General features: G+C 46.7%; 48 protein-coding genes and 1 pseudogene (1 of these 49 cut by a window edge). 22 read left to right on the plus strand and 27 right to left on the minus strand.

Features of this window, described 5'->3' with window-relative positions; genetic code table 11:
- The first annotated feature begins 240 nt into the window (after positions 1–240).
- Together ACSF8X_RS19665 and ACSF8X_RS19670 are read left to right on the plus strand one after the other, a co-directional pair.
- On the plus strand, positions 241–615 hold the full coding sequence (locus ACSF8X_RS19665; RefSeq protein WP_500852127.1) for a YgiW/YdeI family stress tolerance OB fold protein: 375 nt from the start codon (positions 241–243) through the stop codon (positions 613–615).
- A 247-nt stretch (positions 616–862) separates the two neighbouring features.
- Entirely contained in the window at positions 863–1,681 is an 819-nt protein-coding gene (locus ACSF8X_RS19670) for an alpha/beta fold hydrolase (RefSeq protein WP_047880647.1), read from the plus strand.
- Between the two features lie 79 nt (positions 1,682–1,760).
- On the opposite strand, the gene ACSF8X_RS19675 is transcribed toward ACSF8X_RS19670, so the two are convergent.
- From ACSF8X_RS19675 to ACSF8X_RS19685, 3 genes are all read right to left on the minus strand, one after another.
- Positions 1,761–2,564: an alpha/beta fold hydrolase gene (locus tag ACSF8X_RS19675; RefSeq protein ID WP_500852085.1), complete on the minus strand. Its 804-nt coding sequence runs from the start codon at positions 2,562–2,564 to the stop codon at positions 1,761–1,763.
- A gap of 83 nt (positions 2,565–2,647) precedes the next feature.
- Positions 2,648–4,000 carry an MATE family efflux transporter gene (locus ACSF8X_RS19680; protein ID WP_500852128.1) on the minus strand — a complete coding sequence of 451 codons (1,353 nt, stop codon included), beginning with the start codon at positions 3,998–4,000 and terminating at the stop codon, positions 2,648–2,650.
- Positions 4,001–4,207: 207 nt separating this feature from the next.
- Positions 4,208–4,786, minus strand: a complete 579-nt coding sequence (locus tag ACSF8X_RS19685; protein ID WP_500852086.1) for a nucleoside triphosphate pyrophosphohydrolase family protein — start codon at positions 4,784–4,786, stop codon at positions 4,208–4,210.
- A gap of 329 nt (positions 4,787–5,115) precedes the next feature.
- On the opposite strand from ACSF8X_RS19685, the gene ACSF8X_RS19690 reads away from it, so the two are divergent.
- Both ACSF8X_RS19690 and ACSF8X_RS19695 read left to right on the plus strand, forming a co-directional pair.
- The gene (locus ACSF8X_RS19690) at positions 5,116–5,832 is read left to right on the plus strand and encodes a glycerophosphoryl diester phosphodiesterase (RefSeq protein WP_500852087.1); all 717 of its coding nucleotides are present in this window, start codon (positions 5,116–5,118) and stop codon (positions 5,830–5,832) included.
- 126 nt (positions 5,833–5,958) lie between these two features.
- The gene (locus ACSF8X_RS19695; RefSeq protein ID WP_500852088.1) at positions 5,959–7,251 is read left to right on the plus strand and encodes a DEAD/DEAH box helicase; all 1,293 of its coding nucleotides are present in this window, start codon (positions 5,959–5,961) and stop codon (positions 7,249–7,251) included.
- Positions 7,252–7,351: 100 nt separating this feature from the next.
- Here the strand turns inward: ACSF8X_RS19695 and ACSF8X_RS19700 are convergent, their stop codons facing one another.
- The gene (locus ACSF8X_RS19700) at positions 7,352–8,203 is read right to left on the minus strand and encodes a PfkB family carbohydrate kinase (protein WP_500852089.1); all 852 of its coding nucleotides are present in this window, start codon (positions 8,201–8,203) and stop codon (positions 7,352–7,354) included.
- Positions 8,204–8,224: 21 nt separating this feature from the next.
- Entirely contained in the window at positions 8,225–10,081 is a 1,857-nt protein-coding gene (locus ACSF8X_RS19705; RefSeq protein WP_500852090.1) for a beta-ketoacyl synthase, read from the minus strand.
- 123 nt (positions 10,082–10,204) lie between these two features.
- Here ACSF8X_RS19705 and ACSF8X_RS19710 point away from each other — a divergent pair, with 123 nt between their 5' ends.
- A complete protein-coding gene (locus ACSF8X_RS19710) occupies positions 10,205–11,185 on the plus strand; it encodes a GlxA family transcriptional regulator (RefSeq protein ID WP_047880655.1) in 981 nt (326 codons plus the stop codon).
- A gap of 451 nt (positions 11,186–11,636) precedes the next feature.
- On the plus strand, positions 11,637–12,038 hold the full coding sequence (locus ACSF8X_RS19715) for a hypothetical protein (RefSeq protein ID WP_169753953.1): 402 nt from the start codon (positions 11,637–11,639) through the stop codon (positions 12,036–12,038).
- A 132-nt stretch (positions 12,039–12,170) separates the two neighbouring features.
- Here the strand turns inward: ACSF8X_RS19715 and ACSF8X_RS19720 are convergent, their stop codons facing one another.
- The 3 genes from ACSF8X_RS19720 to ACSF8X_RS19730 form a co-directional block, all read right to left on the minus strand.
- Positions 12,171–12,428, minus strand: coding sequence for a hypothetical protein (locus ACSF8X_RS19720; RefSeq protein WP_500852091.1), 258 nt, complete (start codon positions 12,426–12,428; stop codon positions 12,171–12,173).
- Positions 12,429–12,592: 164 nt separating this feature from the next.
- A complete protein-coding gene (gene pulA, locus ACSF8X_RS19725) occupies positions 12,593–16,129 on the minus strand; it encodes a pullulanase-type alpha-1,6-glucosidase (protein ID WP_500852129.1) in 3,537 nt (1,178 codons plus the stop codon).
- Between the two features lie 344 nt (positions 16,130–16,473).
- Positions 16,474–17,703 (minus strand): autotransporter outer membrane beta-barrel domain-containing protein, encoded by a 1,230-nt coding sequence (locus ACSF8X_RS19730; RefSeq protein WP_047880709.1) that lies wholly within the window; start codon positions 17,701–17,703, stop codon positions 16,474–16,476.
- 409 nt (positions 17,704–18,112) lie between these two features.
- Between ACSF8X_RS19730 and ACSF8X_RS19735 the strand changes: the two genes are divergently transcribed.
- Positions 18,113–18,514, plus strand: a complete 402-nt coding sequence (locus ACSF8X_RS19735; protein ID WP_500852092.1) for a hypothetical protein — start codon at positions 18,113–18,115, stop codon at positions 18,512–18,514.
- Positions 18,515–18,590: 76 nt separating this feature from the next.
- A complete protein-coding gene (locus ACSF8X_RS19740; RefSeq protein ID WP_047880659.1) occupies positions 18,591–18,887 on the plus strand; it encodes a hypothetical protein in 297 nt (98 codons plus the stop codon).
- 82 nt (positions 18,888–18,969) lie between these two features.
- On the opposite strand, the pseudogene ACSF8X_RS19745 reads toward ACSF8X_RS19740, so the two are convergent.
- Positions 18,970–19,122, minus strand: a pseudogene (locus ACSF8X_RS19745) (peptidylprolyl isomerase); the annotation flags it as partial.
- A 120-nt stretch (positions 19,123–19,242) separates the two neighbouring features.
- Between ACSF8X_RS19745 and ACSF8X_RS19750 the strand changes: the two are divergent.
- On the plus strand, positions 19,243–20,805 hold the full coding sequence (locus ACSF8X_RS19750) for a DNA cytosine methyltransferase (RefSeq protein WP_500852093.1): 1,563 nt from the start codon (positions 19,243–19,245) through the stop codon (positions 20,803–20,805).
- 30 nt (positions 20,806–20,835) lie between these two features.
- On the opposite strand, the gene ACSF8X_RS19755 is transcribed toward ACSF8X_RS19750, so the two are convergent.
- The 3 genes from ACSF8X_RS19755 to ACSF8X_RS19765 all read right to left on the minus strand — a co-directional run bounded on the left by ACSF8X_RS19755 (position 20,836) and on the right by ACSF8X_RS19765 (position 23,195).
- Positions 20,836–21,813 (minus strand): hypothetical protein, encoded by a 978-nt coding sequence (locus tag ACSF8X_RS19755; RefSeq protein WP_500852094.1) that lies wholly within the window; start codon positions 21,811–21,813, stop codon positions 20,836–20,838.
- Between the two features lie 178 nt (positions 21,814–21,991).
- Positions 21,992–22,318 carry a peptidylprolyl isomerase gene (locus ACSF8X_RS19760; protein WP_500852130.1) on the minus strand — a complete coding sequence of 109 codons (327 nt, stop codon included), beginning with the start codon at positions 22,316–22,318 and terminating at the stop codon, positions 21,992–21,994.
- Between the two features lie 190 nt (positions 22,319–22,508).
- On the minus strand, positions 22,509–23,195 hold the full coding sequence (locus ACSF8X_RS19765) for a VC0807 family protein (protein WP_500852095.1): 687 nt from the start codon (positions 23,193–23,195) through the stop codon (positions 22,509–22,511).
- A 220-nt stretch (positions 23,196–23,415) separates the two neighbouring features.
- Between ACSF8X_RS19765 and ACSF8X_RS19770 the strand changes: the two genes are divergently transcribed.
- The 5 genes from ACSF8X_RS19770 (at position 23,416) to ACSF8X_RS19790 (ending at position 29,427) form a co-directional block, all read left to right on the plus strand.
- Entirely contained in the window at positions 23,416–24,963 is a 1,548-nt protein-coding gene (locus tag ACSF8X_RS19770; RefSeq protein WP_500852096.1) for a glutamate synthase-related protein, read from the plus strand.
- 174 nt (positions 24,964–25,137) lie between these two features.
- Entirely contained in the window at positions 25,138–25,677 is a 540-nt protein-coding gene (locus ACSF8X_RS19775) for a hydrolase (RefSeq protein ID WP_500852097.1), read from the plus strand.
- 201 nt (positions 25,678–25,878) lie between these two features.
- Positions 25,879–26,982: an alkene reductase gene (locus ACSF8X_RS19780; protein ID WP_500852098.1), complete on the plus strand. Its 1,104-nt coding sequence runs from the start codon at positions 25,879–25,881 to the stop codon at positions 26,980–26,982.
- A 250-nt stretch (positions 26,983–27,232) separates the two neighbouring features.
- On the plus strand, positions 27,233–28,174 hold the full coding sequence (locus ACSF8X_RS19785; RefSeq protein ID WP_500852099.1) for an alcohol dehydrogenase catalytic domain-containing protein: 942 nt from the start codon (positions 27,233–27,235) through the stop codon (positions 28,172–28,174).
- 413 nt (positions 28,175–28,587) lie between these two features.
- Entirely contained in the window at positions 28,588–29,427 is an 840-nt protein-coding gene (locus tag ACSF8X_RS19790; protein ID WP_500852100.1) for a class I SAM-dependent methyltransferase, read from the plus strand.
- Positions 29,428–29,498: 71 nt separating this feature from the next.
- Here the strand turns inward: ACSF8X_RS19790 and ACSF8X_RS19795 are convergent, their stop codons facing one another.
- From ACSF8X_RS19795 to ACSF8X_RS19815, 5 genes are all read right to left on the minus strand, one after another.
- Entirely contained in the window at positions 29,499–30,188 is a 690-nt protein-coding gene (locus ACSF8X_RS19795; RefSeq protein WP_500852101.1) for a zinc metallopeptidase, read from the minus strand.
- Between the two features lie 225 nt (positions 30,189–30,413).
- Entirely contained in the window at positions 30,414–30,707 is a 294-nt protein-coding gene (locus tag ACSF8X_RS19800; RefSeq protein WP_500852102.1) for a hypothetical protein, read from the minus strand.
- 106 nt (positions 30,708–30,813) lie between these two features.
- On the minus strand, positions 30,814–31,725 hold the full coding sequence (locus ACSF8X_RS19805; RefSeq protein WP_500852103.1) for a hypothetical protein: 912 nt from the start codon (positions 31,723–31,725) through the stop codon (positions 30,814–30,816).
- Positions 31,726–32,094: 369 nt separating this feature from the next.
- The gene (locus ACSF8X_RS19810; RefSeq protein WP_500852104.1) at positions 32,095–32,850 is read right to left on the minus strand and encodes a DmsC/YnfH family molybdoenzyme membrane anchor subunit; all 756 of its coding nucleotides are present in this window, start codon (positions 32,848–32,850) and stop codon (positions 32,095–32,097) included.
- 79 nt (positions 32,851–32,929) lie between these two features.
- Entirely contained in the window at positions 32,930–34,318 is a 1,389-nt protein-coding gene (locus tag ACSF8X_RS19815; RefSeq protein ID WP_500852105.1) for an MFS transporter, read from the minus strand.
- Positions 34,319–34,700: 382 nt separating this feature from the next.
- Here ACSF8X_RS19815 and nagA point away from each other — a divergent pair, with 382 nt between their 5' ends.
- Positions 34,701–35,825, plus strand: coding sequence for an N-acetylglucosamine-6-phosphate deacetylase (gene nagA, locus ACSF8X_RS19820; protein WP_047880671.1), 1,125 nt, complete (start codon positions 34,701–34,703; stop codon positions 35,823–35,825).
- Between the two features lie 180 nt (positions 35,826–36,005).
- Positions 36,006–36,899: a LysR family transcriptional regulator gene (locus ACSF8X_RS19825; RefSeq protein ID WP_500852106.1), complete on the plus strand. Its 894-nt coding sequence runs from the start codon at positions 36,006–36,008 to the stop codon at positions 36,897–36,899.
- 99 nt (positions 36,900–36,998) lie between these two features.
- Here the strand turns inward: ACSF8X_RS19825 and ACSF8X_RS19830 are convergent, their stop codons facing one another.
- The 6 genes from ACSF8X_RS19830 to nhaD all read right to left on the minus strand — a co-directional run bounded on the left by ACSF8X_RS19830 (position 36,999) and on the right by nhaD (position 43,795).
- Entirely contained in the window at positions 36,999–37,301 is a 303-nt protein-coding gene (locus ACSF8X_RS19830; RefSeq protein ID WP_500852107.1) for a hypothetical protein, read from the minus strand.
- A 366-nt stretch (positions 37,302–37,667) separates the two neighbouring features.
- The gene (locus tag ACSF8X_RS19835) at positions 37,668–39,635 is read right to left on the minus strand and encodes an alkyl/aryl-sulfatase (RefSeq protein ID WP_500852108.1); all 1,968 of its coding nucleotides are present in this window, start codon (positions 39,633–39,635) and stop codon (positions 37,668–37,670) included.
- Between the two features lie 180 nt (positions 39,636–39,815).
- A complete protein-coding gene (locus ACSF8X_RS19840; protein ID WP_500852131.1) occupies positions 39,816–40,724 on the minus strand; it encodes a LysR family transcriptional regulator in 909 nt (302 codons plus the stop codon).
- Between the two features lie 357 nt (positions 40,725–41,081).
- The gene (locus tag ACSF8X_RS19845) at positions 41,082–41,447 is read right to left on the minus strand and encodes a hypothetical protein (RefSeq protein WP_500852109.1); all 366 of its coding nucleotides are present in this window, start codon (positions 41,445–41,447) and stop codon (positions 41,082–41,084) included.
- Between the two features lie 126 nt (positions 41,448–41,573).
- Complete coding sequence (locus tag ACSF8X_RS19850) at positions 41,574–42,227, minus strand: hypothetical protein (protein ID WP_500852110.1); 654 nt, start codon at positions 42,225–42,227, stop codon at positions 41,574–41,576.
- Between the two features lie 164 nt (positions 42,228–42,391).
- Positions 42,392–43,795, minus strand: coding sequence for a sodium:proton antiporter NhaD (nhaD, locus tag ACSF8X_RS19855; RefSeq protein ID WP_500852132.1), 1,404 nt, complete (start codon positions 43,793–43,795; stop codon positions 42,392–42,394).
- Between the two features lie 347 nt (positions 43,796–44,142).
- On the opposite strand from nhaD, the gene ACSF8X_RS19860 reads away from it, so the two are divergent.
- From ACSF8X_RS19860 to ACSF8X_RS19880, 5 genes are all read left to right on the plus strand, one after another.
- Entirely contained in the window at positions 44,143–44,985 is an 843-nt protein-coding gene (locus ACSF8X_RS19860) for an ABC transporter ATP-binding protein (protein ID WP_047880678.1), read from the plus strand.
- Positions 44,982–45,935, plus strand: a complete 954-nt coding sequence (locus tag ACSF8X_RS19865) for an ABC transporter ATP-binding protein (protein WP_500851201.1) — start codon at positions 44,982–44,984, stop codon at positions 45,933–45,935. The genes ACSF8X_RS19860 and ACSF8X_RS19865 overlap by 4 nt, the downstream gene beginning before the upstream one ends.
- Positions 45,932–46,417: a DUF2753 family protein gene (locus ACSF8X_RS19870; protein WP_500851202.1), complete on the plus strand. Its 486-nt coding sequence runs from the start codon at positions 45,932–45,934 to the stop codon at positions 46,415–46,417. Before ACSF8X_RS19865 ends, ACSF8X_RS19870 begins: the two co-directional genes overlap by 4 nt.
- Before the next feature lie 257 nt (positions 46,418–46,674).
- Positions 46,675–47,901 (plus strand): D-alanyl-D-alanine carboxypeptidase family protein, encoded by a 1,227-nt coding sequence (locus tag ACSF8X_RS19875; protein WP_053062585.1) that lies wholly within the window; start codon positions 46,675–46,677, stop codon positions 47,899–47,901.
- A 213-nt stretch (positions 47,902–48,114) separates the two neighbouring features.
- Positions 48,115–48,906 carry a nucleotidyltransferase domain-containing protein gene (locus ACSF8X_RS19880; protein ID WP_500851203.1) on the plus strand — a complete coding sequence of 264 codons (792 nt, stop codon included), beginning with the start codon at positions 48,115–48,117 and terminating at the stop codon, positions 48,904–48,906.
- A gap of 98 nt (positions 48,907–49,004) precedes the next feature.
- Here the strand turns inward: ACSF8X_RS19880 and sgrR are convergent, their stop codons facing one another.
- The 3 genes from sgrR to fdhF form a co-directional block, all read right to left on the minus strand.
- Positions 49,005–50,708 (minus strand): HTH-type transcriptional regulator SgrR, encoded by a 1,704-nt coding sequence (sgrR, locus tag ACSF8X_RS19885; protein WP_047880682.1) that lies wholly within the window; start codon positions 50,706–50,708, stop codon positions 49,005–49,007.
- Positions 50,709–51,008: 300 nt separating this feature from the next.
- The gene (locus tag ACSF8X_RS19890; RefSeq protein ID WP_047880713.1) at positions 51,009–51,398 is read right to left on the minus strand and encodes a hypothetical protein; all 390 of its coding nucleotides are present in this window, start codon (positions 51,396–51,398) and stop codon (positions 51,009–51,011) included.
- Positions 51,399–51,910: 512 nt separating this feature from the next.
- Complete coding sequence (fdhF, locus tag ACSF8X_RS19895; protein ID WP_500851204.1) at positions 51,911–56,065, minus strand: formate dehydrogenase subunit alpha; 4,155 nt, start codon at positions 56,063–56,065, stop codon at positions 51,911–51,913.
- 354 nt (positions 56,066–56,419) lie between these two features.
- Here fdhF and ACSF8X_RS19900 point away from each other — a divergent pair, with 354 nt between their 5' ends.
- The gene (locus ACSF8X_RS19900) at positions 56,420–57,379 is read left to right on the plus strand and encodes a chemotaxis protein CheV (RefSeq protein WP_047880684.1); all 960 of its coding nucleotides are present in this window, start codon (positions 56,420–56,422) and stop codon (positions 57,377–57,379) included.
- Between the two features lie 170 nt (positions 57,380–57,549).
- On the opposite strand, the gene ACSF8X_RS19905 is transcribed toward ACSF8X_RS19900, so the two are convergent.
- Positions 57,550–57,671: the 3' portion of a hypothetical protein gene (locus ACSF8X_RS19905; RefSeq protein ID WP_047880685.1), read on the minus strand. 103 nt of this gene lie beyond the right edge of the window; the window shows 122 of its 225 coding nt (coding positions 104–225); the start codon falls outside the window, past its right edge; its stop codon occupies positions 57,550–57,552.

Here is a 57,671-nt window from a genome sequence, read left to right on the forward strand (position 1 = left end):
CCATTTAACTATTGCGGCATTTTAGCGAATGGCTTCCCCATCAACGAGTACTTTCGTGAAAGCCAACTACAAATGTGAGAGATAGAACCAACGAGCCCGCGATCCACCTAACGATCGCAAAAAGTTGAAAATGAACGGAATCTGAATATCCAACTCATCAATAGTTCAGTCTGTTGGGTGTTTAATAGAACCATCAAGACAACATGACTTCAACACCCCACATAGGAAGACCAAATTATGATTAAGAAAACAATTATCGCTATCGCTACCGCAGCCATCATCCTACCTACCGCCGTTTTTGCTGGTGAGCATAACCAAAAAGAAGATCGCATTGTCAGCTATAACGGCCCTGTAGAAACCGTCACTGTTGCTTCGCTAATGGAAAACAACAGCATGTTTGCCGAAACCAAAGCCGTTGTTGAAGGAACGCTTATCAAGCAGATCAGCGCCGATACCTTTATCTTCAGCGATGGCAAAGACACAATCCAAATCGAGCTAGATGACGACATCATTGTTCCACATGCTATCGACGCCAACACTAAGGTCCGTCTATTTGGTGAATTTGAAGGCGGCAACACACCAGAGATTGAAGTAGATCAGCTTCAAGTTCTGTAACTACGACGAACGTTTCCACTGCATTATTTCGTTACGCCTATTGCGTAAAATAGATTCCAAGCCACTGAGTCTTTTGCCTTGCCCCGCCAAATTGCGGGGCTTTTTTCATCAATCCTCTGTTCATTTTTTGATACCTGTCACACCGCCAATCTGCAATATTTGCAAACAATTCAGAGTCTGAATAAATAAGCGCTGGTGCTAAAATCATCACCAGTTTGAGCAACCACCCCTCAACGAAAGGCCAACAATGTCAGATTCATTGCTATTCCATAAAACCTATCTGCACCCTACCAGCAAAGATTGGGTAGTCTTCGTCCATGGGGCCGGGGGAAGCTCGTCGATTTGGTTCAAGCAACTCAAAGCATTTAAGCCCCACTTTAACCTGCTGCTGCTGGATCTCCGCGGGCATGGTCGCTCAAACAACATGTTCAGAGACATGGTTAAGAACCCCTATACCTTCAAGACCGTTACAACTGACATTGTTCAGGTTCTCAACCATCTCAAAATTCAATCAGCCCACTTTGTCGGGATCTCTCTCGGCACTATCATCATCCGAAATTTGGCTGAGCTCGCCCCTGAGCGAGTCACATCCATGGTACTGGGCGGAGCCGTCACTCGTTTGAATACCCGCTCTCAGGCTCTGGTTAAAGCAGGCAACCTTTGCAAGCATATCATCCCTTATATGTGGCTCTACCGCTTGTTTGCCTATGTCGTGATGCCGCAGAAAAATCAGCGCGAATCACGGCTTCTGTTTGTTAATGAAGCCAAGAAACTATGCCAAAAGGAATTCAAACGCTGGTTTAAATTAGCGGCAGACGTAAACCCGCTGATGCGTTATTTCAAAGAAAAAGATTTGTCGATCCCTACCCTCTATCTGATGGGTGACAAAGACTACATGTTTATTAAACCCGTCAAAGAAATGGTGACATGTCACCCATTCAGCAAATTGACCGAATTTGAAAACTGTGGCCATGTCTGCAACGTCGAAAAGCCTGAAGAATTCAACGCCCACACGATTGCGTTTATTCAACAAAACATTAATAACAAACAACAAATTGCAGCCTGACCACTAACCATCCAGCTAAAAAACAAAAAGCAGCGTTTTCGCTGCTTTTTATTCATCGTTACATACTTTTTTGTAAGGCCTACAGATGCTTTGCCAAAAAAGCCTCTAAATGCTTGGTCACTATTTCTGGCTGCTCCAGATTACTAATATGACCTGCATTAGGAATCAAGACAAACTCACTGCCCGTTATACCATCATGCATTAGCTGTGACTCCAATACAGGGCGCATTCGGTCTTGTGCTCCAACCATAATACACGTTGGCAATGCAAACATTTCAGCATCTTCGAACATATCTCGACGACCAAAAATCATCCTGCCCGCTTTTGCCAAAGCCAATGCCTGTTCTCCATTGGCTGCCAGCAACGGTTGGCGGAATTGCTCTACAAGAGCAGATACCGGGCTCGTCCCGAACTGTCTAACGGTAAAGAAATCGGCAGTATCTGACGAAATCGACTTTTGTGCTTCCATTTGCTTGATCAAATCGAAGTACTGGGTATGAACAACTTCTGGCTCTAGCCCCACGAAAGTATCCATCAAAACCAGCGCCCTAACCCGAGACGGTACCTTAATCACCATTTCAGTTGCCCACATACCGCCTGACGACAAACCCACCAAGCTGAATTCGTCAATCTCCAACTCATCGAGCAATGCCAGCACATCATCGGCATAATCAGCCAGAGTCCGAGTCTGAACTGGCGCAGGCTGAGACTGACCATGCCCCCAAAAGTCAGGCACGATACAGCGGTATGACTGGCTCAGAGCCTCGATTTGGGGAGCCCACATCCGGCTGTCCCACATATAACTATGGCCAAATACCAGCACAGGACCGGTTCCTTGATCCAGATAATGCATCGTGCTTGCATTAACCGTAAATGTCGCCATTACTCTTTTCCTTCAACTGCTTATTCATACTTACTGTACGGTTCATAAAGTACATTGTCGATATTGCCGAGGCAAAGACACCTCTAGATCGAGGCATCTGGACAGAACTTCGCCGCTACACGCTTCACGCCTTGCTGATATAACACCCACGCCAGCACTCCGGCGAAAACGTTGCCCACCATCGCCCCCATGAAAATCCCCTTAAGACCCAGTAATTGCGCTCCCAGCCATAGGATTGGCAAGAAACAGACAAACAAACGCAACGAAGAAATGACAAGCGCCCTCATCGGCATCGCCAACGCATTACAAATTGACACCATCAACATACAAACGCCAAGCGGCCCCAGACTGATAGGCACCCATACCAAGTGGACAGACAAAACATCGGAAACTGCCTTCTCGCTCGCGAGCATCTGGCTCAGCCAAGGAGAAGAGATATACAGCAAAACGGCAATGGCAAGTTGCCATAACAACACAAACTTCACCGCTATCTTTATCAAGGCCTGAATACGCGGCATATCCCCATTGCCCAGCATCCGCCCGACCATTGGCGGCATTGACATCGTCAGGGCCAATACCGTCACGATAGCAAAGAATTCCATGCGAGAGCCTAATGCCCATGCAGCAACTGTCGCCGCACCGAAACCAGCAACCAACTTGGTTGCCAGCATAGACGACAATGGTGGCAGTAATTGGCTCAGCATTGCTGGTGCCATAATATTCGCTAATTCTTTCATCGATGCTGGCACATCAAGGTCATGCCAGTCCATGCTCATCCAGTGTTTTCCCAGCACCTTGGGATAAACAATGACAATACCGATACCGAAAGCAGCTACCGTCGCCCATGCCGCACCCACCAGCCCCATATCCAGCGTAAAGATGAACAATGGGTCAAGGCCCATATTCAATACGCTGGTCACAACCATCAAACTACCTGGGAGCATAGTATTTCCGTTTGCCCGACACAGACTGTAAGCAAAGTAAAGCATCGCCCCTGTCCATGAACTCAACAACCATACCGGCCAGTATTCATCCACTACGGGGTAGACCTCAGGTGGGGCACTCAAGAGCTGTAAAATAGGCGCTCGGACAAACCAGATTAACAAACAAATAGCAAATACGCTGATCGCCCCGGTAACCACCACCAAACCACCAAGCTGCTTAGCCCGTTCATTATCACCCTGTCCCAGTACCCGAGATATCAGGGATGTAGTGGCAATACCCAACCCCACTTGCAAGCCGATAATCACCATCTGCATTGGCAGGGTAAACCCCTGTGCAGCCAACGGTAATATCCCTAACTGACCAATAAACGCACTATCAACCAACTGAAAACTCATCAACGACAACACACCAAACATCATTGGCCATGTCATCTTAAATAACTGGCGACCCAATGCGCTGTCGGTACATTGCTCGCCTATCTTTTCTCTCATCATTTATTCTTTTATATCCTTTAGCCTGCACTCACCGCCTAAACAAACGGTCAGGCCGAGACGAACCGACACGTTGCATTAAAGTTTATACCCAGAAGACGCCATCAGATGGAATTACAATATATCTAAGTCGGTTGCGACCAAAACAAAAGCCCCGACAGTACGACTATCAGGGCTTCTATTCTAAGTGCTAGGAATTACGTTTTGTTACGCTGTAACCAATTTCACCAAATCCGCAGGGCGGTAGTAAATTGACTTCAATACTTTACCTTGGCGGATCAGCTTGTCGCCCAGATCAACGTCTTTACCACATTTTGCAATGATGTATTCGCCTTTTACGCTACCGACAATTTCAACACCTTGCTTAGCGTAATGAGCTTGAGTCTCTTCAAATTCAGACTCGTTGCGGCATACCTTGCTCATGTTGCTTGAATGAACTTCGTCCCAACAAGCCACAAAATCAAAACCCAAACGCTGGGCAATTTGCAACAACAGATCGATCAGGTAGCTAATACCCATGTTCGACTCAACCTTATCATCGCCCAAGTGAACAAGGCGGCCCATCAGTACATATACCGAATCAACAATAGCATCCGCTTGCTCAACCAGAGAATCAGCCTCGGCCAGTTCGGTTAGCTCTTCGACGGCCAATGATGTGTGCAACGCATCTGACTGCTCGTTCAAGGTTGATGGCGACTCAATATCCAAATCAAATGTACTGCGGAATTCGCGGATATCGCGGTACAGGTGGTCAAACAACGCTTGATCTAATACAGACAGCTTCATGCAATTTTCCTTTAGTTGATCGACGGCAACTTGTGATCACGAGTCACCGTAATAGAGCACTTTTCTCGGGGCAACACACGGCAATACCAAAAAATGAACACGGTATGTCGGTCACGACCTGCAACCACAGGCTTGACTATCGTGAACAACCTGCATCACTCGCGGAAAAGTTTGAATCGGCGATTATATCTGATTTAGCTCACATTTGGATCTTCATTAAGAAAATCTTCAAGAATTCGCTAATACCTTAACCTAGCCGATTATTCACTACCCTAACATCGCAAAGCTCAGTAAAGTAATTAATCTCCACACATAAATTGGGATGAAAAATGATTAGTGGCCACCGAGGAGCCAGAGCCCTGGCGCCTGAAAATACACTGGCAGGAATGAACCTTGCAGCTGACTGCGGGGTAGAGTGGATTGAAATAGACACCCAGCTTAGCAAAGACGGAATTCCTGTTATTATCCATGACAAAACCGTCAACCGTTGCACCAATGGCAAAGGCAAGGTCGCAAGCCTTACCCTCGAACAACTGCAATCCCTTGATGCAGGAAGTTGGTTCGACCCGCACTTTGCAACAGAGACCATCCCGACCCTGTCACAAACCCTCGAGCTCTGTACCAACCGCGGTCTATCTCTCAACCTAGAAATTAAAATTTACCACCCGCGAGAAGCCGAACCTCTCATTGACGCCATCGCCGATGTCATCAAACAGCACAACTACCCTGCTGAGAAACTGCTGCTCTCTAGCTTCGACATCGCAACCCTTCAGCTATGCCAGACACACATACCCGAAGTACGGCGTGGCTATATTTGTGATACGTGGAACGGCAAGCGCCTTGCCAAATTAGCGAACCTCGACCTGTTTAGCATCCATATCGACCACCGGATCCTAACCCCAGAGATTGCTGAAACCATCAAGCAGCAGGGCCTAATACTCAAGGTGTGGACTCTTAATGACCCATCACAGGCCGAACGCATGTATGGTATGGGGGTAGACAATATCATTACTGACAATCCCCCTCTGTTCATGGCAAAACAATAACATCGAGAAATTCTGACGGCTGGGGCAAATGATTCAATTTGGTATTAAACTAGCATCTTCCAGTGACTGGGGTATAATCACCGACCATATTTTTTCAGGCCCAACCGTCTGCTTTAGGAAAAAAGAATGTCATTTGCATCACAAAACTTTTCTCAGGAAATTGTACGCGCCCTCACTGAGTGCGGATACGAGAAATTAACCCCAGTCCAAAAACAAGCGATCCCTCACGCTCGTCGCGGACACGATATTCTTGCCAATGCACAAACAGGTACAGGTAAAACTGCTGCGTTCTCACTGCCTATCATCCAGCAGATCCTTGATAAACCTAAGCAGCGCGGCCGTTTCAATGTTCGAGCACTGATCCTTGCCCCGACTCGTGAGCTTGTTGCCCAGATTGCGCAGAACATTGAAAACTACACCAAGTACACAGAGATCAAAACAGCCGCTATTTACGGTGGCACAAAAATGTCATCTCAAGAGAAAAAGCTAGAGCAAGGGCTGGATATCCTTGTTGCCACACCGGGTCGCCTGCTTGAGCACTTGGATCTGAACAATGTATCACTGGCTAACTTGGAATTTTTGGTGTTCGATGAGGCTGACCGTATGTTGGATATGGGCTTCGTTGCTGATATCCGCCAAATCATGTCAGGTGTTCGCTCTACCCCGCAAACCATGCTGTTCTCTGCCACTTTCTCAGCACAGATGAACAAACTGGCTTCAGAAATTCTGCGTAAACCTAAGCGTATTTCTGTAAGCCCGGAAAATGCAACAGCAGATACCGTTGCCCACGTTGTGTACCCAGTTGATCAAGAACGCAAGCGCGAGCTGCTTTCTGAGCTGATTGGCAAGAAGAACTGGAAACAGGTTCTGGTCTTTGTGAACTACAAAGAAACAGCCAATGAGCTAGTTAAAGAACTGAAACTGGATGGTATCAAGGCCGTTATTTGCCACGGCGACAAAGCACAAAGCGCACGCCGTCGCGCATTGGACGAATTCAAAGAAGGTAAAGCCCGCGTAATGGTTGCAACCGAAGTCGCAGCCCGTGGTCTGGATATCCAAGGTCTGCCTCATGTTGTTAACTTCGACATGCCTTTCCTTGCCGAGGACTACGTACACCGCATCGGCCGTACTGGCCGTGCTGGTTTGGAAGGCCATGCCGTTTCTTTTGTTAGCCGCGAAGAAGAGCTGACTCTGGTTCAGGTTGAGAATCTGATCAAACAGCGTATTCGCCGCGTTCAGCTAGACGGTTACGAGCCAAAGAGCCGTGATGCCCTATTGGAAAAAATGCACACCAAGGCAGCATTCAAGGATCGTAAAGGCCGCACCAACAACCCTAGCGAGCAGTCTGATGCCGAGCGCCGTGCTCGCCTGCGCCGTACTGTATTAAACCGCTCTAAAGTAACAACACTTAAAAAGTAAGTTATTGGCCGGTTGCAAGCCAAATTGACCAAAAAAAGGGGTAGCTATCGCTACCCCTTTTCATTTTGTCCAGCCTCATTATCTCTGACAGAGCTTATGCTTACTCCGATAAATACTCGCGAAGATTGTCCCCGGGTACCGAGCTGACCGTTTGAACGGCAAAGGCAGCCCATTGTGCACCTTCTGTCATTGAGGTGGCAATATCATGCCCAGACAGCAAACCGTGGATCATACCGCCAGCAAAACTATCCCCCGCCCCCGTCGTATCAACGACATCCACAGGCAGGGCCGGTACATTAACCTTGCCATCCTGACTATATGCTGTCGCGCCATTGCTGCCATCAGTAACAACCACATACCGCAGATGTTCTCCGGCAATACGCCAGCCATAACCCCACACATCGCCATCAAATCCGGTATGAGCCAATAAGTCAGAGCGTGATGTAATCAATACATGGCAAGGGCGGCTTTCATCACTTTTTGGTAGCTGTGCGACAACCAAGGTATCCGTATCAGCCAACGCCATCTCGGCCCATGCCTCAATACCGATGGCAGAAGAATTTACATACAGAGCATCCCAACGTTTAAACGAAGGCGGAGCCGGCAATACAAATTCAGGCCTGCCCGGCCGAATAATGGTTCTTTCACCATCAGGAGTCATCAACAATAACAATTCTGGGGTCACAATGTCGTTACGCTGTAACAACGCGCAATTAAGCCCAACAAGGCTAGCTTCTGCCAGCAGCCAGTCTGCGGTTTCATCCCGGCCAACCTGACTGACCAACGACACGTTATGGCCAGCCCAGACCAACCCCAACCCAGTATTGGCCCCACCGCCGCCTAAACGACGGCCTTCATCCTGATAATGGTGCCGACCACCGCTCAACAGCGGCTCTTCCAACTGTAATACCCGGTCACAATTGAGGTTTGCAACCAACATGACATTTGCCATCTATGCTACCGTTACTGAATATTAACTGTAATCAGCATAAGGATTTTCTGTTGCAAGAGGAATGCCCTTGGCAAAAGAATCCAACTGTACACTTTCCTGAGTCAGGGTAACGGAAGTTTCGTCCATCACACTCTCGCCAAAATGATAACGAATATTTTCAATACCACGACTCGCCGCCTGATCATTACCTTGGGCCAATTCACGGACAGGTTGGTTTTTGCCATAATAGCTCGCCATCACACTGTCACCATGTTTCTTGCCCAGCATCTGGAGCGTCTGGGCTGGAGAAAGCACCAAGCCCGATGCATTATTGCCACCAAAGCCCTTGGCATTGAGAATTACCGCTTTAATCTTCTCACCCTTATCTCCGAAAAACGCATGGTCGGTCAGAATATTGAGATGCGAACGATGAACATCATCGGCGATATGATCAATGGTTTTGATACCAGGAACCCAGCCGTACTGCCATACGCCCAATGACGCAATTAACTGGTCGCCTGGAGCCGCCCCCATCGAGTGACCGACATAGGATTTCACTGCCGTTACCGGCCAATTGTCGATATTAAATGTCTTGGCAACCTCATTGAGGATATGACTCTCTGTCACACGGTTCTGCGGCGTTCCCGTGCCGTGAGCCTGTACATAAGTCTGTTGCAGGCCCTCTTGGCCCAAAATCGCCTTGGCAAGCGCGGCGGCCTTGGCCATGGTCACATAGTTACCTACGCCCGGTGCCGAAATGGATTTCTTGTTCGCATCAGCATTGACGAACACATCAGCCACCGAACCATAAATATTGGCACCTAGCTCAAGCGCCAGCTCATCGTCCATCAACACGACAAACTGAGCGGCTTCAGCCATTGTGAAACCGGCATTGGCCGAAAATGGTCGACAAGCACGGCGGTTATCAACGTCTTCTGTTCCATCCAATGCCATTAGCTGTGTGTCTTCCGCCAAAGCCCCCATGACCCGAAAGCCTTCCATCAACTCAGCAACGACTGGTGCCTCTGCGTTACCAACAATCGCCACCCTTGCCGTACCACGCTGGATATCATTCATTCCCTGACGCAGGTTGTACAAGAACGTCGCACAGGCTCCCATATTGGTGCCAGTGCTACCAATACTGTTGATAACGTAACCATTGATAAAATCAGCGGGCATCTCTGCCAAAGAAAGAGCCATCATTTTTGAGCTGACGCGCCCCCCAGTCAGCGGTGCGGCCAGCATCCCTGACAATGATGCGTCATCCATTTGCCCTAAAGCACTTCCCGCATATACCGACACTTGATCAGGATCGATATGCGACAGAACCGTTTCCCAGTCCATTCCGAGCGAGTTCAACGCATCTGAGGCTCCATACAGGGCCAATTTCAAGCCGCGTGGATGAAAACGTGAATTATAGAGTTTGCCCGGATCAAATCCGGCTGGAATATTACCGCCACTCGTTACAGGATAACTCACGCGATCCTCTAGCAATGCGTCCAATTCACCTTTTACCGTGATCATGACTTTGCTGCCCTGCTCTTCGACAACCCAGTTATCGGGAATACAAGTCGGCAGTTTGGACTTACGCAAAGTAAAGGTGAGCTCGTCACTTTGGCTGCTCAATGTCGTTTTGTATTGATACAGCAAGTTATCAGGATCGAAAGAATCAATTCGACGAACCAGAGTCCCCGCCTTTATTGCCTCTATGATCTCGGCATCAACCTGCTGAGAGGTATCAGTTATCAACCCCATCCGCAGTGCGAGATCCTGCCAAGTTGCTGCCATTTCATCTTCCGGCAAAACCTCGGCAACCATCCGCTTATAACTATGGAATCCAGAGCTACGCCCTGCAGCATTCATCCCACCAAAGCCAACAATCAAAGGTAATTTAGACATCCCAAACCTACTGCATCAATTTCAATTGCAATTAGATTACCAATTTACACTGTTCATTCATCTGGCATTTATGCCATTATCACTGACATAAATGCCAAGCATGCCATTAAGACGAGTTAGCAAATGAAAAATGTCGCTTTCCTTCTCTACGACCGAGCCTTGATTACCGGAGTATCCCTTGCTGCGGAAATGCTCAGTAGTGCTTCAAGGCTTCGTACACGCTCCCAACAAAAGCAAAAACCACTGAATATCACCGTTGTCGGCCCCAGCCTTGAGCCAATGGCAGCAAGCGCTGGACTTCGACTCCAACCCGACACGACCTATGATAATGAACAATCGTTCGACACGGTGATATTACCACCAATGTGGGGAAATCCACTCCAGTCGGTTCGGCGACACCCAGAAATCATCCGCTGGCTACAGCAGCAATATCAAAAAGGGGCAAATCTAGTAGCAACAGGGACCGGGGTTGTCTGGCTGGCAGAAACAGGGCTGTTAAATCATCTCGTTGCAACAACGCACTGGTATTATTACGACAACTTCAGCCAGCGTTACCCCAAAGTTATCCTCAACCGCAAAGCCTCTATTACAGAAGCCAATGGCTTATATTGCACAACCAGTATCAACTCACAGTCAGAGCTGATCCTCTACTTCATCGCCCAAGCCTATGGTCAGAAAATCGCAGTGACGATAGAGACCCATTTCGGCCATGAAATTTCAAAGACAAACCACCAGCCGTTTTATCAAATCGGCGGACAAATTCAATTCGACGAATCCATCGCCCTCGCCCAAGACTGGATGAAACGCAATCTTTCACAGAACATTACGGCACAAAGCACAGCAGAACACTGCCAGCTCCCTTTGCGTACCTTCAACCGTAAATTCAAAGATCAGGTCGGAGAAACCCCGCATAAATACCTACAGAGGTTACGAATGGAAACTGCGCAGCAACTACTGCGCGACGTTGGCATGTCAATTCAAGATGTCGCGGAACAAGTCGGCTATCAAGACCCACACCATTTTTCAACGCGCTTCCAGCAACATTTCCAAATGACACCTACCCAATACCGCAGAGTCGTTAAGGCCAAAATCTATAATGCCTAAAATAAACAGTATGCAAACAGGGTCATAAATAAAATTATCAATTTACGTGCTTTAGTTAACATTTGTGCTTCTAAACACTGCGCTATAATACTTTTACCGACTGGTAATATAAGTATTTCAATATGGCTGAAATGGACGTCACCGAACAAGCTGTTTGGCTTATCATAGCTTCTGGGATTATTTGCTATGCAAGTATTAAAATAACCAACTGGTGGAATAAGCGCTCAAAATGAGCGCTTAATCATTTCCGGTGTCTGTTCTAAGACACTCTGCATACTCCCCCCTCACTATACTTTTCCCTACGTATACTCATAGAGTAGGTTGTACTATGCAGTTAGGTCACATATCGGTTCTTTGTGCTATTACGCTGTATGCGGCACTGGTAGGGTGGCCATCCCAAGCAGCCATAAAACCCACTAGCGAAACAGATTTGAGCTCAGATCGGTGCCGATTGGATCTGTTTCACCTAATCAAAAATGACAAGCATGAGTTCCAGCAAAATTTACAAATCGCCTTCATTTCAGATAATCAATCCGATAACCGTTATATTGCTCTGAAAGCAGATATCTCCCACCCCGCAGGCTATACCAATATTACTTATATGCAATATGGCTCCCCTGTCGACGTATTCAGCATCAACTGGCGGCATAATGGCAACAGGCATACCGTAGGACGGGTTGTCATGTTAGGAGGAAACAGTAGCCAGCAAGCCTTTGACGTTTTTCTAAGCCGCATTTACCAAGACAAAGGGCATTTCGAATTATTAGAAAATAACCAAAAATACCGTTTTAATATTAGCCAACAAGCTATCGAAGACTTCATTCACTGCGTTAGACAGCATTTTTCCGAGTAACACCCCCCAAATATGGCTATGGCCTCTCAGAACAACGTTCTCAATGAGTGTATCAATGGCATGTAAATGAAAGGATGGGAATCCGAATAGATACAAACAAAAACGCCAGCAATAATATTGCTGGCGTTTTTGTTATGAAGCTTGTGGGGCCGGTTTGTGAGTAATATCTTCAAACTCACCATCGATGGTCGAGCCCGTCTGGCTCGAATGACCGTGGCTAGCATAGCCTTGCTGCTGCAGTGCCTCTTCGTAGGCTTTCTCTACTTTGCGCTTAATGAAAGGCTTGGCAATCAGTGCCGCAATACCAATGAACAGACCCATTACCGCTGCGAACGTAACAGTGAAAAAACCGATGACAAGCGCAGCAACACTAGTAATAAAGTTTTTCATAACCAACCTTCTCTCAACTATTTCTCTCTTACTGTATGGCTGCAGTTTATCGCAACCAAAATGAATGAAACATGAACGAGCCGTTTATCACCGTACAGCTCCTATCTTACAATGAAAAAGCCCTCTTGCGAGGGCTTATATCAATAATAAAGGGTTAAAAGCGCTTATTGCGCGGCGCGTATTCCTGCGCCTCGCTGATCCCCCCGAGGCAATTCAAAAACAACCGGTGTCCATGCTGGCACAGTAATCTTACCATCGGCATAGACGGCACCTTCGGCAAGATCCGTAACATGGCGGGCACTTCGTATTACAAGTGTCGGCCATGAGACAGACTGTGCCGTAGGCGAGGCGTTAATCACAACCACGATACCGTCAACGGCCGGATCAACATCCAGACCAGTTTCCGTACCGTTATCGATGGACATCACGATCAAACCCGGGATCTGATCTTTACCCGTGTTATGGAACGCAACTCGCTTGTTGACTTCCTTGCCTGATCCCAAAGTTATCAACGGATAGTGCTGACGCAACGCCGCCAACTCTTTGTAATACTCAGCCATCGTAGCGATATCTTTCGAAGATGGCTGCGCAAAACTCCCAGCGGAAGCGATAACCTTTTCGATAATGGCATAGTTATCCCCGTCCTTGTCCTTTCTTGGCAGTCCCTTGTTCCAATTGTTATCTGCCATCGAAAAATCAACGACGTTGTACCAATCCCCAGAGTCATAGGAATCACGCTGCATTGATTTGGAACGCAGCAACTCAGAACCCATATGGGTAAACGGTACGCCCTGACCCAGCATGGCCGTTGCCAATGATACAGCCTGCATTCTGACTCGGTCGGCAGATGTCACACTGTAATCAATCTTATACTGGTTATTGTCCCATAGCGTTTGGTTGTCGTGCTTGGAAACGTAGTTCTGAATTTCAGTCGGGTCAACGGCATAGCCTGCCGGGGCACCATTGTAGTCCAACTCAGCACCGGTGATAGTACGCCCTTTGGCATCAACGAAGGTGTAGTCTTTCAGGTTACCGGCCATACCAAGACGGGTAAGATCCGCCAAATGCAGCGCGGTTTCCTTGGTAACACCATCCATCTCGTTTGGCTGTACATAGGCCCCGTTACCGAAACCTTGGGTGCGGCGCAAACCGTCACCGCCGTCGAACGGGCCACCGCCACGTACGGCATCACGGAGGCGATCGGAAAAACTACCGATTCCGGTGCCGCCCAAATGCGGTTGGGTTGCCTGTACGAACATCGCGTCATTGGCCACTTCGCCAAAATTCCACCCTTCACCGTAGAAGTAGGTACCCGGATCAACAGCTTTTACCGCGTCCAGCGAACGCTGCATCTGATCCAACGGGTGATGTCCCATCAAGTCAAACCGGAATGCATCAATCTTGTAATCACGCGACCAAACAACCAAGGAGTCGGAAATCAACTTTTCGAACATCGCCCTTTCCGGCGCAGTATTAGAACAACATGTTGAGTTCTCGACACCGCCAGTGACCGGATTCAGACGCTGGTAGTACCAAGGGACTATCTTATCCAACACCGATGTCCGAGCGACTGGGCCTGCCGAGTTAGTATGGTTGTACACCACATCCATAACCACATTCATACCGATATTGTTCTTGATAGCCATAATAGCCTGACGCAACTCGATAATTCGCTGGTAGCCATCGGCATTGCTGGCATAAGAGCCTTCCGGCACCGTGTAATGGAACGGATCGTAGCCCCAGTTGAAGCTATCAGTCTGGGCGACCAATTGGTTCAATTCCTGAACCATAGGTTTCACCGAGGATTCATCCTTCTTCAGCTCGGCAAAAACATCACTGATTGTTTTGCCGCTGTTGCAGTAGCCGCTGAACGATGACTCCTGTACTGCAGGATTCACCTTGCACAGCTTACTGAACGGCTCATCAATATTGGCCACTTTGGCCGGATCTTCATTAATTGTGGCGATGTCGAAAATCGGCAACAGGTGCAAGTGCGTGACACCGCTATCACCCAGCTCTTTCAAATGGTTAACCGGCATACTCTCAGCTTGGGTAAAGGCCGTGAACTTTCCGCGGTTCTCAGGCAAGGTCGATACATCCACGGCAGAAAAGTCACGGACATGCGCCTCATAAATAACGAATTTAGCCGGGTTAGCCTGAGCTACGGGCCGAGTGAGCGCGTCCCAGTCAGCGGGCTTTAGCGCCTCGTTGTTCAAATCAACGACCTGACTGAACTCGGAATTCATCGACAGACTCAATGAATACGGGTCAGTGACTTCATAGGTCTCAATTTTTTGGCTGACTGGATGGTACACCGTGACACGGTAACGATAGTAATCACCAAACGCAAAATCAGACGAGCTCAGTGACCATGCGCCGCTGACCTGATCAGCAACCATAGGGTAACGGGCCGTTTCCTGCTTGCTGGCGTCGTACTTCACCAACTCAACGGCTTGAGCTGTTGGTGCCCATAAGGCAAAGTTAACCTGCTCACCCGATAAAATCGCACCATAAGACTGTGACAATGCCCCGCCTTGCTGGCCGGTATAAATGGCATCAAGTACTTCCGCTGGCTGAACTTGGGTAATTTCAATCGGCTTGCCTGCCACATCATAGGCAACAGCAATCAACTGGCCTTTTAGCAACAATTTAGGATCAGCCTTCGCAGTATCAAAATCCAGAGCCCAGCTTTCTAACTGGCTCAACTGAGGGAAACGGCTTTTCCAGCCCTGCTCTTGGGAAGGTTTTGCCGATACTGTTTTATCAACACCGGTAAAAGTATTTGTACGGTCATCAAATGCGATTGCGGCTTTCTGTGAATACAGCAGCTCTACCGAACTGGCACCAGCAGGCATTGCCAGTAGATTACGATCTAGCCAGTGGGCAGTAGCGCCTTTCATTACCGCATTAGGCATCGCTGCCATCGGGGTATAGTGCACCGTCGAGCTGCCCTCAAACGAGAAAGCAACCATACCGATAGACTGCGCCGCAGAAAGATCAAACTGGGCGTTTTCGATTAACGGTTTCTCATCACCACGGTGGGGAATGATATTAATACACGGTTTGCTGCCCGCTTTTACGGCTACATCCCAATACGCGCCGTAAGTCTCGCTATTACCCGTTAGTGGTAAACCTGCATCCCATGCGGTATCTGCCCCGGCGAAACTGTCACATTGCGCGTCATTCCACACGTGCAGTGTCAGATCATCAATATCCTTATCTTCCATATTGAGGTAGATCCGCGCCGTATTTTCAGGCAAGGCCGAAATATGCTCTGGGAACACAGCGGCGATCCCTTCTTTGGTAAATACATATTTACCCTGGGCATGAACCTGCTTGAGATCCAACTTCGCGTCAAACTCCCCTAGCGGCTTGTTGTTGCTTGAATCCCTTGGAATGAAATTCACACACTGACTTTGGTCGGCATTCAGCTCGACCACCCAGTACGCCCCTAGCTCTTCATCTACGCCTGTCACTGGCAGGCCTTTATCCCAACTAGGTAATTCCCCTGCGTAACTGGCACACTGCTCATTGTTCCATACAAACAAGCTATAACCGTCGTAGTTATTAGCCGTTGATTTCACACCGTCTTGAGCCTGAAAATAGATCGCGGCTTGGTTGTCCGCCAAGGTTACAAATTTACTTCCTGTCCCCGAGTTATCATTATTTTCAGCACTGTTGTTACAACCGACAACAAGCATTGCCGAGCACAGAGGAATCACGGCCTTTGCAACCGCAGATAATGTAAATTTCACGAAAAGTCCCTGTATTAATATATTTGAAGCTATGGGGGGGAAGTGGGATTGTTTTTTATATTTTCGGATGAGTCTATTGAGAGCCTTCCTCACATTCTGTGACAAGAATCAGCATATTTCTTTTTTGTTTCAGATGATTACAAATACCAGCTCTAAATCACCCTTTGTGCAGGCTTTTTTTTGCCCGTAAATCACATCTAACACGTTGCAACGCCCACAAAAAAACCGGCAATCTGCCGGTTTGTATTCGAGTTTGCCTCATTCAAAGCAAACAGAACGTATCGCGAGCATTAATCGAGTGACATGCTGACACCAAATGACACCGTGTGCGCTGATATGTCATCATGCCAAAGCAAGCTGCTGGCCTCTATATACCCGAACCAATCTTCATTAAATGCACCCGATATCCCCAAGTGCATCCTTCCATATAGCTGATCATCCGTTTCAACCACAATCGGCAAAATACTCCCAGAATGATTAGACTTCAGCTGCGAGATGATACTTTGCTTACCCGGGGCAATGTCGTAGTGTACATATCCCTTGGCATAAGGCTGGAAGATACCTACCGAGGTGCGGAACGGATGCGACAAACTTATACCAGAAATCAACATGGTTGATTGCAAGGCATCCACATCATCAATTTGGGAAAACAAGTAGTTACTGCTAGTTAAAGCCGAACGCTCTTGATAGCGGTCTGAATCTGATAGGGTATATTGCAGGCTACTTTCCAACGCGATATTCAGGTAGTTGTACTCAAATATGTACCCACCGCCAACCGAAAATAGCCAAATATCAGAGTCAGCCTCATTGGTATTATTCACCACGGTGTCGGTATACAAGGTCACCTGTCGCTCTATGTCGGTATCCATAACCGCATAACTGGCATTAAAATCCAAATACCATGAATCTTGCAGGTAACTGAAGTAACCTGATGCAATAAGGCCATCTACTTCCGTATCGTTGGTTTCGCTCATGGGCTTGTAGAACGGTAGACCGAGTGTCATACCGAAAAGGTAATGCTCACGGAACAAGTAATCACCACCCAAGGTCAACGAATAGCCGGAATACTCTTGTTCATTGGTTTGATTTGGCCGATTAGGATCACCGCCTAATAAACGGTTTTCCAACCGTACATATCCACCAAACTGAGCACTTTTTTGGCTAGGGAGATCGTGAATCGAAGGAATGGTAGGTGATGAACCTGATGGTGACATCATAGAGCCAAGATTTGAATTACCAAAATGTGTGGCATTCCTTGTTGAGCTTGCTCTCTCTGCCATACCAGCAGTACGCAATCCCGGCGAAGAACGTCTCAAGTTTGTTCTTACTTTTTTATCGACCCTATCCCCTCGTACACTGTCTGCCATTGATATCATACTCGAAACAGCAGCATACATATCATCTGGAATGTACTCCCCCAACGTGGAACTCTCGCTTTCTTGCTTGGCATCTGCTCCCCAAATTACCACAAGCAGAGTGACAGGAAGGCACCGACTGGTAGCTTGCTTAGACAACAACATAACGCCCCCAAAAAACGTCATCACTGTGCTATCAGCAGCTTTCTTTCATGTTCAACCGAACAGAAGATCCTTGAGTATTAGCGTCAAAAATTCGGGCTGTTTATCCATACATAAAGAGAACTGCATCACACTAATAGTTATTCTTGATAAGTATAGAAAGGCGGTATTCCCCATTTTGTCGCAATAATGAAACGTTCATAAAAATCATAACAACCCGATACTTCCCTCATGAACAAAAGCACAACTGGAATAATCAGCCGTTGGGAACTTAACGTAAGATGCTTTGTCCAAATATCATTGTTCACATCTCGACGGTGACAAACGAAACAAAAACAATGGCAATGAGCGCATCAGCATCACGCCTCGCTATTTTCGAGTACGCCGTCCGTAATATAGAAACAAGGCCTTCATGAAAGTACTGCCACTCATCGTGCTCCTGACAAGCACCACCGCCTTCGCCGCGCAGGATTACGATACGATCAGCGATAAAATTTGCGACTGCCTAAAGGCCCCTTACCAAGAAGCTGACAAAGCAATGGAAATGCTCGCAGCCGCCCAAAAAAGCGGTAACCTGTCAGCCCTGGTTAACTCACAAGATGAAATGATGGTGGTGCTCAACACTGCACGACTGTGTATGGAAGATATTCGTGAGCGCTATCCCGAAATAGGGCAAAGCACTGCCGCTCAAGATACCGTCATGAAAATGACCGATGATAAATGCCCCAACCCTTTATCTAGCCCACAAACACCTAAAGACACAGCGAATCCAAAATCCTCGCAGACAATAACAAGTACCGAACTCAGGCCATAAGGCTATCTCAACACGGCCGTCTCCCCCACGCATTGAGGTGTTACAATAATGTAAACGTCGAATAAAGGGAGGCGGTATGGCGATAGCTGCGCAGATCAAACAAGGGATGTTTACCCTACTCTTTCACTATCGGTATTTTTTTAACCTTACCTACAAGCCATTACTTGGGCTCTCGGTCATAGGAATGGGCATTGCTGGCGTACTTTGGTTTGATGCCTACTACAATGCTGCCAGCTATGTCGGCGTGGGAAGCCTATGCGGTGCCTTTTGGCTTGCTGCCATCCGGTTCGTTTATCCAGTGCTGCTAAGCTGGTGTGACCAACGCCACCAGCCGTCCTGTGTCGTCACTTTGCACCCTCATCACAGAAGGTAAAAACAAAAAAAGCACCCTTGGGTGCTTTTTCAATAGACATTCATCCGCTTTGCCTGATTCAGCAAGGCGTTATGACTGCAGCTTATACCACGTACAAAACCTTGATAATATGCCAGCCGAATTTGGTCTTAACCGGCTCAGGGATCAAACCACGCATGTGATTATTTTTCATCTTTAGCGCTTCACTGGTGCTGATCGCTTTGCCTGAAAAAACAGCCTTGTCGAACTGGGTGATGCTATATAACGCAACAATCTTACGCTAGCTAAAAACTTGCTCATAAATTTCCCTAGCTTTCAGTACCCAAAACCACTGTCTTTATATACAATAGTGCAAATTTTTTTCCTGAGTTGTGTTATGAACCATATCGAACTATTTGCAGGCTGTGGTGGCTTGTCCCTTGGCCTAGATTCCGTTGGCTTTGAGTTACTGCTAGCAAATGAAATCTCTCCTATGGCTGCGGAGACATTCACCTATAACTTTTTTAAAGAAAATCTGCTTGAGAAAGCTGATAACCAAGAAAAGCCAGAAAATGCTCTATGGGTCAGTAGCCAATTTGAAGATCTAAAACCTCGACTCAGAGAAAACCCATTCGAGTACCCTGAACTAGGTAAAGGTGTTAATGACTTTGAAACTTATGCCCCACATCAGTTAAAAGGAAAAATGTTAGTTGGTGATATCAAGCATATCAATCAACTTCTATCTGAAAACCAAGAGCTAAAAAACTCAATCTCTCATGCTTTTAATGGCACTAACTTGGGCGTTGACTTGGTTTCAGGTGGACCTCCTTGTCAAAGTTTCAGTATGGCTGGAATGCGAAAGAAAGACTGCGATAAAAACAGCTTACCATGGGAATTTGCCAAGTTCGTTGAACATGTTCAGCCTAAGATTGCGTTGCTAGAGAATGTGACAGGTATACTACGCCCGTTTTCAGACGATGACGGCAACAAATATCATGCTTGGTTTGAAGTGGCAAAAGTCTTTGCTAGTCTAAATTATGTTCCACTTTGCTTACATATTAATGCGAAATATGCAGGTGTCGCTCAAAATCGACCTCGCTTTATCATGATCTCTGTTCGCAGAGATTACTTAAATAGCATTATTCATACGTTTAGTGAGAAAGAACAAGCATTGTTTGAATCTGGTATCGCCTTATCGAATAGTATGCGCGATAACATTGAACCTAAATTTGGAATTCTTCAGTATTTCGATGTAGAGAAGCAAGAAAATGCCTTCAAGAGCACTTTCTTACAGAGCTTAATACAGTTCAAAGGTCATGAGTTTAGTGTTAAACAAGCGATTGATGACTTGTGTACTAATAATGCGAAGTCATACTACGTCAATTTACTCAATGACCTATTAGGTGAACAGACTGAAGAAATCAACAACTTTGCTCCTAAGATGAACTCTGAGTCTGTACAGCGTAGATTTAGGATTTATCAAGTACTAACTAAAGTCTCGAAGACTACTGAGAAAGAAGTAAAAGAAGTGCTTAAAGGTAAAGATATTGAATTAACAGACATTGCAGCTCAAGAGCTTATGGGGTTTGATTTCCTATTTGAAAATGAACAAAGTCTTCGAAAAGCTGTTGATGGTAAAGAAATCCTGTCTTTGCTTCTTGCTCATAAAACTAAGAAGCAAACCCAGAAGGCACTTAACCCTGATGCACCAGCACCAGCTGCGTTAAGTATCCCAGATGATGCTTGTCACTATGACCCATTAAGAACACTTACTGTTAGAGAAATGGCAAGGGTACAGTCTTTCCCTGATTCATTTGTTTTTCGCTCTAAACTTTCTACTGGTGGTTTAAGTCGACGATTCGAAGTTCCACAATACACCCAAGTAGGTAACGCAGTTCCTCCACTATTGGGCAGAACTTTAGGATATATTATCAAAGATCTCCTTAACCGAAATAGATAATAAAAAAGCCCTATCGGGCTTTTTTATTATCTATAAGTTAGCAACTTGTTCTATAAATTCTTCAAACGTTATACATTTCTCGTCAAGCCACTTCAAACGAGTTCTACAAAACATTATCTGATCAGGATCAGGCTTAGTTTTTCGTTCTTCCTCGCGAGCTCTTTCTAAAGAAGATTCAATGGCTCTTGCCTTCTCTTTTTCTGTTACAACATAGAAAATATCTTCTTTGATGAATTTTGAAATTATCTCGCTACCTATGTCATCAGTTGTCTTTGTTGAAGCACTACAACCGTTAAATGATACAAAATAATTTCTCTGTCCGGCGACCAACTCACTAGTTGTTAAGCGAGTACGATCATTCGAGCTAATTTGAACTGCTATATACGCTTTAACTTGCTCTGGTATAGTAGCATAAGGGATTACAATATCAGTATCAGAACCTTCGGAAGTGAATTGGGTTCCATAATCCTCATTTTTCTTCAAGCCTCTTGATTGAAGTAAGGCTTCAACAACTAACTCACCACCACTACCTGCAAAAGATTTACGAGCTTGGCTCAGGCTACCTTCTGCATAAACGCCAAGGATTAAAATAATACGATATTTTTGAGCATCATCTCCATTATCTAAAATGCTACACACCTTATCATAAAGAGCTAGTGCAGAGCCTTCTAATGGAAATTCCGGATCGTCTTTCCATGCCGAGAAATTATCAACTACACCATATAACCTTGCATTTAGATGTTGTAAAGCAAGCTCGTATACTTCTTGTAATGCGTCTTCAGCAAATTCACTTGGTGTCTGATCAGCTCTATTGTCAACAAAATCTTTCAAAAGATTAAATCTTGCTTTATTAAATGAGCCACCACTACTAGCCTCCATGTCTTTTCTCCAAGCCATGTAGCCATTTTTATAAAAGATCTTTTTAAAATCTTCTTTTAGTTCCAAGTGTTCCTTAGAGCCAATCGTATTACCGTTACTTATTTGTTCAAGTAGCTCTACTGTATTCATAGTAAATTCTCATATAAAATTCGGAGAGAGATTACTACTTGTTTATGCGACAGTCTACGTATCCATCAGTTAATAAAGAGATTTATCAGAGAAAATGGCATTATTTATACATTCATCAAAAATAATTAAAACTGAAAACAAAAAAGCGGCTTAATTATAGCCACTTTATCCATTCCACTTACAGTACAAACAATACTTTGATTACATGCCATCCAAATTTCGTCTTAACAGGATCAGGAATCAAACCTCGTAAATTATTATTTTTCATCTTCAGCGCTTCACTGGTACTGATCGCTTTGCCTGAAAAAACAGCCTTGTCGAATTGCGGTACCATCGCGCCTTTGCGGAACTCGCCCAGATCCCCACCTTTTTTGCCTGATGGGCACGTTGAATACTTGGTGGCCAGTGTTTGGAATTTGGCACCTTGCTTCAACTGTTTAAGAATATCATCGGCTTGCTCCTTGTGCTTCACAAGGATATGCAATGCATGCGCTTTACTGGCCATAATTATTGTCTCTTTCACTATCAATGCCGCGCATTTTACACGATAGCCAAGTGACCTCAAGTGTAGATTGTTCAACAGGCTACCGCTGAAAATCTCGCCAAACACACTATCGCCCAGCGATGACAAGATGCTTGCGAGGCAATAAAAAACCGCCTATGTAGGCGGTCTTTTCTGTCTATCCTGCCGAACCTTACTCTGTTTTCAGGATCTGCGCGGTTTCAAGCTGGGTCATCTGACGGATTTGACGCCACATGTAGAAGAAGATACCCATCATCATAATCATCGAAGGGATCGCAATGGCTGGGTAGCTCACTAGCGTTAGACGACCTAATTCCTCATTGAATGCCTGAGTGCCTGATGGACTGGTGACAATCATCTTCGCCAGCACATAATTCATCACCGAAGAGAAAGCGAAAGTACCGGCAAACAAATAATTCGACACAAGCAATTGACGGTCAAAAGCCGGTTTCTTGCCGAACTCATTCAGCTTTTCATTGATCAGCGGCAGGTTCAGCACGGTATCATTGAACAGCATCTTGCTGACTACAGGATACTTGGTGAACGTCGAGGCAAACACACCAATACCAATCAATCCCGGGATCAAGGCTTCCTTAACAGCCAGCCATTTGGCATCAAGCTGCAACAAACCAATACCACCGGTTAGCAACACGCTGACAAAGCCGAGCAAAGAGATAAAGTTAAACTTTTTGTACTTGATTAGCTCATAACCACCAAACCCCACAGGAAAGGCCAATGCAGCCAGTAAGGCCCCGACTGAGCCAAGATACTCATCACCACTGAGTTTCATCAGGATGACTGAAGGCACGACCACATTAAAAATCAAATCATTAAGCGGGCTTTGTTTCTTTTCTGTCATAATCTTTTACAAATTTATCCAACTGCAAACGTCCGCATTGTTTCGTGATTTGCCGCTGCTGTAAAGAGGTGGACGGTTACAAAAGATTAAAAAGGAGGGATAGGTTCGACCCAGCAGCTTTTTGCATCCCCTTTCTCTCCTTTACTATAGTGGAAAAAATTGCCCTCTCATCCATACTTTTCACAAACTTGCCCACATTGGTTGTAGAGAAGGAGGTTGCATGTCCAACCCGGTAATCGCAAAAATCCAGCCACTCAAAGTTCAATTGGAAAAAGACAAAGATTACTATTTTTGTACCTGCGGCCGCTCCAGCAAGCAACCTTTCTGTGATGGCTCCCACCAGGGCACAGGCTTCACCCCCAAGGCCTTTCGCGTAGACAAACCCCAACAAGCATTTCTCTGCGGCTGTAAACATACGGCCAATTCCCCGTTCTGCGATGGCTCTCATCAACAGTTCGACTCCGGCATGGTCGGCAAAGAAGGCCCCGGCGTCACGGCCTCTCCCGCTGAAGAGATGCCTCCGGCCAAGGCAACCCGCGAAGAGCCCACCATTGAGTTTATCCACCAACTTGCCAGAGAAGGACTGAGCCAACTCGGCCACCATGGTCCGATGACGGCAATGGGCGTCCCCCGCTACCAACTACCCGACTGGGACGATATCCAGATTATGGTCGCCCAGATGGCAACCAAGCCGTTACAGGATGATGCCAGCGTTGGCACGGAGCTGGTCATCGGGCCGCGGGCTAAAAAACCATTGGTCTTAGATACCCCACTGTTTATTTCCGATATGAGCTTTGGGGCTCTCTCTGAAGAAGCCAAAATTGCACTGGCGATGGGGGCCGAACTGGCCGGTACGGGCATTTGCTCCGGCGAAGGCGGCATGCTGGCCGAAGAGCAGCAAGCCAACTCCCGCTACCTGTATGAGCTCGCCAGTGCCAAATTCGGTTACCACGAGGGGCTGCTCAACAAAATTCAGGCATTTCACTTCAAGGGCGGCCAAGGGGCGAAAACCGGCACCGGTGGCCACCTGCCCGCCGCCAAGAACATAGATAAAATCGCCAAGACCCGCTGCCTTGAAGAAGGAACAGAGGCCATTTCACCACCAACCTTTACCGATCTTCGAACCGTCAGTGACTTTGCCGCATTTGCCGAAAATGTCAGGGCCATTACCGGTGGCATTCCCATCGGCTTCAAACTGAGCGCCAACCATATAGAAAGAGACATAGGGTTTGCCCTTGAGGCAGGTGCCGACTACATCATTCTTGACGGCCGTGGCGGCGGCACAGGGGCAGCCCCGCAGATGTTCCGTGACCATATCAGCGTGCCGACTATTCCGGCCCTCGCCCGCGCCCGCTATTTCCTCGACAGGCAAGGCGTAAGCAATGACGTAACCTTAATCATTACAGGGGGCTTACGTACCCCGGTCGATTTCATCAAAGCACTGGCGCTAGGAGCCGATGGGATAGCCCTTGCCAACAGTGCGATGCAGGCCATAGGCTGTGTGGCCGCCCGAATATGCAATACCAACCTCTGTCCTGCCGGTATTGCCACCCAGAACAAAGATCTCCGGCAAAAGCTCAACCCCGAAAAGAGCGCCCGCCAACTGGCGAATTTCCTCCAAGCATCCACCGCGCTCATGCAAGTCATGGCCCGAGCCTGTGGGCACCGCCACCTCAACCAATTCAGCAAAGACAACCTAGCCACCTGGCACCATGATATGGCCCGTCTTGCAGGCATTGAATTCTCAGGCTTCAAACAGCGCGAATAACCTACTCAAGAGACAAGGACGGTTACACATTACGGTACAGAAACAATAAATGCGTATTCCCGATCACAATACGCATTTGATCTCATTGATTGAAAAGCCCTTAGGCTCTGTTATACCCATCACAGCAACTACAAAAATAGCGCCGTTACCAAGTGCCTTAACAAGGAAAAGAATATGTTAACCGTTAACGATACTGCACTCGTCATTGTTGATGTTCAGGGCAAGCTGGCTCAAATCATGGATGAGCGAGAAACGCTTTTCTATCATCTCGAAGCGATGGTCAAAGGCGCTAAACTACTCGGCTTGCCCATCATCTGGGTTGAACAACTGCCAGACAAACTGGGGGCAACTATCCCTGAGATAAGCCAACACCTTGTTGGACATGAGCCCATCGCCAAAAGCACATTTAGCTGCTACGAAAACGCCGATTTTGTCGAGACCCTAAACGCCATCCCCTGCAAGAATCTGCTGGTCATGGGGATAGAAGCGCACATATGTGTATACCAAACGGTGAAGCAACTACTTAATGCCGGTTACCACGTCGAAGTGGTTACTGATGCCGTTTCATCACGTTCTGCGGATAACAAAGCCCTCGCCATTGCCAAAATGCAGCAAGCCGGGGCGCATATTACAGGAACAGAAATGGTGCTGTTCGAGCTTCAACACATCGCCGAAGGCGAGCGCTTCAAAGAGTTACTCAAAATCATTAAGTGACAATGTCACGCAGACAAAGGTTTACTATTCCCTATTTACAGAGAGAATGTTCATATGTGTTATACGTTTACTCAAAGGCTATTCAGTTTATGGGGTTGCTCACTTTTGCAAAAATAACAAAAATCTTTTGTCATTTTATCTCTCAATGATCTTGGGTTAGATCGATAAAATCTTCGCAACAGATTTAGAGAGGGTAACCCCATGACAACTGCACTATTCCAACCTATTCAGCTTGGTGACATTACAGCAACTAACCGTATTGCAATGGCGCCAATGACACGGTCACGCACGACTCAGCCGGGTGATGTGCCAAATGAGATGATGGCGATTTATTACGGGCAACGTGCAAACGCAGGCTTGATCGTAACTGAGGGTTCTCCAATTTCAGCGGTAGGTCGCGGTTACTCCATGACTCCAGGTATCTACACTCAAGATCATATAGATGGCTGGAAGAAAGTAACGTCTGCTATCCATGATGCTGGCAGTAAAGCATTTATCCAACTTTGGCATGTGGGTCGTCGTAGTCATTCGACGATTTCAGGTGAACAACCTCTCGCACCATCAGCGATCAAGGTGCCGGATCAAGTGTTTGGTCCACTACCTGAAGGTGGCTTTGGCATGATTGAAACGCAAGAGCCAAAAGCGATGACGCAGCAAGATATCAACAATACGATTACTGATTTCGTTCAAGCAGCGAAGAACTCTATCGCCGCAGGTTTTGATGGTGTCGAGATCCATGCCGCACACGGTTACTTGTTTGATACTTTTATGCGCCTTGAAAGCAACCAGCGTAATGACCAATACGGTGGTAGCCAAGAAAACCGTATTCGCTTTCTCATCGAAACGTTAGAGGCGGTGTGTAACGCTATCGGTAGCGAAAAGGTTGCTGTGCGTGTGTCGCCACACGTGATTGAAGGGTTCGCTGAGGAAGACCCTGAAATCATCGAAGTGATTCTAAAAGCTCTTGAGAAAATAGCGCCCATGAACTTAGCGTATGTTCACTTTTCTGAGAACATCTCTCGCTATATTGAGGTTCCAGAAGAGTTTCGTCAGCAGGTTCGTGAAGTATATCCGAACCGTATTATGGTAGCGGGTAAGCTAACCAAAGAGAATGCTGCGACACTGCTGAACAAGCAATACGCAGACCTAGTTGCATTTGGAACACCTTATGTAACTAACCCAGACCTAGTTCAGCGTTTCTCAAATGATTGGCCCCTGACTGAGTTTGATGCGGATGCACGTCTTACTTTGTACGGTGGTGATGAGAAGGGCTATATTGATTACCCTGAGTATCAACCCGCTTAACTGCTGAAATACTGATATAACAAGGCCCCTAAAACGTATTTAACAGATCGCTTTAGGGGTTTTTCTATCCATTCAGCCAAGACTTATCAACAATGCCACCTTGTTGATTTATCTACTCGAAGATAGGCAAGACAGATTATTAATATTCAATGACGCTTTAGATTGGTAAGGCATCAAACCCATCTAGTGTCGATATACTCTATAGATGGCCTCGAGAACGAGCAAATTACTTCACAATTAAGGAGTCCATATGACCAACCATCGTATTTGGGCATACAAGCCGGAAACAAATTCGGTCAAGCTTTCGACTGCCGAATTGCCACAATTAGGCGAGGAGCAGGTTCTCGTTGAAAACAAGGCCATTGGGATCAATCCGGTCGACTGGAAGTTTGTCAACACCAATCCACTTAATTGGCAAGAGAACCATATTGCAGGTGTTGACGGTGCAGGCGTAATTGTTGAAGTGGGCTCAGGGTTGCCAAATAGTCTTATTGGCCAACGAGTGACTTATCACACCTCATTATTGACTAATGGTAGTTTTGCCGAAAAAACCATTCTGGAGTCTGGCCGTTGGATGACTATACCAAATGAAATGTCATTTGAACTTGCTGCATCCCTACCATGTCCTATGCTAACCGCATTCCAAGCATTCGACAAAATCCCTACTCGCGCAGGGTTTAGCGTTCTAGTCGTTGGGTTTGGTGCTGTAAACAACATCGTTGCTCAATTGCTAAGTGCTAATGGGTTCAAAGTCGATGTCTTATCAGCAAGCATTGATGATGAGTACGCCCGCTCTATTGGCATTCAGAACATCTACCGTAAACCAGAGGATGTCCCAGATGGCTACTATGCCATTTTTGATGCTGTCAGTGGCGCTAACGCCGCTAAAATAGCAACTCGACTTCGTGCAAATGGTCATATCGTTTGTATTCAAGATCGAATAAATACTCCTGTTGATGAACCTTTCACCCGCTCGCTTTCATACCATGAACTTGCACTGGGTGCGCTGCACAACTTCGGTGACAATCAAGATTGGAACTATTTAATGCACAACGGCAGTTTATTGCTTCAGAAGATTGTTGGCGGTACCCTCAAAACAGCAGCGATCACAACATTTAGGTTTGAAGATCTACCAATAGCACTGAAGCACAGCGAAAAAACCAAACAAAAAACAGTATTAAATCTTAGTTAACACATAGCTACTTGGGAGGGTGATTAGCTCTTAGGTTATTGCCCCAAAAATCTCATGGTGGTTTAAGCGTTATCAACACCTCTTGAGGCACTTCTGATTTACGAAGTGCCACTTGTGAAGTTTCTGGACATAAATGAGCCAGTGACTTGGCTAAATTAGCTCTCTACGGATTAGTTTATGTATGGCTATAACCAGCAGTAACACTACTTTCTAAAGCCATAACCACACCAATTGACACCATCACTAACTTAATATAGCCTTCGCTCAATTCTTACTTTCCCTAAGGAGGCATTTGCAATGATTATTAATAAAAAAACTATTTATTTAACGCGTCCTTACTGCATTTTAGGACACTCATCGTCCCTATAGCTTGTTGTGAGGACGACAACTAAATCATTGTCGGAATTGCAAAAATGTTTAAAAAAATTAATAAAGCAACCACTAGACCTGTCGTTTGGTCTGAATATACAGCAGATGTTCTTTGGACTGATAGCCATATAGCAAAGCAAATGCTGGCTTCTCACTTAAATCCCGATTTATGCCTTGCCTCTAGGACTACTCCTTTTATTGAAGAATCTGTTGAATGGCTGGTTTCTGAATTTAAGCTAAACGAAACCTCAAAAGTCATTGATTTTGGTTGTGGCCCAGGGCTTTATACTCATCGATTCAAAGAAAAAGGTCTTGGTACCGTTGTTGGTTTGGATTTCTCTAAGAACTCCTTGATGTATGCGTCAGAACAAGCGAAACAGTCTAGCCTTGCTATCGAGTACAACTATTGTAACTATCTTGAATATAGTGATTCACGACAGTTCGATTTAATAACCTTAGTAATGTGCGACTTATGTGCATTGAATCCTGATCAACGCTCTGAACTATATAAAAAATTCAAGTCACTACTCGCTCCAAATGGCTCGGTTGCTCTTGATGTTTATACAACAACAAGATTTGCTACTCAAAATGAATCCCTAAACCTTGAAAAAAACGCTATGAATGGTTTTTGGAGTGACGAAGATTATTGGTGTATTCAGTCTTCATTCAAATATGAGGATGAGAAGGTTACCTTGGATCAATATGTGATCTCTCAGGAAGACAAAGAGTGGACTGTATTCAACTGGCTTCAACACTTCACTATAGAAGACCTAAGCCAAGAGATAGGAGCTCACGGCCTTGAGATTAAGCGAGTTTACAGTGATCTAAAAGGTACACCATTTGTAGATGGTGATGAAATGGCATTAATTATTGGTCATAAATAGTTAACACCTGACTAAAAAGGAGGCTATACGCCTCCTTTTCACACTTAGAGTTGCTGTCATACTCGCAGCCATTACCGACGGAGCACCGCTATCCATCGCCCCAAATTTAGCAAGCTGGTCAGCGACGCAGCAACATAGGTCAGCGCCGCTGCCTTGAGAATTTTCTCCGCATGCTCCAGATCACCATCATGCAGATAGCCGCCTTTCTGTAGAATCGGCAGAGCTTTGCCATAACTGGCATCGAACTCAACCGGAAGTGTCAACAGGTGCACCATGGTACTTAGTGCCATTGAAATAATGCCAATCATGATTGTTATCGCCCCCGCTTGCGGCAGGCGGGTTAGCATTAAGACAAGCGGAGCAGCCACTAGCATCATTCCGGCAATACGCTCGCCGACCATGGCCGTCTTTACGAGTTTCTGCCGTGCAAGGAACAAGGACTCTCCACGTGAATCCTGAATTGCATGCCCCACTTCATGGGCAGCCACAGTCACTGCCGTCAGCGAATATCCTGAATAGTTGTCCGGAGCCAGACGCACAGCCTTAGCGACCGGATCATAGTGATCACCGGCAGAGGTCTCCTCTACCTCGACGTTACCCAAGCCGAAACTGTCCAGCAGGTGGCGGGCAAGTTCCCCACCACTTCCCTGCTTGTGGTAGCGATCAGCTGGCTGTCTGTACTTTTCCATCACATGCTTGACCCACAAGCCCGGCAGAAAGACGCATATCGCGATTATGAGTAATATGACTATCCAGAACATTTAAATCAGTATCCATGAGCAATTGTGTGACTACTACATATTATACGTATAGAAATAAGCAGCGGATGCCCGCCGACAATAGGATGACTCGAAGGTGGACAAAAGAAAGTCAGTGGTTTTGCTAAATTAGTAACCAATAAATTACTTCAAATAGGGAAAAGTTATTCAGCTCAACGCTTGATATTGACAGGGATATTAATAGTGATATATGCCTAGGGTTATGCCCTAGGCACCGTTTCTTATTGCTAGTTTTTGAGCTGTTCTACCATCAATAAAGAATCTTAAGGATGCGTAAATAAAGATTACTACCTGCCCCCATCCAGCCCAGATGTTTGGCTCGGTATTCATTCTAAAATACAAATACAAGCTAGGAATAAGACCTAACACAATAACCTTTATCACATAAGAGGTTAGCGCATCACCATCAACACCTCGCCCACTCTTAACAAATGCAGATGGCATCGTTCCAAGAGATTGCGCAAAAATGATAAAACTTGCTACAGACCAGTCAGTGGACATTATGATGTCTTCATACTTACCGTTGAACGCTTTTATTAGGCAAAGCATTGCGAATGGAATGAATATGAATGCATAAGCGTTGTAAAGTGGCCTATAGCTTAGCTTTTTATAGTTGGATTTGTTCACCGTCTACGAGATCCATTTCAACTGTTACATTTTTAATAATAGCGTTCTTTATTTCGTATGATTTCCCAGTAATGTGCTTATCGTACTCAACCTTAATCTTCAAACTATGTCGAGCTGTAACCACCGGAATTTCCCCATTTTGGTACTGATTTAGCCAATCACAGTCTTTATCAAAGTGAGCTTTATACGTATCTTTTGTCAGTTTGCTCTTAAGTTCCCACTGGTATCGACCAAAGTTACATGGGCGAATAACTTTCACTTCATCGTGACCACGATAAGGAACCACTTTGGTTACTGCCATCTTTGATACAGGGACTTTAGATCGGAACTTTGTATTAATTGGTACAACATTGTCCTTGTTGATAATGACATCAACGCGTTCGCCTTCTTCAAGGTTCTCATTGCCTTCAGAAATTAACTTTAGTATCTCAGCTAGTTTTACTGGATCTATGTAAGGAGAGTGTCCCTCTATATCGAAAACGTCTGCAATTCTCTCTTCAATAGACTCCGCAAGTTGGATAATCTCCTTAGGATCAATAATCTCGGGTTTTTTGATAAGAATATCGCTGAGTTCATGGTCTGAGCCGTCATCGATAAAGTTTTCAAACTTGCCTTTAACGTTTACGAAGATTCGGGATAGAACTGACGAAAACGAACCATTCTCTACACTTGAGAACGTGTATCTAAAATTTGAGTCAGGATATACTGACTGCAAAACAAGTTTGTTGAACTGTTCCATTGCATTCACGTAGCAGCCCATTGCCGTAAAAATTTCATGCGCATCATGTCGTTCTGGGTTATTCCAAATTTTGATGCGGATATTTCCGTCGTTGTAGTCAGGCTTTGGTTGCTGTGAGTTGTTTGAACATTCCATAGTTTGTTCTGCGGACATTGCGATCTCGAACCTTGATATTAGAAACTAATTGAGTACGCATTATATTGAATAAATTGGATTGATGGTTAATTAAATTGCTGAAAAGTAGAGAGATGAAGCAAAGCTAAAGTGAGATGTTGAATACAATGTTAGTATGCCCCTTCGGACAGCCTTTGGTAGGAAAAAGGCATATTAAAAGAATGTGAGTCCGTTGTTGCTCTAAACATCAACGGAGCAATTCCAATTTACACTTTTAGCCACAGAACAAATGATACTCCCATTGTAAACACCCCGTTCTTAGCTCCCCCTCGCCTGCGCACAAAAAAGCCGCGAATGAATCGCGGCTTTCTCTATTGGTTTACTTATTACAGCTAATGCAAGTTGATATTAGTAACCCACCGCCGCAAAGTAAGAGGATGCGAACATTAGCACTAAGGCAAAGGTCATCACATTGAGTGCTGGTTTACTCTTGGTCAGAGCTGGCATCCACCATACCCCGATAGCGGCAATCATCAACCCAAGGCTGACCACCTGTGAAACAAACGGCCCCAGCTCACCGGCGCTTTCATAACGCGCGGCAAGATCACCCAGCTGTGGTACTCCGGTAATCAAACATACGATACCAATGAAGCAGCCCAACAATGGCAAATACTTATTCGCCTCTTCAACCTTATGCTCGGCCCTTACCAACGAGGCATGAGCCAGCAACGTGCCGCCGCACAGTGTCGTGGCAATAAAGTGTGAAGCCACCAGCCAGTCGGCATTACGCAGCAATAGGCCATGAACAAGATACGCCACTCCGGCTACGAACGCCGCCGCTAGCAGCAACTTGCGAAACTTATCGCTGCCAACCAGTGATTTTTCTGCAAACCAATACACTAGCGCCAAGGCAAAAAAGCTAATGACCATTAAGGCCTCGGTGCTTGGCTTGTATCCTACGGCGGCGAGGATCAACGTCACTTCACGCAGGAATAGAGCCGAAAACAGCATCAACCACAATGCAGGCATTGTTCGATGAAGTCGGTCTGACTGGCCAAAACACAGCTTACCGCTGAAAATCACCCCGGCTAAAACAAGAAATGCGCCAATGGCAAGCTGGGAAAATACACTAGAAAGAATTAACGGCCATTCATACCAAGCCATGATCTCTACCTCTATTACGGCTCAATGCCGCATTATTCTGCAAGGAGGCGTATTGTGCCCTACCTTGCCCGAAAAGCAATTAGGGTTTTTGCGTACCGACAGCGCCGGATAAATCTTGCACTTTCAGCAGAATAACCGCACAGACAAACGCAAAGACAGCAATGATACCCATACCGGCGTAGGTCAGGGTGAATCCCTCACCGAGCTGCAAGGGATGATAGGCAGACAAGCCATCACTGCCCCCCTCGCCAACAAGTACCGGCACTTTGATATGAAACAGTGCGGAGCACACGGCTACGCCGACAGCGCCGCCTAGCTCACGGCCATAGCCAAACATCGAAAGCCCGATACCCCGATCTGTCGGCGGCAACACATTCTGCACCACCACGTTGAGTGACGGCAGGGTTAGCCCCAAACCCAACCCTGCGACAGCCAGTGCTACCTTGGTCATCACCCCGGCATAGAGCATGGCCAGCGCCACAGCCGCCATCGCAAAACCAATCACCACCAAGGATTTATACAAGCCGGTGCGGGCTATACGCTTACCGCCAAAATAAGCACCAGTGGTGATGCTCATCATGAATACCACCATGATTACCCCTGCCGCCGATGCCGTCATCCCGTACTGCCACTGCAATTGAAGCGGCAAGTAAACCAGAACCGCAAACATCAATAGCTGAGAGCACAGAATCAACCCGACACTCACCATATAGCCCGGCAACACGAAAATACGCCCCGGCAAAATAGGATCGCGAACGTTACGCTCCACCACGGTGAAAAGGATCAGTGAAACTACAAGCGCCACAGCAACAAGCAAGGAATCCAGCGCGGTTTCCGGTGACAGCAACAACAACAGCAAAGTCGTCGAGATCATCAACAATAAAGCACCAAACCAATCGAAGCGACTATTACGGCCATGATTAAGATGTTTGAGATGGGTATTGATCAACAAAAGCGCCAACCCGCCAAGCGGGAGATTTATCCAAAAGACCCAGCGCCAGCTCAAGTGCTCGGCAAAGAAACCACCAAGCAATGGCCCCGCGATGCTCGATACCGCATAAACTGCGGAGATATAACCCTGATACTTGCCGACCTCCCGCGCCGGGATAGTATCGGCAATCACGGTGAAAGCGAGGGCAATCAGTCCCCCGCCACCGATACCCTGCAACACACGCGAACCGATCAGCATCGTAATATCTTGTGACATCGCACACGCGATCGAGCCGAGAATAAACAATACAACGCTGGTATTGAGCATTTTCACACGACCGAAAATATCACTCAGCTTGCCGTAGACCGGCAGCACAGCGGTGGCTGCCAGCAAGTAGGCGGTGACCACCCAGGTAAGAGACTGCCCCGCCCCCAGATCAGCACCGATAATCGGCAAGGGGGTTGTCACAATACTTTTTTCCAGCGAGCCCAACGCAATAACCAGCGCGACGCTGGAAAAAATAATCTTTGGGGACATAGTTACTCCTAACAGCTGGCAATTCAACGCCCTGAATTGCCAGCAAAACGAACAGCTTGACCGTATAGAATAATGGATCATTCAAAATCGATAAACATTTCCCTCAGTAGCTGCCCCTAATCTTTTATATTGACTGGATTTTCTTTTTTTGAGCACTTCAATAACAAGCCCGCCCCTTGCTTGAAAAACCCAACAATGCGCATACTGCGCATATCCAAATTTGACAAACCAAGCAAGATCACATAACTTAATTCTTAACGATAAATAAGTATTTGAAGATCAGCGTTATGCCTCATTAACCACTTTTTTTGGTTGCCAGTAATGAGATTCAGGGACAGATTCCAGATTCGCGCCTCTTCAACGACGCACAATAGGAACCATTATGTACGCGATTACCAATATCCATGTTTTTGACGGTACAACTACCCACCTCAATCAGGCCATTTTCGTTGAGGGCGATACGATCACGGCAATTGTGCCGATGATAGAGGCTGAGTTGCCAGAGACTGTTTTCGACTATCACGGCAAAACCGCAACGGCCGGATTTATCGATCTTCAGATTAACGGCTGTGGCGGCGTCCTTTTCAATATCGACACCAATGCCCAAGCTCTCGACACCATGAACAAAACCAATCTTGCTCATGGTACAACCCAGTATCTTCCAACCTTTATTACCAGCGACCACGATACAATGAGCAAAGCCATTGACGTGGTATCCAACATCAAAAACAAAACGGCCGAAGGCATATTGGGCCTGCACCTTGAAGGGCCCTTTATCAGCAAGCACAAGAAAGGCGCTCACAACGAGAACCACATCCGTATTCTCGATGAGCTAACCGCTCACTATATTGCCGATAACAAAGAGCACGTTGCCGTGGTAACACTGGCCCCGGAAGAAACCTCGCAGGACGTTATCAATATATTAAACGATGCTGGCATCACGGTTTCTCTGGGCCATACCAATGCCAACTACCAAGATTTGATCGCCAAAGACAACCTGAAAATGGCGACCCACCTATACAACGCCATGACACCGCTGGGTTCGCGCGAGCCGGGCACTGTCGGCTATATCTTCGATAAAAAGCCCTACGCCGGCATTATTGTCGATGGTATTCACTCCGACTACGCCTCGGTACGCATTGCCCACCAGATCATGCAAGACAAACTGTTCATGGTGACAGATGCCGTTACCCCGGCAGGTACTGATGTGACCGAATACGACATGGCAGGCACCAAGGCCTATGTAACCAACGGCAAATGCCATTACGAAGACGGCACCATTGCCGGGGCTGCCATCACCATGATAGAAGGCGTTCGTAATCTGGTTAACCATGTCGGGATCAGCCTTGAAGAAGCCCTGCGCATGGCAAGCCTGTACCCGGCCAAAGCGATCGGTATTGACGACCAATACGGCAAACTGGCCCCGGGATACAAAGCCAATATCACCATCTTGGATCAAAACACCGCTATTTGTGGCGTTTTCCAAATGGGACAACAGCGTATCTGATAGTTGATCGCTTCCCTGTCTTGTTAAAGCACAGCCAGCACTCTCTTGCTGGCTGTGCCGACTTTCGCCAATCAGCCTCTAGCAAAATAATACCGACATTAAATCACCCCAAAGCCTGCATATTGAGGCTGCTTAGGTATAAACTCACACCATCCGTTACTTCTTCCCTCGATAATCACAATGATGCTAAACAGCCAGTGGCTCAATACATTCCTGACTCTTGTCGATATTGGGCATTTTACTCAAACCGCCGAAAAGCTGTACATGACACAGCCGGGCGTGAGCCAGCATATTAAAAAACTAGAAGCGCAGGTCGGAACGCCGTTGCTGATCCGAATCGGCAAGCGTTTCGAGCTCACGGCTGCTGGCGAGACCTTGTACCGATATGGGCTAAAACGCCTAGAAGAAGAGAATTCCGTACTCTCGTCACTGCAAGAAGATGATGCCCACCAAGGGGAATGCCGCTTTGCCTGTTCGGGCTCAATGGCCATGTACCTCTACCCGCATTTTCTCGAGCGACAACGGCACGCTCCCGGCCTGACACTCTCGATGGAAGCAGCGCCCAACCATAAAATCATCAATGATATAAAAGAGAACCGCGTTGATGTTGGGATCATCACTCATCCCGTAGACACATCGGAATTTGAGCAAACAGCGATAGGCTCAGAATCACTGTGCGTCGTCGCACCAGCACAATACCCTATCGAAGAGAATGATTTATCGGCTCTTTACCAATTGGGCTTTATCAACCACCCCGATGGTAAACATTACTTGCAACAAATCCATCAGGCCAATTACCCTGATGAGCATTTCGATTTCAACAGCATCACGCTTTCAGGGTACGTCAACCAACTAGGCCAAATATTGCTGCCCGTTGCCCAAGGGCTTGGTTTTACTGTGCTACCAGAAAAAGCGGTACGCATGTTTCCCAACCAAGATGCCATCCAAGTCATATCCCTACACCGCAACGTGGAACAACAGCTGTACCTAATCGTAAAAAAACATCGCCCTCTTGCCAAACGCTACACGTTCTTCATTGAGCTAATCAATGACCTGATTAAACGCCCTTCCTGATATTTCCATACAAAAACGCCCTGACTCTACCAAGGTATATCAGGGCGAAATACATCTTCAAACAAACACATTTCAGGTCGGCATCCTTACTGTTGAACCCTATAAGTCCCTCATTAGGGTCTCATACTCGTCTACTGCCACTTCAATTAGCTTGGCTAACTCCTCTGCATCGTCGTTGGATAAATCAATATGCCACCTCACACTGTCAGGCATAAGTTGATCTTTGCAAACAAGCTCTGTCCGTTTACCATTTGAGTAAAAATGTAACTCCTCAAACTCGCCTTTGAGTTGATCACTGTTTTCCAGGATATTCACTTTCAATTCCCCTGTTGGGATCACTGTAATATCCGCATGTAAACCTGTATCACCCGGTAAAGTGAAATACCTATGCTCAGCCAACATATTCCAGCCTCCTATCCGAATTTAGCCATGACTACCGGCATCGCTTGCATCTCAGGAAAATACATCATCCCACTTGCAAAAACTGCCAGTGATAACCTTGCGTTGGTGCCAGCCAGTACCGCTTGGTTTATTTAAGTTTAGCCAACCCAGATAGGGGCGATTTAATATTCATCAAAAATACACATATATTCAGCAGAACTTTGCAGAAGGTCAATATTCTGTGCATTCGCCCTATAGAGATACGTTTTTGGCACAAAATTAGCGTTCAATTTCCTAACACCAAATAAAATCACCAGATTTTATACACAAATCCCCCATCAAACCGAGTCAGTTTAATGGGGGACGGTAATGAAAATCAGGGAGCAATTATGGCGTAACGACACCGAACCACATATCGAACTTCTCAAATACAGACATTAGCTGTTTGAAAGCTGCCGGATCTGAAACCGTAAACCTGCCATCTTTCATTTCATCATTGAGTGTGGTCTTTTTCGTAATCATGTTTTCAAATGCCTGACGCGTTAAGTTGATATTGAGATCAGCATCTTCAAACTGTTTGTCTGAGTAAGATTTCAGCACTGAGTGACTCAGATCCATCGCATATTGGCCTTCGCCCTCAACGTTAATATTCACCTTCAATGCCATATCCTTCGCCACCTCCGGATTGATGGTGACGCCCAGATACTTCATAAATTGGGCAAATGGCATGTTAACGGCAATAGCTGCTGTATTCGGCGTAGGCACAGGTTTAATGCCATCACGCAGTTCTTTGGCTCCGCCAAGGTAATAGTTGCGCCACGGCCCAGATTCAGCCTGATAACCTAATTGCTCCATCGCATCTGCTTCAAGATAACGAGCATCACTATTGTTCGGGTTGGCAAAGGTAACATTATTCAGCAGCGTCACTGCCCAGCGATATTCGCCATTTTCAATCGCAGTTTTAGCCAGCGCGATGACTTTGTCTTCACCGCCAATCGCCTCCACATACTTCGCCCCCTGCTCAGATGGTGTCAGTGGGTTAAGGTTCGCCGGATTACCATCCCACCATGCCCCAAAGTAATAGTCATAAGTGGCTCGAGCATTGTGAGAAATGGTACCGTAGTAGCCACGGTTGTACCATTCTTTACCTAGTGAGTCAGGCAGTTTGATGGATGCAGAAATTTCATTAGGGGTATAGCCCTTATTAGCCAGCCGCAATGTTTGGTCATGCACGAACTTGTACATATCGCGTGTTTTCTCTAACTGGCTCTGAATTTTCTCTTTACCGAATGTTGGCCAGTGATGCGACGCTATCATTGTGTCTGCTTTGCTGCCGTACGTATGCAAAGCTTGGTCGACGTAGGTTGCCCAAGATGATGCATCACGCGTTTTTGCTCCACGCAACGTTGATATGTTATGAACCGTATGAGTCATAACTTCTGCTGCCATCAGGGTTTTGTATTGTGGGAAATAGAACATAAATTCTGATGGTGCTTCAGACTCTTGAGCCATCATGACTTCAAGTTCTACACCGTCCACAGACATTTTTTGCCCTGTATGATCGGCAATGTGGGTCGCTCTCACAATCCCCGGAGCCCCCGAAGAGGTCGTTTTACCCAAACCGCCATCCACCTGCCCTTTACTGCTGGCTTCAAGCAAGTTGCCATACATATACGAAGCACGGCGTGACATAGCGGTACCAGCCATTAGGTTTTCAGCAATCGAATGGCTGAAGAAGCCTTCAGGAGCCAGAATGTCAACGTTACCCGCATCAATGTCTTCTTGGCTGGTAACGCCCAGAATGCCACCAAAATGGTCGACATGAGAGTGGGTAAAAATCACACCGGTGACAGGCAAGTCCTCAACATGTTTGCGCAGAATCTGTAACCCTGCGGCAGATGTCTCTGGAGAAATCAGAGGATCAATGACTAGCCAGCCTTTGTCACCACGGATAAATGACATCACAGAGAGATCAAAACCACGAACCTGATAAATACCGTCTTTTACTTTAAACAAGCCATCAATATTGTTGAGTTTGGCCTGACGAAGCAAAGATGGATTGATCGTTTGAATATCTTCATTGTGATCAATGAAATCGTACTTACTAAAATCCCAAACAACATTGCCTTGGGCGTCTTTTATCGTTTTCTCAGGCCAGGTTGCAATGAAACCTTTTGAAGCATCAGCAAAATCTGACTGATTTTCAAAATTCAAATACTGTTTAAGCTGCTCATTTTTATCAATAGTAAAGCTTGAAGCGTCCTTAGGCTCATTGGTAATTGGGGCGGCGAAGGACAACGTCGGCGCTAAGGTCGAAATGATAGCGAGTGACACGATAGATTTTTTTAATAGCATGGTTCGTCTCTCTTCATTCTTGCAACTGATAAACGTTGCAAACCGTTTGATTTATCTGTTGATGAAGAGATGATAGTGAGATTGGATTAAGTGAAACATAACTCAAAACTTAAAAGTGGATTTAGTTTTGTTTAATCCACTTTTACGGGGGCTGATTTGAATTCAATATCGCAATAAAAGTTAATCCTTTTCGCGAAAAGGTTTTGTTATCTTCATTAATGTATCTTTTAGCCACTGATGACCGGTATCCGATTGCTGCGATTGGTGCCATGTCATGTAAATAGGCAAAGGTTGGCACTTAAACGGTAGTGGCAATATTTGCAACGGATGCTGCTTGGATAGCAGATTAGCATGCCACTGGCTGGTCACACATAACCAGTCAGTCTGGGCGGCCAGCATTATCGTATTGCAGATAGCGCCTGTCGTGTAGGCGATGTCACGTTGAGGTAGTTTATCGCTTACAAGTGAATCCAGAACATTCCGGCTTTGTCTTTGCGTATCCCACAGCAGATGTCGTTCAGAAAAAAACTGGGCCTGATTTACCGAACCTTTAATGCGAGGGTGATTTTCCCGGCAAGCGACGACTAAAGGTAATTCAAACAATCGTTGGTTATAGTAGCCGTGTTCTTCCAAGGGTACGGTTGCCAGAATAAGATCTACCCGACGCATACGTAAATCAGCCTGACGGCTATTTTCGTTTAAATGCTCTATATTAGCGGCTAATTTCACATGAGGAGCATGTTGATCACGGTAATTAATCAGCGGAGGGACAAGCATCAGATCCAAGTCTTTGTGGCTCGATAACCGAAACGTGCGCTGGCTGCTTTGGGGGCTGAATGATTGGCGAGATTTCGCACAATTAAGCAACAAATGCAGTGGCTCTTGAATCTCTGCATGCAACTCTATCGCAAAATTAGTAGGGGCAATGCCTCTGCCCTGACGAATAAAGAGTGGATCCTGATACTGATCACGCAGACGGTTTAATGCATGGCTGACGGCGGGGGCTGTAATATCTAAACTTTCGGCCGCCTTATTAACACTACGTGTTTTCATTACGGCGTCAAAAGTTTTCAGTAAGTTAAGATCCATTTGTTGTTCCTGCTTTTGACTCATCTATCTTTAGTATTCTTTCCGGCAAGACTCTAATTAGGATCTGTCGCGCATTTGGCTGTGACTTTCTGGCTCTGTCCCCCAATAGCACGGCTGGTGCTGAGGTGAAAATCAGGAAGAAAAAGCACTACCTTATCTGCTTTACTCGCTTGCTTAAATGGCAATAATGCGACACCTAGACCTTGAAATCAGGTGTTAAGTGTAACACTTATAACTGTGAGGGTGAGAGAGGATCTGTGACTCGTAATGGTATGCTACCACTCGAAAAAATTTGATTGTGAGACTCTATATGCCAGCATGATGCTGGCATAATTTACAAATAACGCAAACGGCAATTTAAGCCGGTTGATTGTCTACGCTATTGGGGGCAATTGAAAGACAAGCTGCACTATTGGCCAGCTCAATCGCTTTTGACTTAGCAATCTTAACGATTGTCCCTTGGTTAACATCACTCAAGCGCAGATGGTAAAACAAAGACTGCGGATCTTCTTCCTCTACTCGCTCACAAACGGCGGGCAAGCCGATTTCCATCAACTGCGTACCGTAACCTGACGATTTAATCACCCACAGATATTGTTCACCAGCGTTGCTCAATTTTTCAATGATCTCACGATCAACATTACTGAGCGTTTCCGGTTGATGCTCCATATATGGGGCAGGTACTGCAGACACAATTACTTCCATTTGCTTTAAAAGATTCATATTGGTCACCTATCCATTGGACTCAAATCTAATCTATGGCACCCAACACAACAAATCCACTAATGAAACAATTAATAATAAGATGCTTTGAAAATTACGACCAATATCGCGAATACATATCAACAATCAAAACCGGTAGCCCAGCGATACCGATGACAGGCTATGCTCAATACTCACGTCGTCATCATTGACCTTAGTGGGAACAACCAACCGCAGACCGATCTCCCATTGCTTGTAATTGGCCACAGCCCCTAAATGGGCATTGAAACCCAATCCGCTTGAGTCAAACGACAACTTTGGGTCATTACGCCTATTCAATTCACCGTCTGCATAGAGGTAGTTTACCCCTGCCCCGGCTTCTATCCGCCAACTTTTACAGCTATGGCAGAGTTCCCTGTCACCCCATTGGTAAAACAAAACCGGAGTCAGAGCAACAGAAAAACCTTTCAGCTCGCCATCTGCAAAGCCACTGTGATCATCATCGTCGTAGTCTAAATTGAAGTACCCTCCGCTAATTTCGGTATGGTAGCCCCAACGACTCGTATCCGAAAAATACACGGGATCTTGAATCAAGGTAACTAGCGGCGAAACAGCCATTGACGAACTAAACGGCACATCGGAAAACTGGCCATCACGGCTTGCCTCCATATTGCCGCTGAACTTCACGACCCCGAGCTTCAATGACGGCATGCGAAATAGTGACTCATCAGCCACAGCCCCGGCCACCGGCACCAACATAAAAAGCGCCGCCCCAAGACAAACGCATCCCTTCTTTTTCATCGCCATATCCTTCTGACTGATAGCTCAATACACCCAGTTAAGCATGCTATACCGATGAAAAAAAGCCCGGCGGTTACCGGGCTGGACATTTGCTTTCTATTAGTGATATTAGCCACACTTTCAATAGGTTAACCATCAACTGCATGGCGATTTTTCCAGCAGCATCAGAATAGATGATGGTTTAACAGTAAATGACAAACAATACTGGCGACATAGCCGAGAGCGATCACCGGTGTCCACTTCAAGTGGCCGAAAAAGGTATATTTGCCATGCGCAGCACCCATTAAGGCCACTCCTGCCGCCGAACCAATCGAGAGCAAGCTACCGCCGACCCCTGCCGTTAATGTCACCAGTAGCCAGTTACCCAAACTGAGTTCAGGCTGCATGGTCAACACCGCAAACATCACCGGAATATTATCAACAATGGCAGATAATATGCCGACCATGATATTGGCCCACACCGGATTCCACTGGGTATACATAATATCGGAAACAACGCCGAGATAGCCCAGCAAACTCAAACCGCCAACGCACATCACCACCCCGTAAAAGAACAACAGGGTGTCCCATTCTGCATGTGAAACTCGTTTAAATACATCAAACGGTACCACCGAGCCAATTCTCTTCAGTGCAGCTTCATCATTGTTGGCGATAGCAACAGCCTTTTTCTTCTCCAGCGACGAAGGCAACGTCTTGCGAAGGAAAAAACCAAAGAATTGCAAATACGCTAGTCCCATCATCATTCCCATTACTGGCGGGAAATGCACCCAGGCATGGAACCCAACCGCTGTCGCAATGGTTAATATAAACAAACAAACGATACGGCGAGCCCCTCGTTTGAGTTCCACATGCTCATTGGTTGTATTCGGGCGGGTACGAGGAACAAAGAAAGACATAATCAAGGCAGGAACAAGATAATTCACCAGCGATGGTATAAATAAGTCGAGGAACTGTGTAAATGTCACCAACCCTGCCTGCCATACCATCAAGGTGGTAATATCACCAAATGGACTAAATGCGCCACCTGCGTTGGCTGCAATAACAATATTGACGCAAGCAATATTGATAAAGCGAAGATTGCTCCCCCCTACTTTCATTACCACCGCACACATAAGCAATGCGGTGGTTAAGTTATCGGCAATGGGCGAGATAATAAATGACAGAATTCCTGTTAACCAAAACAGACTGCGGAAATTAAATCCTTTGCTAACCATCCACGCCTGCAGAGCATCAAATAAGCGCCGCTCCTCCATCGCACTGATATAGGTCATCGCCACCAGCAGGAACAATAACAGTTCTGCATACTCCAACAAATTATGTTCAAGGGCAGCTTGGGCCACCTCTATGTTTCCTTGCTGCTGGTAAACATAGCCTATCATCAACCAAATCAAACCAGCAGCCAGCAGTACAGGCTTTGACTTACGTAATTGTAAGTATTCTTCCCCCATAACCAGACAATATGCGATCCCAAAAATAACCAATGAGGCATAACCGATAGTGGACTGAGTTAAATCTTCACCCGGCACAGCAGCATTGGCAGCACTGCTAGCAAAGAGTACAAGCAACATTGCCACATACGGTAAGCCTCCTTGTAATTTATTCATTCTTCCCTCAACTCCCTGAGTAAATGTTTCTCGCCAAGCTAACTTAAGATACTTGCTCGCGCATCTTGAGATAGCTTGGATATCTTCATCCCATAAAGGTATTGAATACCCCCTTGTAAGATAACAAACAAATCAACATTGTGTTAACAAGTTGTATGCGTAAGCACAAGCCGACATGGATCTACCCGTAATTTGATGAAACACGCGAGCTATTTTTGTTAGTTCACTCTCTTTTTTGATCATCACCCCTTACATATAAATATAAATGATAATAATTTGCATTATGAATTAACTTTTGTTGGAGAAAACCAATGGAGCAGGCGTTTCATCCCGATCCAATCATTCAAATAAAAGATCTCGAAGTTACATACATCACCGACAACGGTGACTTTCAGGCTGTCAAGCGGGTCAGCTTTGATATCGGAAAAGGCGAAATTTTCGGTCTGGCTGGTGAGTCAGGCTGTGGAAAAAGTACCATCGCTTTCGCGATAAACCGCCTTCATAAGCCACCAGCGCTCATCACTCACGGGCAAATCCTTTTCCAAAAAAACAATCTTCTGGCTTTGACCGAGCAACAAATGGGGGTTGTTCGCTGGAAAGACATCGCGATGGTCTTCCAAAGTGCCATGAACTCTCTCAACCCCGTTCTGCCTGTCGAAGAGCAGTTTGCCGATGTGATGCGCCACCACCTCGGCTATACCCGCCAACAAGCCAAGGAGCGTGCAGAAAAGCTGTTGGATTTGGTCAATATCCCACGCGAAAGGCTCAGTGAATACCCGCACCAGTTCAGTGGTGGCATGCGTCAGAGACTGGTTATCGCCATCGCATTAAGCCTCAACCCCAAGCTAATCATCATGGACGAACCTACCACCGCACTTGATGTCGTGGTACAGCGTGAGATTTTGCAACAGATCTTCACCCTGCAAAAAGAGTTTGGGTTCTCGGTTCTTTTCATCACTCATGATCTGGCATTAATGAGCCAACTTTGCCATCGAATCGCCGTTATGCGCCACGGCAACATTGTCGAAGTCAATACAGCCCATGAGATCCGCAATAACCCACAACACCCTTACACCCAAAAACTGTGGGCCTCATTCCCCAATATTCACGAAGAAGCCCACCATGTCAGTATCAGCGAGGATGTGACCGCATGACAATTCAAAACCTAGGCACCCCAACCATAGAATTGCGCAATGTCATCAAGGATTTTACCGCCGGCGGCGGATTTGGCAGCCGCGATACATTCCGCGCCCTCAATAACATCAGCTTAAAACTCTACAAAGGCCGAACACTGGCATTGGTTGGCGAATCAGGATGTGGCAAAAGCACCTGTGCCCGGTTAATCACCAAGGTTCACAGCCCGTCATCAGGAGAGATCCTCTTTAAGGGCCAGAATATAGAAGAGCTCAAGGGCCGCAAAGCCATGCTCGATTACCGTGGCAAGGTACAGATGGTATTTCAAGACCCGTTCGGCTCCCTAAACCCAACCCATACCATTGCCCACCACCTAACCCGACCACTTTTGATCCACAACCGAGTCAGCAACAAAAGCGAGATCCCAGCCAAACTGGAAGAGCTCCTCAACTTGGTAGAACTACCGAGTGAGCACCTCGCCAAATACCCCCATCAACTAAGCGGTGGCCAGCGCCAGCGGATCAACCTAGCCAGAGCCATTGCCGTCGGTGCCGAAGTCATTTTGGCTGACGAGCCCACCTCAATGCTTGATGTCTCTATTCGTCTGGGGGTGCTCAACTTAATGCAAGAAATGAAAGAAAAAATGGACATCGGCTTTCTATATATTACTCATGATCTGGCAACGGCCCACTATATCGCCGAAGAAACAGCCGTTATGTACAGGGGGCGAATCGTCGAATGGGGGGATACCCGCGAAATCCTGCGTAATCCAACCCATCCGTATACTCGACTTCTCATTTCTGCAGTGCCAGATCCCGATCTTCCTTTTGCCAATCTGATCGAGAGTGAACCAAACTATTCAGTAAGTGCCGATAAAATTCGCGCATTGAGCTTACAGCCGTCTGATAAGGTAATCAAAGTCAACAGCAACCATTTTGCATTGTCGTGGAAGGAGGAAGCCGTCGCATGATCACCATCGAGTGTTGGTTAACACAAGTCCAAGAGTGCTATGCAAAGGCCGCAGCTGACAGCAACGAATCCCATGTTGACGCGTTGCGCCAGATTATCAACCATGCGCCAAGCTCTCTTTTTGGCAACATTGAATCAGAACCGCACCGAGAGGCTATCGCCTATTGGTTTGATGTGTGCCAACGTCTTAGCTGTTATTTTCGACACTCAGGTGAGTGGGATCTTTCCTATAACTACCTGCAATTTGCCTACAGTAAATTGCAGGCCATTGTGAGTGATCCCTTGCAAGACCCGGCCATAAAGCGTTGGGGGATAAAAAAACTCGATCGAATGATCGTCAACATGCTCGAATTCTGCCAGCACCAACCAGACCCGCACTGGCAGACAGAAAGCGAATCGTTAATCGAACTGCATGTACGGTTTATGCAAGGACAGCAACACAAAAACTTGGCTTACGAAACTGCCCCCGTACAGCAAAGATAACGCAACCAACATCGCTATAAAACGATGGCGGTTTACTGTATTAAGCCGCCTTTACTCATTGCTAGCACATCCCACTTTACGACCTAATCGCGAGATCCCACGCTACGAACTCTCACACTATGAGCGATCCCCTACAGCGGCATAGCGTGTATTACGCTCAAAGATTCTGTCAATTTCTTACTATCAGATTAATCCTAAATAAAAATTTTTTACTAAGCTAATAGATGCAGCCATGAGGTAATAAGGGGTTCAATTTCATGCCAATAACATCCTTAGTGAGAGTCTGTCAGCTCTTTATCATCAGTACCGTAACCCTTCTTTCTGTTGATCACACCCACGCAGAACCCTTGCCGACCCAACCAGAAATCGCAGCGGAAGCATGGCTATTAATGAGCTATGAATCAGGTCAGGTTATCGCTGGGGACAATATCCATAAACCCCATGCCCCAGCCAGTTTGGTAAAAATCATGACCACCTACGTGGTGGGCAGAGAATTAGAATCTGGCCATATCCACGATGAGGATCTGGTTGTCATTAGTGAGAACGCCTGGGGGAAAAAATTTCCTGGTTCGTCCAAAATGTTTTTAAACGTGGGTGACGAAGTCAGCGTCAAACATCTCAACCACGGGGTCATCGTCTCATCGGGCAACGATGCGACCGTTGCGCTGGCTGAACATGTTGCAGGCCACCAATCGGCCTTTGTAGAAATGATGAACCGCCACGCCGAACGCCTCGGCATGGACAATAGTTACTTCACCAACCCTCACGGGCTGGATGCCGACGAGCAAGCCACAACCGCTTATGATATTGCCTTGCTTACCCGCGCGCTCATTCAGGATCTGCCGACTATTTATCCCCTATTCAAGGAAAAAACCTTTACCTTCGGTAAAATCAAACAAGGCAACCGTAACGCTTTACTCTGGGATACCACCATCAATGTTGATGGGGTCAAAACAGGATATACCAAACAGGCCGGCTATAGCTTGGTCTCTTCTGCCGAGCAAAACGGGGAACGCCTGATCGCTGTTGTCTTGGGAACCAAGAGTGCAACCACACGAAGGACGGAAAGTAAAAAGCTGCTAACTTGGGGCTTTCGCTTCTATCAGGATATCGAACCACAGTTCAGTGGCAAGGAACTCGCCCCGCTTAAAGTATGGTACGGCTCTCCCTCCGCCATTAACCTGACCTTGGAAGACGGTGGAGTCATCACGGTCCCGCGTCGTCAGCGCAAGCAGATTGAACACAAGATTTATTACAACCATGATCTCGAAGCCCCCGTCGAAATAGGCCAGCCCGTGGGACGAGTCGAATGGTATCTCAACGATGAAATTATCGCAGAACGCGCTTTGCTGGCCAAAGAGGCATCCGTCGAAGCCCCTTGGTATAAAACCGCTATCGATTCAGTCTGGCGACCTGTAAATAAATGGTTCACCGAGCAGAACTGGGAGCCGGAAAAGACCACAACTGATTCAGCTACTCACTAGTCCCTTATTCACATGCCGATCAAATATAATCTGTCAGTTTCTATTTGAAAGCTGGCAGATTATCAAACTCCCCCGCCTTTAAAGCCTGAAAACATCATCGTCAACCTCTCAAAAGTATTGACAAAAATAAAATAAATCACGACTCTATAATGCTGCGTTAATTTTACCGCACTAGCTGTTGCAGCAGCTTTAACTGTTAAAGAAAGGTAAAATATGAAGTTTCCCAAATCTCTGCCATCTTCCCATCAGTCACTTCTTGAGCATATTGTGCAGAGCCTGTCACAAGATCACCGACTATGCGGTATTGGCTGTAGTGGTTCGTATGCCTCGGATACCATGGATCAATACAGCGATTTAGACATTGTTATCGCGATAGATCCGGTGTTCTACCAAGAAGTCATGGCACAGCGTTTTGAAATACTAAAGCAATTTGAAAACATACTGGCGGCCTTCACTGGGGAGCATGTCGGTGAACCTCGACTCATTATCTCTATCTTTGATAATAAAGAACTGGTACATGTCGATTTCAAATTTGTCTCTTTGCCTGACGCAGCAACACGTGTAGACGATACTCAGGTAATTTGGGAACGAGGCTCGCTACTTAGTGATGTATTTGCAACGGCTACCCCTCAGTACCCTCAACCCGACCCGCAATGGATCGAAGACCGTATGTGGATCTGGACTCATTACGCTGCGGCTAAAATTGCGCGTGGTGAGTATTTCGAAGCCTTGGAATTTCTGTCTTTTCTTCGCTTCAATGTCCTTTCTCCTCTGGCACTTAAACAAGCAGGGTTAACACCATCCGGCGTGAGGACTATCGAAAAGAGGCTACCGGCATTTGCCAACAAGCTACTTCACACCGTCGCAATGCCTGAACGTGATTCACTCAAATCAGCACTAATGCACTGTGTCTCAATTTATTTGGAATTACGGGACAACGAAAATATCGTCACCAATGACCGAGCCAAGGATGCATGCGTGGGGTATTTAACTGAGCAGGTATAATCAATTCTATCGCTCAGTCTCAAGCACCTCGCTTCATAGCTAATAGAAAACGACAAGGCACTCCCAAGGAGTGCCTTTATCGATTCATCCAATATTGCCTAGTCGTTATGTTCCGGTCGCATCCATACCGACTTAAAGTCAAACCATCCCATAGAGTTTGACTGCATCCCCTGTACGGCTCCGGTATCATCAACGCCAAGCCAGTTATGGAACAATGGCAGTACCTGGCCATACTCCACCAGCTTGGCCCCGAGCTGCTGGCATGGTGAGAGCTCTGATTTATCCCTACGCCAGCTAACGACCATCGCTTCCAAATCTGCAAATTCAATCTCAGGCATCGCCCGTTGAATATGATCAAAACTAAAAAACCATGACAGCAACGCATCATCCCGGTAGTTCAGAAGGCTTGTCCCCCCCAGCCAGAAATCAATCTTGTCGGCATACTTGCCTTGCGCAATATCTGTCGTGGCAAGCTCCATCATTCTCAACTTAATCCCATCTTGAGCCAGTATATCGCGTATGGCCTCGGCCACATGCGGATACACCGGATGCTGACTGGCAAAAGCAATCGTAACGGTTTTGAGTTTAGCGGGGATCGCGGCATTAAGGGACTGCAACGGAACATGTGCCCAACCAGGCAAAATACCGTAAGCATTGGTCAGGCGAAAATCCCCTATCTGCTCTTTGTTCAGGCGTTGCAATATGCTTAAAGCATTAAGGCGAGACTGGAAATAGTGAAGCCACTCACTTTGCGCCGGTAAACCAGAGATTCGGTTGAACAGTAGGTAGTTACAACCCTCGTCGAGCTTCAACCGGCTCGATACGCTGACCCCAGCAACCTGTGTAATATCTGACGCTGGCTGCAGGTAACATGACGCCACTTCAGAGAGCATCCAAATATCAACAACATCAATGAGAGCTCGAAATCCAAAATACTGATCGAAAGCTTCCAATTTGAACCGCTTGCTATCGTTTTGTATCACACGATAAGGCCCGGTACCGACCGGAAACAGCTCATTCTTATTGGCAAAATCCACATCGGCAGGTTGAACCATCGCAATAAGATTTGCCAGCAAGTCAGGGAAGCGGAAGTCATCGTACTCCAGATGAAAATCAATCGTGTTGCTATACGGCGCTTCGATAGACTCAATATGGCGGAACAAACGGTGGGTCTTAACCTGATTGAACGTTGCGATTATATCCGAGCTTGCCAGCAACCGGCCGTCATGGAAACGCACCGACGGGCGAATATAGAACCGCCAGTGACGGGGAGTGAGAGCCTCCCAATGATGGGCCAGATCACCTTCTACCTCCTCGCTTCCCTCATTGATACGGGTCAGGCCGTTAAATATCTGCCTAACAAGATGCTGCTCAGAACGTCGCAGGGGCTGCAACGGGTTAAGATTGGTAAAAGCACGATAATACGGCAGGCGGACAATCTGCTTGCCGTGAGCGGTTGTATGACCCAATTGTTCCTGGATCAGCTGCGCAAGTTTATCGGCATTATTGCCTAGCGCTTCCAATGCAGGTTCAAGCTTGCCTTCTGCAACCAGTTTTCTTGCGTGGTTTTGCTGTAACTCTAAATCTGTGCTCAAAAAAACAAGGCTGGATTGCTTACCGCGTCCAACGGCAGGCTGCCAGTCGATCCACCCCTTTTCGACCATTTTATTAATGACCATACGAACGTTACGGCGGGTACAGAACAATACCTCGGCAATGTCTTGCAAATTGGTCTCAGAATCCTGACCGGAGAAGTGAGTGTAAAGACGTTGGAACTGGGCTTTTAACCTTGGGCCGCTCATAAAAAGGGGAAACCTATTTTTTCTATCCTAGAATCTTACTTCCTATTTTAACCTATCCCTGCTTAGCGACAAACAACACAAATAAAATCAACACGATTCCATGAATACCAACACATCAGGATCGGCAATTATCAGAACTTAGGCTGCCCCTTTGTTTGACTTGCTATCGCCGTCAAGCCATCGAGATTGACACAAGAACGACACTGACCGTGAAAATAGGAAACGGCTGGATGACAGGCATAAAAAACGGGCCATATAGGCCCGTTTCTTGGATCTTTCGCGATACTAAACTGCGCGGTTTTATGCAGTTTTAGATTTGATTATTGTGTGAGAGATATCGCTCTTCTCGGTGGCACGAGCCATTTGGAACTCACGTAGCCTTGAGTAAAGGTAAGTCACAACAATGGAGAAGAACAAGTATGACAAGGAGAAGACAAACGGCGAATTAATCAGGTTAGCCTCAAGCCCCCACATCACACCGGTAATTGTCACACCGATCTTGGCCATCAACCCCATCAGCAACATCAATAGTGCCAGTTGTGGATAGCGCGTTGAGCAGCGAAACGCCAACCAGTAAGCCGTACCAACCGCAATGGCAGCTATACCAAAACCTGCCATAAAAGAGTGAAAATGTTCACCGGAAAGCACACCCGCCAAGCTTGAAAGAAGAAGAATAAGCCCTAATTTCATAATGACCTCGCAAGAAAATAAGAAATGCATCCCTTCAGCACGAATCAAATTTGCAATCTTATTTTCCCACCAAAGCGCCTCTTTATCTACCCCTGCCATTTCACAAAAATGAAACATTAACGTTTTGATTCATTCATTTACAATCTGCATCAACATAAACTATTGAAACTAGACCGATATCTATTTTTATGCTGCAAATCTCAAATTTACTATCATTTTGTAACAAATGATGCCAAATCAGAATATTCCAATCTATAAATCTAAGTTTTCAACTATAACGGCAAACGAACAACTAGATTCGGTAGTGATTTCGGTTGGTTATAGAATTAAATATCGAATTTAGCCAATAACTACAGAATCCTCCAAAATGTGAGACAGATCTAGCGCACAGCCACCTAACTGGTGTTTTATTAACCATAAAAAAAGCCGCCTTCCCTCCTACTAAACGTAGTGAGAGAAGGCGGCTTCCAGCTAACAATCAGGAAACGAGATGTCTCCTGTTGGTATTATGCTCAGGCGTCAGCTTCTGCCATCACCTTTTCAAGTTTCACCGCTGCCACTTTGAACTCAGGGATCTTGGCATTTGGATCCGTCGCCGTATTCGTCAGCTTGTTCGCAGCCGCTTCCACAAAATGGAATGGTACGAAAACAACACCCGGCTGCATTCGCTTGGTCACAAACGCTGGCGTTTCAATACTGCCGCGGCGGGTCGAAACCCGAACCATCTCACCATTGCCCACACCCAGTTTCTCAGCATCTACCACCGAGATCATGGCGCGCGGGCCAGCAAGGTTATCCAACCCTTTCGTCTTACGCGTCATGGTTCCCGTATGGAACTGTTCCAACAGACGACCAGTAGTCAGAATCATCGGATACTGCTCATCCGGTAGCTCAGCGGCATAACGGAACGGAACCGCCGCCATTTCACCTTTACCACGAATAAAGGTGTCTTGATGCATAATCCGGGTTCCCGGATGCTCCGCATCACGGCATGGCCATTGAATACCATCGCGACCCACGCGGTCCCATGTGATACCGGCATACTGCGGCGTCAGCTCGGTGATCTCTTTCGTGATCGCCTGAACACAATCGTAAGCCCAGTCACTGCCCATCGCATTGGCGATCATCTGAATGATCTGCCAATCTTCTTTGGCCTCACCCGGCGCCTTAACAGCCGGAGAAAGACGCTGTACACGACGTTCGGTATTGGTGAAGTGACCTGATTTCTCAGCAAACGAGAAGGATGGTAGTACCACATCGGCCAACTGAGCAGTCTCGGTCATGAAGATATCTTGAACCACCATGAAATCGAGGGTATCGATCGCTTCCAGCACGTGGTGCTGATCAGGATCACTCAGTACCGGGTTCTCGCCCATCACATACAAACCACGCACCTCGCCCTTGCAGGCCGCATCCATGATTTCTGTCAGGGTCAAACCTTTCTCTGCCGGCAGCTCTGGTCGATCCCATGCCTTGGCAAATTTCTGGTGGGCTTCAGGGTTGTAAACCTTCTGGTAACCCGGGAAGTCCGTCGGCAAGGCACCCATATCACAGGCACCTTGCACGTTAGACTGACCGCGAAGCGGATTAATACCCCCGCCTTCGATACCAATATTGCCGCAGAGCATCTGCAAGTTGGCAATGGATCGAACATTATCGTGGCCTGTTGTATGCTGAGTGATACCCATTGAATAGTACACAGCGGTACGCTGCGCCGTACCGATCATTTCGGCCATCTTCAACAAGTCAGCCTGCTTGACGCCAGTTACCAACTCAACATTGGCCGGAGAGTAATCCTCACGCATAACTTCGGCTTCCAGCACGTCAAAGCCATTCACACGCTCGGCAATATACGCGTCATCCTGCCAGCCGTTCTTAATGATTTGCTGCATCAAGCCATTGATCAGCATCACATCACTACCGGGACGATGGGCCACATACAGCTGGGCGTGGTCGGCAATTCCCACCCGCTTCGGATCGGCAACAACCAAGCGTGCCTTACCACTGCGAACCGCTTGTTTGATATGCGAGGCAATAATCGGGTGAGCCGCCGTTGTATCAGAACCAATAATAAAAATCAGATCCGAATGGGCAATACTCGGAATGTCGTTGGTCATTGCCCCGCTACCCAGTGACGCTTCCAGCCCCGTTACCGTGGTGGAGTGACACAGGCGAGCACAGTGATCGAGGTTGTTCGTTCCCAATTCACGGCGCACAAATTTCTGAAACGCGAAGTTATCTTCGTTGGTTGTCTTGGCAGACGAGAAACCCGCCAGCGCATTACCGCCGTGGGCAGCCTTGATGCCTGAGAACTTATCGGCAACCAGCGCAATCGCCTCATCCCAGCTTGCTGGCTCGAGCTTGCCGTTTTTGCGGATCAACGGCTGGGTCAAGCGCTGCTCGCTCTGGATAAAGTCAAAACCAAAACGCCCTTTCACACACAGCATACCTTGGTTTACCGGTGAGTCTTTGGCGCCTTGTACATAGCGGATCTTGTTTGTTGATTCGTCAACAAACATCGTCACCTTACAACCAACACCACAGTAGGTACAGATGGTATCGACAGGCTTGAGCATCTCGATACGGCCCTGCGATTTATCGCGGGCATCCACCAGCGCACCGGTCGGACATACCTGAACACATGCCCCACACTGCACACAGTTGGAATCGCCCATCAGTTTGCTATCGGCAAACCCCGGACGGCATTCCGGGCGCTTGGCACTGGTACCGTCTTCGTTTTTCAGGAAGCTCAATACACCCTGTACCGCTTTTTCGTTACAGATATCAACACACTGACCACAACTGATACAGCGGTTGGCATCAAAAACGATAAATTCAGAACTGGTATCAACCGCAAATTTCTGGCACTCCGCCATGTCTTCCGGTTGTTGCTCCGCCTGATACTCGGTCGCAAAGTCACGCAGCTTACAGTCGGTATTGGCCTGACAGCCACACTCCAGACAACGTGCCGCTTCGCGCATTGCCTCTTCGTTTACAAAACCCGTTTCCACTTCGCTAAAGTTCAACGCGCGTTGCTCGGTAGTCAGCTCAGGCATGATGGCACGCATCGCCTTCTGGATCCCTGCAAACTGGGCCGGATCAACCTGCTTAACTTTCTTGGCCTTCTGCGAGTTAAATTGCTTAACTGGAATGTGCTCCATCGTGCCATGCAGGAAACGATCAATCGCTTCGGCAGCAATACGGCCATCAGCCACTGCCTCGATCGCCGTTGCCGGGCCGCGACGGAAATCACCGATACTGAAAATATTATCAACACCCGCATGCATGGTATGCGGGTTAGATTCAGACGTCGACCAGCGAGTCAGCGGCAGCTCTACATTGTCGTTATCGAGGAATGACAAGTCCGGTTGTTGGGAAACAGCTGAAATTACCGTATCAAAATGCTCGGTAAAGTATTCGCCCGTCGCTTCTGGACGGCGACGGCCAGAGGCATCAGGCTCACCCAGCGCCATGATTTCCAACTTCACCTCGGTAACACGGCCGTTTGCATCGGCAATGTTTTCAACCGGATTAGTCAGGAAGTGGAACTTGACCCCCTCGTGCTCGGCTTCGACAATTTCATAGTCTTCGGCTGGCATTTCATCGCGGGTACGGCGGTAAATCAAGGTAGTATCGGCACCGGCGCGTACCGCTGTGCGCGCACAGTCAATAGCGGTATTACCACCACCAATCACGGCAACTTTCTTGCCTGTGGTGTAGTTCTGGGCGGTTACATAATCTTTGAGGTAATCAACACCTAGGTAGCAACCATCGAGATCACTGCCGGTATAGTTCATTTCAACGGCTTTGGATGCGCCGACGGCAAGGCAAACTGCGTCGTAATCCTTGGTAAGAGCAGACAGCAAAATATCCTGACCCAGTGTCTGCTCGGTCTTGATTTGCATCCCGTTGCGACAGATAAGCGCGATTTCTTTATCCAAAATCGCTTTTGGCAGACGGTATTCAGGAATACCATAACGTAGCCAACCACCCGCTTTAGGCATCGATTCAAAAACTGTGACGTTGTAACCTTCGTTACTCAGGTAGTAACCACAGCTCAAGCCACCAGGGCCACTGCCGATAATGGCGATATTCTTGCCCTTATCTGCTTTACGTGGCGGTACGTACTGCTCTTGGGCCTCAAGATCGATATCCGCAGCATGACGTTTAAGCTGACGAATAGCCAAAGGCTCATCAACCAAGCCACGTCGACACTCCGACTCACAAAATGCCGGGCATACACGACCGATAGAGAGCGGCATCGGCAGGGTACGCTTAATCACTTCGACGGCTTTTTGGTGATCGTTTTGGGCGATGTGGTACAGGTAGGACTGAATATCAACGCCTGCCGGACAGGCCGTTTGGCACGGAGCCTCACAGTCGGCATAGTGATCAGACATAATGCGGTTAAGCGCATTGCGTCGGTGCTCGGACAGTGACTGGCTCTGCGTCTGGATAACCATCCCCGCATCGGCGTTTGCCTCGCAGGCACGCATCATGCCCTGCCCTTCAACTTCAACCATACACAGGTCGCAAGGCACTTTCTCACCATTGCGGTTCAATCCACACAATGATGGAATTTCAATTTGGTGTGTGTTTGCGACATCCAGGATCGTCTGCTGCCCATTAACAGCAATCACCTTCCCGTCTATAGTGACATTACTCATAGTTGCCTCATTCTGTTGCTGGCATTGCACCGTGTATTGATTTAACACGTTATTTCAATATCGAATATTTATTCCTTTTAAGGTTCAAGCCTTAACAGGGGGGATGGTGCAATGCTCAGGACAATGGCGTAAAGCACTGCTTTATCAATGCCTCACTCGCCGATCATCTTTTAGTTATCGGGCAAACCTACCATACACGGCATAAAATTCCTTGATTTGAGACATTTCAACTATTTTTTTCCATTGCTAAAAAAGAATTGAAGCATAAACAAGATGCATTAGAGGCGTGACTTTGCTGCACTGATGGATTTATAATTTGCTGATAATTCTAAAAGTTATAGATATGAGTAAAGAATGGCAACAATCTTAGATTCAGTGGACCAGCGTACCCAGCTTGTGGGTGAGAACCGCTTAGAGCTGTTGATTTTCCAGCTCCATACTTCGCAGCTTTTCGCCATTAACGTTTTTAAGGTCAAAGAAGTCGTTAAACTGCCTAAGCTGAATCTATTGCCGGGCTCCCACCCCAATATTTGTGGTGTTGCCAATATTCGTGGTAGCTCCATCCCTGTGATTGACCTGAGACAAGCCATTGGGATGCGTCATTTTGATGATGACAAAGACAGCAACATCATTATCACTGAATACAACCGTTCTGTGCAGGCTTTCATGGTCGGGCAGGTGATGAACATCGTGAACCTGACCTGGGCTGATATTCAGCCGCCACCAAAACATGTAGGCCGCAATAACTATTTGACGGCGATTACCAAGCTCAACCGTGACGGTGTGGATCGCTTGGTCAGCATTATTGACGTTGAAAAAGTACTCGCGGAAATTATCGACTACGATATTCAAATTTCTGAAGATGTGCTCGATACGACGATCGTCAACCATTTTCATGGCCGCAAGGTGTTGATTGTCGATGACTCCTCAACAGCCCGTGCCCAAATCAGGGATACGCTTGGCCAGTTGGGGTTAGACGTTATCGAAGCCAGTGATGGCTTGAAAGCCCTAAACCTACTCAAAGAGTGGTGTAATGAAGGCAAAAACGTCAATGATGAAATCCTGATGATGTTCACCGATGCTGAAATGCCCGAAATGGATGGTTATAAGCTAACCCATGAAATTCGCAATGATCCACGAATGAGCGATTTGCACATTGCGCTCAATACCTCATTGAGTGGTAGCTTTAACGAAGCCATGGTGAAAAAAGTCGGCTGTAACCGCTTTATTTCCAAATTCCAACCAGACCTGCTGGTTCAAGTGGTTCAAGACCGCTTGCGTGAAGTGCTTGAGGGAACATCAACGACAGCGTAATTCATTTACCTGCCATCTCCCTCTTTAACCGGGTACATGATGACTGTCGTGTTCCCGGTTATTAGCAATACACCAAGCTGAAGTGCAAGACAGAGAGCTTCAGCAGCAGATGTATAAACTCCCCGTTATCAAAACTGATCCCACTTGCCTGCACAATCGCTAAAAGTCGCTCAACCATGATTCGCCTCCTGCGCGCGAGGCTGTGGAATATGCTGCTCGATATCTAGTTCACTGTCTCCCCATGCATAGATCACCTGTCCATCCACCGTGGTGATACGTTGTTCCGTAATAT

The organism is Photobacterium panuliri (genome assembly GCF_059920555.1).

What these genes read in the sequence shown, in the direction of transcription:
- ACSF8X_RS19835 (WP_500852108.1), bottom strand. Translation starts at nt 39,635, where the DNA reads ATGCTATTAAAAAAATCTATCGTGTCACTCGCTATCATTTCGACCTTA.
- ACSF8X_RS19685 (WP_500852086.1), bottom strand. Translation starts at nt 4,786, where the DNA reads ATGAAGCTGTCTGTATTAGATCAAGCGTTGTTTGACCACCTGTACCGC.
- ACSF8X_RS19730 (WP_047880709.1), bottom strand. Translation starts at nt 17,703, where the DNA reads ATGTTGTTGTCTAAGCAAGCTACCAGTCGGTGCCTTCCTGTCACTCTG.
- ACSF8X_RS19720 (WP_500852091.1), bottom strand. Translation starts at nt 12,428, where the DNA reads ATGAAAAACTTTATTACTAGTGTTGCTGCGCTTGTCATCGGTTTTTTC.
- ACSF8X_RS19710 (WP_047880655.1), top strand. Translation starts at nt 10,205, where the DNA reads ATGAAAAATGTCGCTTTCCTTCTCTACGACCGAGCCTTGATTACCGGA.
- nhaD (WP_500852132.1), bottom strand. Translation starts at nt 43,795, where the DNA reads ATGTTGCTTGTACTCTTTGCTAGCAGTGCTGCCAATGCTGCTGTGCCG.
- ACSF8X_RS19805 (WP_500852103.1), bottom strand. Translation starts at nt 31,725, where the DNA reads ATGTCCGCAGAACAAACTATGGAATGTTCAAACAACTCACAGCAACCA.
- ACSF8X_RS19875 (WP_053062585.1), top strand. Translation starts at nt 46,675, where the DNA reads ATGCCAATAACATCCTTAGTGAGAGTCTGTCAGCTCTTTATCATCAGT.
- ACSF8X_RS19830 (WP_500852107.1), bottom strand. Translation starts at nt 37,301, where the DNA reads ATGTTGGCTGAGCATAGGTATTTCACTTTACCGGGTGATACAGGTTTA.
- ACSF8X_RS19690 (WP_500852087.1), top strand. Translation starts at nt 5,116, where the DNA reads ATGATTAGTGGCCACCGAGGAGCCAGAGCCCTGGCGCCTGAAAATACA.
- ACSF8X_RS19850 (WP_500852110.1), bottom strand. Translation starts at nt 42,227, where the DNA reads ATGAAAAAGAAGGGATGCGTTTGTCTTGGGGCGGCGCTTTTTATGTTG.
- ACSF8X_RS19700 (WP_500852089.1), bottom strand. Translation starts at nt 8,203, where the DNA reads ATGGCAAATGTCATGTTGGTTGCAAACCTCAATTGTGACCGGGTATTA.
- ACSF8X_RS19865 (WP_500851201.1), top strand. Translation starts at nt 44,982, where the DNA reads ATGACAATTCAAAACCTAGGCACCCCAACCATAGAATTGCGCAATGTC.
- pulA (WP_500852129.1), bottom strand. Translation starts at nt 16,129, where the DNA reads ATGCTTGTTGTCGGTTGTAACAACAGTGCTGAAAATAATGATAACTCG.
- ACSF8X_RS19770 (WP_500852096.1), top strand. Translation starts at nt 23,416, where the DNA reads ATGTCCAACCCGGTAATCGCAAAAATCCAGCCACTCAAAGTTCAATTG.
- ACSF8X_RS19785 (WP_500852099.1), top strand. Translation starts at nt 27,233, where the DNA reads ATGACCAACCATCGTATTTGGGCATACAAGCCGGAAACAAATTCGGTC.
- ACSF8X_RS19795 (WP_500852101.1), bottom strand. Translation starts at nt 30,188, where the DNA reads ATGTTCTGGATAGTCATATTACTCATAATCGCGATATGCGTCTTTCTG.
- ACSF8X_RS19765 (WP_500852095.1), bottom strand. Translation starts at nt 23,195, where the DNA reads ATGACAGAAAAGAAACAAAGCCCGCTTAATGATTTGATTTTTAATGTG.
- ACSF8X_RS19790 (WP_500852100.1), top strand. Translation starts at nt 28,588, where the DNA reads ATGTTTAAAAAAATTAATAAAGCAACCACTAGACCTGTCGTTTGGTCT.
- ACSF8X_RS19800 (WP_500852102.1), bottom strand. Translation starts at nt 30,707, where the DNA reads ATGTCCACTGACTGGTCTGTAGCAAGTTTTATCATTTTTGCGCAATCT.
- ACSF8X_RS19860 (WP_047880678.1), top strand. Translation starts at nt 44,143, where the DNA reads ATGGAGCAGGCGTTTCATCCCGATCCAATCATTCAAATAAAAGATCTC.
- ACSF8X_RS19760 (WP_500852130.1), bottom strand. Translation starts at nt 22,318, where the DNA reads ATGGCCAGTAAAGCGCATGCATTGCATATCCTTGTGAAGCACAAGGAG.
- ACSF8X_RS19880 (WP_500851203.1), top strand. Translation starts at nt 48,115, where the DNA reads ATGAAGTTTCCCAAATCTCTGCCATCTTCCCATCAGTCACTTCTTGAG.
- ACSF8X_RS19750 (WP_500852093.1), top strand. Translation starts at nt 19,243, where the DNA reads ATGAACCATATCGAACTATTTGCAGGCTGTGGTGGCTTGTCCCTTGGC.
- ACSF8X_RS19815 (WP_500852105.1), bottom strand. Translation starts at nt 34,318, where the DNA reads ATGTCCCCAAAGATTATTTTTTCCAGCGTCGCGCTGGTTATTGCGTTG.
- ACSF8X_RS19840 (WP_500852131.1), bottom strand. Translation starts at nt 40,724, where the DNA reads ATGGATCTTAACTTACTGAAAACTTTTGACGCCGTAATGAAAACACGT.
- ACSF8X_RS19675 (WP_500852085.1), bottom strand. Translation starts at nt 2,564, where the DNA reads ATGGCGACATTTACGGTTAATGCAAGCACGATGCATTATCTGGATCAA.
- ACSF8X_RS19845 (WP_500852109.1), bottom strand. Translation starts at nt 41,447, where the DNA reads ATGAATCTTTTAAAGCAAATGGAAGTAATTGTGTCTGCAGTACCTGCC.
- nagA (WP_047880671.1), top strand. Translation starts at nt 34,701, where the DNA reads ATGTACGCGATTACCAATATCCATGTTTTTGACGGTACAACTACCCAC.
- ACSF8X_RS19695 (WP_500852088.1), top strand. Translation starts at nt 5,959, where the DNA reads ATGTCATTTGCATCACAAAACTTTTCTCAGGAAATTGTACGCGCCCTC.
- ACSF8X_RS19810 (WP_500852104.1), bottom strand. Translation starts at nt 32,850, where the DNA reads ATGGCTTGGTATGAATGGCCGTTAATTCTTTCTAGTGTATTTTCCCAG.
- sgrR (WP_047880682.1), bottom strand. Translation starts at nt 50,708, where the DNA reads ATGAGCGGCCCAAGGTTAAAAGCCCAGTTCCAACGTCTTTACACTCAC.
- ACSF8X_RS19890 (WP_047880713.1), bottom strand. Translation starts at nt 51,398, where the DNA reads ATGAAATTAGGGCTTATTCTTCTTCTTTCAAGCTTGGCGGGTGTGCTT.
- ACSF8X_RS19900 (WP_047880684.1), top strand. Translation starts at nt 56,420, where the DNA reads ATGGCAACAATCTTAGATTCAGTGGACCAGCGTACCCAGCTTGTGGGT.
- ACSF8X_RS19680 (WP_500852128.1), bottom strand. Translation starts at nt 4,000, where the DNA reads ATGAGAGAAAAGATAGGCGAGCAATGTACCGACAGCGCATTGGGTCGC.
- ACSF8X_RS19740 (WP_047880659.1), top strand. Translation starts at nt 18,591, where the DNA reads ATGGCGATAGCTGCGCAGATCAAACAAGGGATGTTTACCCTACTCTTT.
- ACSF8X_RS19705 (WP_500852090.1), bottom strand. Translation starts at nt 10,081, where the DNA reads ATGTCTAAATTACCTTTGATTGTTGGCTTTGGTGGGATGAATGCTGCA.
- ACSF8X_RS19670 (WP_047880647.1), top strand. Translation starts at nt 863, where the DNA reads ATGTCAGATTCATTGCTATTCCATAAAACCTATCTGCACCCTACCAGC.
- ACSF8X_RS19775 (WP_500852097.1), top strand. Translation starts at nt 25,138, where the DNA reads ATGTTAACCGTTAACGATACTGCACTCGTCATTGTTGATGTTCAGGGC.
- ACSF8X_RS19755 (WP_500852094.1), bottom strand. Translation starts at nt 21,813, where the DNA reads ATGAATACAGTAGAGCTACTTGAACAAATAAGTAACGGTAATACGATT.
- ACSF8X_RS19780 (WP_500852098.1), top strand. Translation starts at nt 25,879, where the DNA reads ATGACAACTGCACTATTCCAACCTATTCAGCTTGGTGACATTACAGCA.
- fdhF (WP_500851204.1), bottom strand. Translation starts at nt 56,065, where the DNA reads ATGAGTAATGTCACTATAGACGGGAAGGTGATTGCTGTTAATGGGCAG.
- ACSF8X_RS19825 (WP_500852106.1), top strand. Translation starts at nt 36,006, where the DNA reads ATGATGCTAAACAGCCAGTGGCTCAATACATTCCTGACTCTTGTCGAT.
- ACSF8X_RS19870 (WP_500851202.1), top strand. Translation starts at nt 45,932, where the DNA reads ATGATCACCATCGAGTGTTGGTTAACACAAGTCCAAGAGTGCTATGCA.
- ACSF8X_RS19735 (WP_500852092.1), top strand. Translation starts at nt 18,113, where the DNA reads ATGAAAGTACTGCCACTCATCGTGCTCCTGACAAGCACCACCGCCTTC.